General features: G+C 70.4%; 34 protein-coding genes, 3 rRNA genes and 2 pseudogenes (1 of these 39 running past the window's edge). 23 read left to right on the top strand and 16 right to left on the bottom strand.

The window, feature by feature from the left end:
* Positions 1-184 precede the first annotated feature (184 nt).
* The gene (locus D6270_RS12260; protein ID WP_109165377.1) at positions 185-802 is read left to right on the top strand and encodes a hypothetical protein; all 618 of its coding nucleotides are present in this window, start codon (positions 185-187) and stop codon (positions 800-802) included.
* Here D6270_RS12260 and D6270_RS12255 read toward each other — a convergent pair.
* Positions 799-1,749, bottom strand: a complete 951-nt coding sequence (locus D6270_RS12255) for an RDD family protein (RefSeq protein WP_109165378.1) — start codon at positions 1,747-1,749, stop codon at positions 799-801. The genes D6270_RS12260 and D6270_RS12255 overlap by 4 nt on opposite strands.
* A 121-nt stretch (positions 1,750-1,870) precedes the next feature.
* Here D6270_RS12255 and D6270_RS12250 point away from each other — a divergent pair, with 121 nt between their 5' ends.
* The 4 genes from D6270_RS12250 to rrf all read left to right on the top strand — a co-directional run bounded on the left by D6270_RS12250 (position 1,871) and on the right by rrf (position 8,739).
* Complete coding sequence (locus tag D6270_RS12250) at positions 1,871-2,878, top strand: stage II sporulation protein M (RefSeq protein WP_109165379.1); 1,008 nt, start codon at positions 1,871-1,873, stop codon at positions 2,876-2,878.
* A 719-nt stretch (positions 2,879-3,597) separates the two neighbouring features.
* Positions 3,598-5,123 (top strand): 16S ribosomal RNA (locus D6270_RS12240).
* A gap of 298 nt (positions 5,124-5,421) precedes the next feature.
* Positions 5,422-8,545, top strand: a 23S ribosomal RNA gene (locus tag D6270_RS12235).
* A 77-nt stretch (positions 8,546-8,622) separates the two neighbouring features.
* Positions 8,623-8,739: ribosomal RNA gene (rrf, locus tag D6270_RS12230) — 5S ribosomal RNA — on the top strand.
* The 16S, 23S and 5S rRNA genes sit together here, the layout of an rRNA operon.
* A 156-nt stretch (positions 8,740-8,895) precedes the next feature.
* On the opposite strand, the gene D6270_RS12225 is transcribed toward rrf, so the two are convergent.
* The 5 genes from D6270_RS12225 to D6270_RS12205 are packed head-to-tail and all read right to left on the bottom strand — an operon-like array spanning position 8,896 to position 14,385.
* Positions 8,896-10,209, bottom strand: coding sequence for a DUF58 domain-containing protein (locus tag D6270_RS12225; RefSeq protein ID WP_109165380.1), 1,314 nt, complete (start codon positions 10,207-10,209; stop codon positions 8,896-8,898).
* A 10-nt stretch (positions 10,210-10,219) separates the two neighbouring features.
* A complete protein-coding gene (locus D6270_RS12220; protein ID WP_204117129.1) occupies positions 10,220-11,239 on the bottom strand; it encodes an AAA family ATPase in 1,020 nt (339 codons plus the stop codon).
* Complete coding sequence (locus D6270_RS12215; RefSeq protein WP_109165381.1) at positions 11,236-12,483, bottom strand: DUF4350 domain-containing protein; 1,248 nt, start codon at positions 12,481-12,483, stop codon at positions 11,236-11,238. Before D6270_RS12215 ends, D6270_RS12220 begins: the two co-directional genes overlap by 4 nt.
* The gene (locus D6270_RS12210) at positions 12,480-13,169 is read right to left on the bottom strand and encodes a DUF4129 domain-containing protein (protein ID WP_109165382.1); all 690 of its coding nucleotides are present in this window, start codon (positions 13,167-13,169) and stop codon (positions 12,480-12,482) included. Before D6270_RS12210 ends, D6270_RS12215 begins: the two co-directional genes overlap by 4 nt.
* 4 nt (positions 13,170-13,173) lie before the next feature.
* Positions 13,174-14,385: a DUF7847 domain-containing protein gene (locus D6270_RS12205; protein WP_109165383.1), complete on the bottom strand. Its 1,212-nt coding sequence runs from the start codon at positions 14,383-14,385 to the stop codon at positions 13,174-13,176.
* A 140-nt stretch (positions 14,386-14,525) separates the two neighbouring features.
* On the opposite strand from D6270_RS12205, the gene mtnA reads away from it, so the two are divergent.
* The 7 genes and pseudogenes from mtnA to D6270_RS12170 all read left to right on the top strand — a co-directional run bounded on the left by mtnA (position 14,526) and on the right by D6270_RS12170 (position 23,065).
* Positions 14,526-15,668 carry an S-methyl-5-thioribose-1-phosphate isomerase gene (mtnA, locus tag D6270_RS12200; RefSeq protein WP_109165384.1) on the top strand — a complete coding sequence of 381 codons (1,143 nt, stop codon included), beginning with the start codon at positions 14,526-14,528 and terminating at the stop codon, positions 15,666-15,668.
* 4 nt (positions 15,669-15,672) lie between these two features.
* Positions 15,673-16,362 carry a two-component system response regulator MtrA gene (mtrA, locus tag D6270_RS12195; protein ID WP_007448372.1) on the top strand — a complete coding sequence of 230 codons (690 nt, stop codon included), beginning with the start codon at positions 15,673-15,675 and terminating at the stop codon, positions 16,360-16,362.
* A 1-nt stretch (position 16,363) separates the two neighbouring features.
* Complete coding sequence (gene mtrB / locus D6270_RS12190) at positions 16,364-18,388, top strand: MtrAB system histidine kinase MtrB (protein ID WP_109165385.1); 2,025 nt, start codon at positions 16,364-16,366, stop codon at positions 18,386-18,388.
* A gap of 28 nt (positions 18,389-18,416) precedes the next feature.
* Positions 18,417-20,249 (top strand): LpqB family beta-propeller domain-containing protein, encoded by a 1,833-nt coding sequence (locus tag D6270_RS12185; RefSeq protein WP_109165386.1) that lies wholly within the window; start codon positions 18,417-18,419, stop codon positions 20,247-20,249.
* Positions 20,250-20,379: 130 nt separating this feature from the next.
* A complete protein-coding gene (locus D6270_RS12180; protein WP_109165387.1) occupies positions 20,380-21,108 on the top strand; it encodes a phosphoribosyltransferase in 729 nt (242 codons plus the stop codon).
* Positions 21,109-21,439: 331 nt separating this feature from the next.
* On the top strand, positions 21,440-22,129 hold the full coding sequence (hpf, locus tag D6270_RS12175; RefSeq protein WP_109165388.1) for a ribosome hibernation-promoting factor, HPF/YfiA family: 690 nt from the start codon (positions 21,440-21,442) through the stop codon (positions 22,127-22,129).
* Between the two features lie 184 nt (positions 22,130-22,313).
* Positions 22,314-23,065 (top strand): annotated as a pseudogene (locus D6270_RS12170) (response regulator).
* 12 nt (positions 23,066-23,077) lie between these two features.
* Here the strand turns inward: D6270_RS12170 and D6270_RS12165 are convergent.
* Positions 23,078-24,265, bottom strand: coding sequence for a winged helix-turn-helix domain-containing protein (locus tag D6270_RS12165; protein WP_109165390.1), 1,188 nt, complete (start codon positions 24,263-24,265; stop codon positions 23,078-23,080).
* 55 nt (positions 24,266-24,320) lie between these two features.
* Positions 24,321-24,932, bottom strand: coding sequence for a GNAT family N-acetyltransferase (locus tag D6270_RS12160; RefSeq protein WP_109165391.1), 612 nt, complete (start codon positions 24,930-24,932; stop codon positions 24,321-24,323).
* 239 nt (positions 24,933-25,171) lie between these two features.
* Between D6270_RS12160 and secA the strand changes: the two genes are divergently transcribed.
* Positions 25,172-27,979 (top strand): preprotein translocase subunit SecA, encoded by a 2,808-nt coding sequence (gene secA / locus D6270_RS12155; RefSeq protein ID WP_109165392.1) that lies wholly within the window; start codon positions 25,172-25,174, stop codon positions 27,977-27,979.
* A gap of 68 nt (positions 27,980-28,047) precedes the next feature.
* On the opposite strand, the gene D6270_RS12150 is transcribed toward secA, so the two are convergent.
* A complete protein-coding gene (locus D6270_RS12150) occupies positions 28,048-28,494 on the bottom strand; it encodes an Rv3235 family protein (protein ID WP_109167480.1) in 447 nt (148 codons plus the stop codon).
* A 276-nt stretch (positions 28,495-28,770) separates the two neighbouring features.
* Here D6270_RS12150 and D6270_RS12145 point away from each other — a divergent pair, with 276 nt between their 5' ends.
* Both D6270_RS12145 and D6270_RS12140 read left to right on the top strand, forming a co-directional pair.
* Positions 28,771-29,277, top strand: coding sequence for a DUF6912 family protein (locus D6270_RS12145; protein WP_109165393.1), 507 nt, complete (start codon positions 28,771-28,773; stop codon positions 29,275-29,277).
* Positions 29,278-29,316: 39 nt separating this feature from the next.
* Positions 29,317-29,994: an HAD family hydrolase gene (locus D6270_RS12140; protein ID WP_109165394.1), complete on the top strand. Its 678-nt coding sequence runs from the start codon at positions 29,317-29,319 to the stop codon at positions 29,992-29,994.
* Positions 29,995-30,142: 148 nt separating this feature from the next.
* On the opposite strand, the gene D6270_RS12135 is transcribed toward D6270_RS12140, so the two are convergent.
* A complete protein-coding gene (locus D6270_RS12135) occupies positions 30,143-30,703 on the bottom strand; it encodes a DJ-1/PfpI family protein (RefSeq protein ID WP_109165395.1) in 561 nt (186 codons plus the stop codon).
* Between the two features lie 446 nt (positions 30,704-31,149).
* Here D6270_RS12135 and D6270_RS12130 point away from each other — a divergent pair, with 446 nt between their 5' ends.
* Positions 31,150-36,147: an NAD-glutamate dehydrogenase gene (locus D6270_RS12130; protein ID WP_109165396.1), complete on the top strand. Its 4,998-nt coding sequence runs from the start codon at positions 31,150-31,152 to the stop codon at positions 36,145-36,147.
* A 165-nt stretch (positions 36,148-36,312) separates the two neighbouring features.
* On the opposite strand, the gene D6270_RS12125 is transcribed toward D6270_RS12130, so the two are convergent.
* Positions 36,313-37,116, bottom strand: a complete 804-nt coding sequence (locus tag D6270_RS12125) for an ABC transporter ATP-binding protein (RefSeq protein ID WP_109165397.1) — start codon at positions 37,114-37,116, stop codon at positions 36,313-36,315.
* A complete protein-coding gene (locus tag D6270_RS12120) occupies positions 37,109-38,035 on the bottom strand; it encodes an ABC transporter permease (RefSeq protein WP_109165398.1) in 927 nt (308 codons plus the stop codon). Before D6270_RS12120 ends, D6270_RS12125 begins: the two co-directional genes overlap by 8 nt.
* Before the next feature lie 198 nt (positions 38,036-38,233).
* Here D6270_RS12120 and D6270_RS12115 point away from each other — a divergent pair, with 198 nt between their 5' ends.
* Positions 38,234-38,845 (top strand): TetR/AcrR family transcriptional regulator, encoded by a 612-nt coding sequence (locus D6270_RS12115; RefSeq protein WP_202418309.1) that lies wholly within the window; start codon positions 38,234-38,236, stop codon positions 38,843-38,845.
* Between the two features lie 181 nt (positions 38,846-39,026).
* Here D6270_RS12115 and D6270_RS12110 read toward each other — a convergent pair whose 3' ends face one another.
* The gene (locus D6270_RS12110; protein ID WP_109165399.1) at positions 39,027-40,250 is read right to left on the bottom strand and encodes a hypothetical protein; all 1,224 of its coding nucleotides are present in this window, start codon (positions 40,248-40,250) and stop codon (positions 39,027-39,029) included.
* Positions 40,251-40,253: 3 nt separating this feature from the next.
* A complete protein-coding gene (locus D6270_RS12105) occupies positions 40,254-44,018 on the bottom strand; it encodes a bifunctional glycosyltransferase/CDP-glycerol:glycerophosphate glycerophosphotransferase (RefSeq protein WP_109165400.1) in 3,765 nt (1,254 codons plus the stop codon).
* A gap of 128 nt (positions 44,019-44,146) precedes the next feature.
* Here D6270_RS12105 and D6270_RS12100 point away from each other — a divergent pair, with 128 nt between their 5' ends.
* The 6 genes from D6270_RS12100 to D6270_RS12075 all read left to right on the top strand — a co-directional run bounded on the left by D6270_RS12100 (position 44,147) and on the right by D6270_RS12075 (position 54,836).
* Positions 44,147-45,334, top strand: coding sequence for a CDP-glycerol glycerophosphotransferase family protein (locus tag D6270_RS12100; RefSeq protein ID WP_204117218.1), 1,188 nt, complete (start codon positions 44,147-44,149; stop codon positions 45,332-45,334).
* Between the two features lie 40 nt (positions 45,335-45,374).
* On the top strand, positions 45,375-46,181 hold the full coding sequence (locus D6270_RS12095) for a methyltransferase domain-containing protein (RefSeq protein ID WP_109165401.1): 807 nt from the start codon (positions 45,375-45,377) through the stop codon (positions 46,179-46,181).
* An 11-nt stretch (positions 46,182-46,192) separates the two neighbouring features.
* A complete protein-coding gene (locus tag D6270_RS12090; protein WP_204117130.1) occupies positions 46,193-47,092 on the top strand; it encodes a TylF/MycF/NovP-related O-methyltransferase in 900 nt (299 codons plus the stop codon).
* A gap of 228 nt (positions 47,093-47,320) precedes the next feature.
* Positions 47,321-50,845 (top strand): bifunctional glycosyltransferase/CDP-glycerol:glycerophosphate glycerophosphotransferase, encoded by a 3,525-nt coding sequence (locus D6270_RS12085; RefSeq protein WP_109165402.1) that lies wholly within the window; start codon positions 47,321-47,323, stop codon positions 50,843-50,845.
* Positions 50,842-53,697: a bifunctional glycosyltransferase/CDP-glycerol:glycerophosphate glycerophosphotransferase gene (locus tag D6270_RS12080; RefSeq protein WP_109165403.1), complete on the top strand. Its 2,856-nt coding sequence runs from the start codon at positions 50,842-50,844 to the stop codon at positions 53,695-53,697. The genes D6270_RS12085 and D6270_RS12080 overlap by 4 nt, the downstream gene beginning before the upstream one ends.
* Positions 53,694-54,836, top strand: coding sequence for a glycosyltransferase (locus D6270_RS12075; protein WP_109165404.1), 1,143 nt, complete (start codon positions 53,694-53,696; stop codon positions 54,834-54,836). Before D6270_RS12080 ends, D6270_RS12075 begins: the two co-directional genes overlap by 4 nt.
* A 59-nt stretch (positions 54,837-54,895) precedes the next feature.
* Here D6270_RS12075 and D6270_RS12070 read toward each other — a convergent pair whose 3' ends face one another.
* On the bottom strand, positions 54,896-57,133 hold the full coding sequence (locus tag D6270_RS12070) for a bifunctional glycosyltransferase/CDP-glycerol:glycerophosphate glycerophosphotransferase (protein ID WP_109165405.1): 2,238 nt from the start codon (positions 57,131-57,133) through the stop codon (positions 54,896-54,898).
* A 193-nt stretch (positions 57,134-57,326) separates the two neighbouring features.
* Positions 57,327-57,671 (bottom strand): annotated as a pseudogene (locus D6270_RS12065) (carbohydrate ABC transporter permease) (it continues 569 nt past the right edge of the window).

Raw genomic sequence — 57,671 nt, 5'->3', positions numbered from 1 at the left:
CTGCACCACCTCCTCCCGGACGCCGCACGGCACCGGCCCTCAGCAGCACCACGCAGCACGTAGCAAGCAGCAGCGGTCAGTGGCCGGCAGCTGACGAGACAGGCCCCCGCACCCCCGTGTCGGGGCCTGTCTCGTCAATGCCCGGTCACCGACCCCGCACAGCCCGAGGAACCCGAAGGACCCCATGCCCCGCGGCAGGTATTCGCTCCACGATCTCCACGATCACACCCCCCTCGGCGAAGAACACTTCCACTGCGCCCCCGGCCCCTCCGGCTGGCGCTACGTCTCCCAGACCACATCCCCGTCGGGCGACCACCTCGGCTCCGTCGACCTGGCCCTGGACGAACTCGGCCGGCCGATCCGTCTCGAACTCCACGCCGCGAGCTGGCAGGTACGGGGAGCCGCCCTGGAAGGCGTCACGTGGGTCCGTACCGACCCCACCGGCACGCACGCCACCGAAGGCAACGTCCGCGCCCATGCCTTCTCCGGAACATCCCCCGCGTTCCTCGTCGCCCTGACCCGACTTCTGCGCCTCACCCCCGATTCCCCCGAGACCCGCGTCCGCGTGGTCACCTTCACGGACCCGGTCCTCGCGCCGCGTACCAGCGACCAGTCCTGGGCTCTGGTGAACAGTGAAGCGCACGCCACTGACAACGGCCCCCTGATCGTGGACGAATACCAGGTCAGCGCCCTGGATACGGGGGACCGGCACACGGTTCATCTGGCCGGCGACGTCGTCCTCGCAGCACCGGGCATCGAGCTGGAGCACCTGGAGACACCTCCGTCCCCGCCCGCCGGCTAACCGGGCGGAGCGAACCCCGCAGAGGACGCACCCGCCCCTTTCTGCACCTCCGCCCCAGAACCTCCACCACCGTCAGGCACACGGCCCCCGGCGCCGCCAGGCCCAGCAGGCGCAGCGGGCAGAGGCGCCCCAGCAGCAGGCGCAGCCGGTCCGGCAGGCCCACCCCCAGGCACCGGTGGAGCGGAGGAGGCTTCCCGGACCCCCGTGAACACCCGCCGGGCATCCCGGGCCTGCCGCTCGTGCACCACCGCGGCCAGGAACGCGGCCGCCGGCACCCCCTGCGGCGGAGCGATCCCCGTACGTGCCACCAACTCGTCTGCCAGCCGCCCGGCGATCGAGCCGCCGACGCCGGGATCCAGCTGGTGCATGCGCGTCAGGTACTGCCGTACCGCGAGCCACAGTTCGTCCGGCACGGCGGACAGATCCAGCTGCGAGAACCGGCCGACCAGCCACGGCGGAGGCGGCGGCACGGCGACCGACCGCTTGGCCGCCACGCGCTCCCGGATGACCAGCGTCCCCGCGAAGACATCACCGAGCCGCCGCCCCCGTGCCGACACCAGCGACGCGATACAGGCCACGGCCCCGAACGTCATCAGGATCTCCACAGCCCCCATCGCCCCCCGCACGAGCGCGTGCCGGAACCGGATCGGTCCGCCGTCGTCCCGCACCACACGCAGACCGCAGGCCAGCTTCCCGAGGGAGCGGCCGTGGCTCAGCGTCTCCACCGCTATCGGCCCCCCGATCAGCACCAGCAGGAACATGGCGACCGCGACGGCCGCGGCGGCGGCTTCGTCCAGGGCGACGGAGGCGATCCCCACCACGACCGAGACCAGGATGAAGACGCAGAAGACCACCGCCAGATCGATCGCCGCCGCCAGTGCCCGGCTCGGCAGCCTCGCCGGCCTCAGCTCCAGGGCAACCGCGTCCCCGGTCACCAACTCGCTCATCGCGCCCCCGCTCTTCCCCGACCTTCACTGCCCCTGGCCGGACCCAGTCTGCCAAGCTGACCCGCAGCGCGCCGCAGTAATACGGCCCCGTACGCACCCATGCCTGGAGCAACAGCCGCCCATGGACCTCGACGTCTTCGTCACCGCCCACCGCACGGAGTGGGACCGCCTCGACCATCTCCTGCGCCGGGGGCGCCGCCTGACGGGCGCGGAGGCGGACGAGCTCGTAGTCCTTTACCAGCGCACGGCCACCCACCTCTCGCTGATCCGGTCGACCACTCCCGACCCACTGCTCACCGCGCGCCTCACCCAGCTCGTGGCCCGCGCCCGGGCCACGGTCACGGGCACCCGCAAGTCCTCCTGGCGCGACGCGGCCCGCTTCCTCACCGCGGGTTTTCCCGCCGCGGTCTACCGCTCACGACACTGGTGGGTACCCACGGCGATCCTCTCCACGGTGGTGGCCGCACTCCTGGGCTGGTGGATCGGTACCCACCCCGAGGTCCAGGCGGCGATAGCCGCCCCGGAGGACCTCCGGGCCATGACCCGGCCGGGCGGGGAGTACGAGACCTACTACTCCAGCCACCCGGCCGCGTCCTTCGCCGCACAGGTATGGACGAACAACGCGCAGGCCGCCGCGATGTGCCTGGTCCTGGGCGCGTTCCTCTGCCTGCCGGTGATCTGGATCCTCTTCCTCAACATGCTCAACCTCGGCGTCGGCATAGGCCTGATGTCCTCGGCGGGCCGCCTGGACGTCTTCCTCGGCCTGGTCCTCCCGCACGGCCTGCTCGAACTGACGGCGGTGTTCGTAGCCGCCGGTACGGGGCTGCGCCTCGGCTGGACGGTGATCGACCCCGGCCCCCTCTCCCGCCGAACCGCCCTCGCCCAACAGGGCCGCGCCGCACTGGGCATGGCCATCGGCCTGGCCCTGGTCCTGTTCGTCTCCGGCCTGATCGAAGGCTTCGTGACTCCCTCGGGCCTTCCGACCTGGGCCAGGATCACCATCGGCATCGCCGCTGAACTGGCCTTTCTCGCGTACGTCTACATCCTGGGCCGCCGCGCGGTCCAGGCCGGCGACACCGGCGACCTCACAGTGGTCGAACGAAGCGCCGAGCTTCCCTCCGCCGCCTGACCACCGGTGTGCGTTCGCCCCTGCTGAGCTGCTAGTCTCCTCTTCGCCCTCAAAAACCGTTGACACGGTAGATGTGGGGAGGTAGATTCAAACGGTTGCCTCGGACTAGACAGGTTCGAGTGAAGCGCATAGTCTCCATCTCGCTCGTTGCCGGGACGTTCACGTATCCCGCAGAGCCAACGATTCCCCTTATCTCGAATCGCAGGCCGTTCATTCGGTCGACGCACTTCTGATAAAGTCGAATCCGCCGAAAGGCAAGGCCCTCCACAGGCCACCGGAAATCGAATTCGGACCGGAAACGGAACGAAAAAGAGTCTGGTAAAGTCGGAGCCGCCGGAAAGGGAAAACGCGAAAGCGAAGAACCTGGAAAGCACCCCGCTTGACCCGCTTCGACCGGGAATCGGACACGAAAGAGTCTGATAGAGTCGGAAACGCAGGACAGCAAGACAAAGAAACACGAAGGGAAGCGCCCGGAGGGCCCCGGTGATACGGGACCGAAGGAAGCGTCCGTTCCTTGAGAACTCAACAGCGTGCCAAAAGTCAACGCCAGATATGTTGATACCCCGGCCTGCTTCGGCAGGTTGGTGGTTCCTTTGAAAGTCCTGCCGGCTCACTTCGGTGACGGTAGGCGATTACACAGCGAGGACGCTGTGAACAACGGGTCTTATTCCGACCGGTTGTTCCGCTCTCGTGTGTGTGCACCCGATTACGGGTAAACATTCACGGAGAGTTTGATCCTGGCTCAGGACGAACGCTGGCGGCGTGCTTAACACATGCAAGTCGAACGATGAAGCCTTTCGGGGTGGATTAGTGGCGAACGGGTGAGTAACACGTGGGCAATCTGCCCTTCACTCTGGGACAAGCCCTGGAAACGGGGTCTAATACCGGATAACACTCTGTCCTGCATGGGACGGGGTTAAAAGCTCCGGCGGTGAAGGATGAGCCCGCGGCCTATCAGCTTGTTGGTGGGGTAATGGCCTACCAAGGCGACGACGGGTAGCCGGCCTGAGAGGGCGACCGGCCACACTGGGACTGAGACACGGCCCAGACTCCTACGGGAGGCAGCAGTGGGGAATATTGCACAATGGGCGAAAGCCTGATGCAGCGACGCCGCGTGAGGGATGACGGCCTTCGGGTTGTAAACCTCTTTCAGCAGGGAAGAAGCGAAAGTGACGGTACCTGCAGAAGAAGCGCCGGCTAACTACGTGCCAGCAGCCGCGGTAATACGTAGGGCGCAAGCGTTGTCCGGAATTATTGGGCGTAAAGAGCTCGTAGGCGGCTTGTCACGTCGGATGTGAAAGCCCGGGGCTTAACCCCGGGTCTGCATTCGATACGGGCTAGCTAGAGTGTGGTAGGGGAGATCGGAATTCCTGGTGTAGCGGTGAAATGCGCAGATATCAGGAGGAACACCGGTGGCGAAGGCGGATCTCTGGGCCATTACTGACGCTGAGGAGCGAAAGCGTGGGGAGCGAACAGGATTAGATACCCTGGTAGTCCACGCCGTAAACGTTGGGAACTAGGTGTTGGCGACATTCCACGTCGTCGGTGCCGCAGCTAACGCATTAAGTTCCCCGCCTGGGGAGTACGGCCGCAAGGCTAAAACTCAAAGGAATTGACGGGGGCCCGCACAAGCAGCGGAGCATGTGGCTTAATTCGACGCAACGCGAAGAACCTTACCAAGGCTTGACATATACCGGAAAGCATCAGAGATGGTGCCCCCCTTGTGGTCGGTATACAGGTGGTGCATGGCTGTCGTCAGCTCGTGTCGTGAGATGTTGGGTTAAGTCCCGCAACGAGCGCAACCCTTGTTCTGTGTTGCCAGCATGCCCTTCGGGGTGATGGGGACTCACAGGAGACTGCCGGGGTCAACTCGGAGGAAGGTGGGGACGACGTCAAGTCATCATGCCCCTTATGTCTTGGGCTGCACACGTGCTACAATGGCCGGTACAATGAGCTGCGATGCCGCGAGGCGGAGCGAATCTCAAAAAGCCGGTCTCAGTTCGGATTGGGGTCTGCAACTCGACCCCATGAAGTCGGAGTTGCTAGTAATCGCAGATCAGCATTGCTGCGGTGAATACGTTCCCGGGCCTTGTACACACCGCCCGTCACGTCACGAAAGTCGGTAACACCCGAAGCCGGTGGCCCAACCCCTTGTGGGAGGGAGCTGTCGAAGGTGGGACTGGCGATTGGGACGAAGTCGTAACAAGGTAGCCGTACCGGAAGGTGCGGCTGGATCACCTCCTTTCTAAGGAGCACTTCTTACCAAACCTGGTTTGGTCAGAGGCCAGTACACCGGCGAGTGTTCGGTGCTGGTTGCTCATGGGTGGAACGTTGACTATTCGGCACGATGGTTTGTTGGTCACTAGTACTGCTTCGGCGTGGAACGTGGTGAACGGATCGTCGGGTCGGGCACGCTGTTGGGTGTCTGAAGGTATGGCCGTGATGGCTGCCTTCTTTCCGGCCCCGGTGAACTCGTCCGCAAGGACGGGGTGGTGGGTGGCTGGTCGTTGTTTGAGAACTGCACAGTGGACGCGAGCATCTGTGGCCAAGTTTTTAAGGGCGCACGGTGGATGCCTTGGCACCAGGAACCGATGAAGGACGTGGGAGGCCACGATAGTCCCCGGGGAGCTGTCAACCAAGCTTTGATCCGGGGGTTTCCGAATGGGGAAACCCGGCAGTCGTCATGGGCTGTCACCCGCTGCTGAACACATAGGCAGTGTGGAGGGAACGAGGGGAAGTGAAACATCTCAGTACCCTCAGGAAGAGAAAACAACCGTGATTCCGGGAGTAGTGGCGAGCGAAACTGGATGAGGCCAAACCGTATGCGTGTGATACCCGGCAGGGGTTGCGCTTACGGGGTTGTGGGATCTCTCTTTCATAGTCTGCCGGCTGTGAGACGAGTCAGAAACCGTTGGTGTAGGCGAAGGACATGCGAAAGGTCCGGCGTAGAGGGTAAGACCCCCGTAGCTGAAACATCAACGGCTCGTTTGAGAGACACCCAAGTAGCACGGGGCCCGAGAAATCCCGTGTGAATCTGGCGGGACCACCCGCTAAGCCTAAATATTCCCTGGTGACCGATAGCGGATAGTACCGTGAGGGAATGGTGAAAAGTACCGCGGGAGCGGAGTGAAATAGTACCTGAAACCGTGTGCCTACAAGCCGTGGGAGCGTCGCTGGCAGCACTTGTGCTGTCAGTCGTGACTGCGTGCCTTTTGAAGAATGAGCCTGCGAGTTAGCGGTGTGTAGCGAGGTTAACCCGTGTGGGGAAGCCGTAGCGAAAGCGAGTCCGAATAGGGCGTTTGAGTTGCACGCTCTAGACCCGAAGCGGAGTGATCTAGCCATGGGCAGGTTGAAGCGGAGGTAAGACTTCGTGGAGGACCGAACCCACCAGGGTTGAAAACCTGGGGGATGACCTGTGGTTAGGGGTGAAAGGCCAATCAAACTCCGTGATAGCTGGTTCTCCCCGAAATGCATTTAGGTGCAGCGTCGTGTGTTTCTTGCCGGAGGTAGAGCACTGGATAGGCGATGGGCCCTACCGGGTTACTGACCTTAGCCAAACTCCGAATGCCGGTAAGTGAGAGCGCGGCAGTGAGACTGTGGGGGATAAGCTCCATGGTCGAGAGGGAAACAGCCCAGAGCATCGACTAAGGCCCCTAAGCGTACGCTAAGTGGGAAAGGATGTGGAGTCGCAGAGACAACCAGGAGGTTGGCTTAGAAGCAGCCACCCTTGAAAGAGTGCGTAATAGCTCACTGGTCAAGTGATTCCGCGCCGACAATGTAGCGGGGCTCAAGCGTACCGCCGAAGTCGTGTCATTCCAGCATGTACCCCAACGGGGGCTGGGATGGGTAGGGGAGCGTCGTGTGCCGGGTGAAGCAGCCGCGGAAGCGAGTTGTGGACGGTTCACGAGTGAGAATGCAGGCATGAGTAGCGATACACACGTGAGAAACGTGTGCGCCGATTGACTAAGGGTTCCTGGGTCAAGCTGATCTGCCCAGGGTAAGTCGGGACCTAAGGCGAGGCCGACAGGCGTAGTCGATGGACAACCGGTTGATATTCCGGTACCCGCTTTGAAACGCCCAGTACTGAATCAGGCGATGCTAAGTCCGTGAAGCCGGCCCGATCTCTTCGGAGTTGAGGGTAGTGGTGGAGCCGATGAACCAGACTTGTAGTAGGTAAGCGATGGGGTGACGCAGGAAGGTAGTCCAGCCCGGGCGGTGGTTGTCCCGGGGTAAGGGTGTAGGACGCACGGTAGGTAAATCCGTCGTGCATGATGTCTGAGACCTGATGCCGAGCCGATTGTGGTGAAGTGGATGATCCTATGCTGTCGAGAAAAGCCTCTAGCGAGTTTCATGGCGGCCCGTACCCTAAACCGACTCAGGTGGTCAGGTAGAGAATACCGAGGCGTTCGGGTGAACTATGGTTAAGGAACTCGGCAAAATGCCCCCGTAACTTCGGGAGAAGGGGGGCCATTCCTGGTGATAGCACGTGCTGCTTGAGCTGGGGGTGGCCGCAGAGACCAGCGAGAAGCGACTGTTTACTAAAAACACAGGTCCGTGCGAAGCCGTAAGGCGATGTATACGGACTGACGCCTGCCCGGTGCTGGAACGTTAAGGGGACCGGTTAGTGCACTTTCGGGTGTGCGAAGCTGAGAACTTAAGCGCCAGTAAACGGCGGTGGTAACTATAACCATCCTAAGGTAGCGAAATTCCTTGTCGGGTAAGTTCCGACCTGCACGAATGGCGTAACGACTTCTCGACTGTCTCAACCATAGGCCCGGTGAAATTGCACTACGAGTAAAGATGCTCGTTTCGCGCAGCAGGACGGAAAGACCCCGGGACCTTTACTATAGTTTGATATTGGTGTTCGGTTCGGCTTGTGTAGGATAGGTGGGAGACTTTGAAGCGGCCACGCCAGTGGTTGTGGAGTCGTCGTTGAAATACCACTCTGGTCGTGCTGGATGTCTAACCTGGGTCCGTGATCCGGATCAGGGACAGTGTCTGATGGGTAGTTTAACTGGGGCGGTTGCCTCCTAAAGAGTAACGGAGGCGCCCAAAGGTTCCCTCAGCCTGGTTGGCAATCAGGTGTTGAGTGTAAGTGCACAAGGGAGCTTGACTGTGAGACCGACGGGTCGAGCAGGGACGAAAGTCGGGACTAGTGATCCGGCAGTGGCTTGTGGAAGCGCTGTCGCTCAACGGATAAAAGGTACCCCGGGGATAACAGGCTGATCTTCCCCAAGAGTCCATATCGACGGGATGGTTTGGCACCTCGATGTCGGCTCGTCGCATCCTGGGGCTGGAGTCGGTCCCAAGGGTTGGGCTGTTCGCCCATTAAAGCGGTACGCGAGCTGGGTTTAGAACGTCGTGAGACAGTTCGGTCCCTATCCGCTGTGCGCGTAGGAATATTGAGAAGGGCTGTCCCTAGTACGAGAGGACCGGGACGGACGAACCTCTGGTGTGCCAGTTGTCCTGCCAAGGGCATGGCTGGTTGGCTACGTTCGGAAAGGATAACCGCTGAAAGCATCTAAGCGGGAAGCCTGCTTCGAGATGAGTATTCCCACCCTCTTGAAGGGTTAAGGCTCCCAGTAGACGACTGGGTTGATAGGCCAGATGTGGAAGCCCTGTAAGGGGTGGAGCTGACTGGTACTAATAGGCCGAGGGCTTGTCCTCAGTTGCTCGCGTCCACTGTGTTAGTTCTGAAATAACGAACGGCCGTGTTTTTGTCCGGTGTTCTAATTTCATAGTGTTTCGGTGGTCATTGCGTTAGGGAAACGCCCGGTTACATTCCGAACCCGGAAGCTAAGCCTTTCAGCGCCGATGGTACTGCAGGGGGGACCCTGTGGGAGAGTAGGACGCCGCCGAACAATTTTTCCGGGAAAGCCCCGCACCCTTGTGGTGCGGGGCTTTCCTGCGTTCCGGACCCATCTGAGTGTGTCCAGGACCTCGGAATCCTCTCCTGGTGGGTGATGCATGTCGCTCGTGCATCACTCACCAGGAGACAATTCCGGGGCTGAGAAGCCTCAGAGACGGCCTGCCGACTTCAGCGCCAGATAGGCGTCGGCGAGCGCCGGCGCGAGGTTGTCCGGGGTGGCGTCCACGACTACGACGCCGTGGCGATGGAGTTTCTCCGCCGTGCTGCGGCGTTCGGTCTGGGCCTGGGTACCGGCGGCGGCCCCGTACACCGCGTCCACTGTTCCCCGACCCTTCGCCATCTCCTCGATCCGCGGATCGGAGACAGCTGCCAGCAGAACTGTGTGGCGCTGGGTCAGCTGAGGCAGCAGCGGGAGGAGCCCCTCCTCGATGGGGGCGGCCTCCAGGGAGGTCAGCAGAACGATCAATGAACCACGGGGAGCGTCCGAGAGAGCGGTGGTGCTGAGCCCTCTGGCGTCCGTCTCGACGAGCTCGGGTTCCAGTGAGGCGAGGGTGTTGACCACCGTGGCCAGGACGTCGCCTGTGGTGGTTCGGCCCTGTACCCGGGCTCGTACGCGGCGGTCGTAGGCGAGGAGGGCCACGCGGTCGCCGGCACGCGTCGCGAGCGCGGTGAGGAGAAGGGTGGCGTCCATGGCCGCATCAAGGCGTGGGACGTCGCCCACCCGGCCTGCGGAGGTGCGTCCGGTGTCCAGGACGATCAGGATGTGCCGGTCGCGCTCGGGGCGCCATGTCCGGACGGCGACGGCTGACTGACGTGCTGTTGCCCGCCAGTCGATGGAGCGGGTGTCGTCTCCTGGTACGTACGCCCGCAGGCTGTCGAACTCGGTGCCCTCCCCCCGCGTCAGGACGCTGGTACGGCCGTCGAGTTCGCGGAGCCGGGCGAGCCGGGAGGGCAGGTGCTTCCGGCTGGTGAACGGGGGCAGTACCCGTACGGTCCACGGGACGCGGTGGTAGCCCTGGCGGGCGGCCAGCCCGAGCGGGCCGTACGAGCGGACCGTGATGCGCTCCGCCTGGCGGTCGCCACGGCGGGTCGGGCGTAGAACGGTGGCGAGGCGACGCTGTTCACCGGGAGGGATCGTCACCGTGTGCCGGGACGAGGCCTGTTCGGTGCCGGCGGGCCAGCTGCTCGGCGGCCAGGCGTCGCGGAGCTGGGCCCTCAGGCGTCGTCGCGAGCTGTTGGTCACGGTGAGTTGAACTTCCGCCGCGTCACCAAGTCGAACTGATGTATCACCGGATCGGGTGAATCGAAGCGTTCGCACTGGCGCTGCCAGGGCATAGTCGCACAAAATCGCTAGTGAGAGCGGTGCGTTGACCGCGAGCAGCCCGGTCCAGCTCGGAGCGAGGATGCCTACGGGGAGTGACCCCAGCGCGGCCAGCAGTGCGGTACGTCCGGTGAGGGCCATGGTCACCGCCTCATCGGGGTACGGGGACGTGGGCGAGCACCGAGGTGATGACGGAGTCGGGGGTGACTCCCTCCATCTCCGCCTCGGGCCGCAGGTGGATGCGATGACGGAGTGTGGGGAGCGCCAAGGCCTTCACGTCGTCCGGGGTGACGTAGTCCCGGCCGGTGAGCCAGGCCCAGGCGCGTGCGGTCGAGAGCAGTGCGGTGGCGCCTCGGGGAGAGACGCCGAGGGCGAGCGAGGGGGATTCGCGTGTGGCACGACAGATATCCACCACATAGCCGGCGATCTCGGGGGAGACCGTGGTCTTGGCGACGGCTGAGCGGGCCGCCTCCAGGTCGGCGGGTCCTGCGACGGGCCGTATGCCCGCTGCCTTGAGGTCGCGGGGGTTGAAGCCGTCGGCGTGCCGGGTGAGGACGTTGATCTCGTCCTGCCGAGAAGGCAGAGGCACCGTCAGCTTGAGCAGGAAGCGGTCCAGTTGGGCTTCCGGGAGTGGGTAGGTGCCCTCGTATTCGACGGGGTTCTGGGTGGCGGCGACGAGGAAGGGGTCCGGCAGGGGGCGGGGGGTGCCGTCGACGGTGACCTGACGTTCCTCCATCGCTTCCAGGAGGGAGGCCTGTGTCTTGGGAGGGGTGCGGTTGATCTCGTCGGCGAGTAGCAGGTTGGTGAAGACGGGGCCGGGCTGGAAGGAGAACTCGGCGGTGCGGGCGTCATAGACGAGTGAACCCGTCACATCGCTCGGCATGAGATCGGGGGTGAACTGGACGCGCTTGGTGTCGAGTTCGAGAGATGCGGCGAGGGCTCGGACCAGCAGGGTCTTGGCGACGCCGGGGACGCCCTCCAGGAGTACGTGTCCGCGGCAGAGCAGGGCGACGACCAGTCCGGTGACAGCCGGGTCCTGGCCGACCACGGCCTTGGCGATCTCGGAGCGGAGTGCTTCCAAGGACGCGCGGGCGCCGTCGGCGGGCTCCGGAGCCGCGGGGGTCGCGGGGACCGCTGCGGGTTCGACCGGCTCGGGGGTCGGGGCGCTCATGAAGTGCGTACCTCTCTTTCGAGGGCGTCGAGGTGCTCGGCCAGCAGGACAAGGGCCGCATCGTTGGCGGGAGGTGGGCCGAAGAGCAGGGTGCTCAGTTCGTCGCCCGTGGTGGTGGTACGGGTGGAGACCGCAGGGAGGAGAACGGCGGAGGTGTGTGCCTCGCGGGCGGTTACGCCGGCAAGGCGGGCGATGCGGGTTCGGGCGACGGCCCGCAGTGATTCGGCTGCCCGGTCACGGGCGTTGGCCTTGCGGTAGAGGCCGGCGCGGCCCTCGGCGGACTCCGATGCGCGGATGGGGACCGGCAGCCGTTCCACGACCAGGGGGCCGAGGCGGCGGCCTCGCCAGATCGCGGCGAGGACGGCGGCGACGGTGAGCTGGAGCGTTCCCCAGAGCCAGCCGGAGGGGACCAGGTCGAGGAAGCTGCTCTCGTCGCCCGAAGCCTCCCCGCCGTTGCCGCCGCTGTTGTTGTCGTTGTCGTCGGGAGAGCCGTCATCGCTGGTGGCGGAGGGATCGGCCAGAGAGGGGAGGTACCAGACGAGATGGGGACGCGAGCCGAGGAGTTGCAGGGCGAGCGAGGCGTTGCCCCGGTGGTCGAGACGCTCGTTGTGGAGGACGTCGGGGGAGCCGAGAAGGACGGTGTCGCCGTCGCCGCGGTCCTTGAGGATCAGCAGAGTGGGGGTTCCGTCGCTGGGATAGCAGGCGGTGGCGGTGGTGCTCGGTGCCGTGTAGCGCATGCCGCCCAGGTCCGCTGTGCCGGCGCTGCGGGCGGCGGGGAAGGTGCAGGACGGGGAGAGGGGGGTCACCGGGCGGTGGGGTTCGGTGCGTACGCCGGGTGCCAGGCGGGATGCGGTTGCCGGGCCCGGGGCGATCAGGACGGTGCGGCCGTTGGCGGCGATGGTCGCCTCGTGGAGCCGGCGCTGTTGCGTGGGGGTGAGGAGATTGGGGCCGGCGACCAGGAGTGTGGTGCCGGGTCCCGCCGCGGTGGTGGCCTCGTCGAGGGTCGTGGCGACGGTGACGGATATCCCGCGTGCCTTGAGGAGTTCGGCCGCGGCGCGGCTGCCCTTCGGGTCGGCGGATCGGGGGTCGAGGTGCCCGTAGTCGGTGCTGGAGCGGACGGCGGCGAACGTGATGCCGGCGATCACGAGGATGAGCAGGGCGATCAGCAGCCCTCGGGCGCGCTTCCAGACCTGGTGGGGAGTGGGCGCGGTGGAGGTGGGGGAGGGGGCGGTGGCCGTGGTCATCCGGTGGCTCCTCGGGAGGTCCCGGGCAGCACGGGCTTTGCCTCGTCGAGTTCGGTGTCCAGGGCGCGCAGGGCCAGATATGTGGGTCGGTCCGCTGTGCGGCCGCCGTATGTGACGTCGTCGAAGTCGCGGGCGGCGGAGCGCAGCCGGGCGGCTTGGCCGGGCAGGGTGCGGCCTGCTTCCGCCGCCGCTTCGTCCGCCGTGCGGCCGGGGCGGGGGTCCAGCAGGGCGCGTTCCTCCAGTGACCGGACGATGGCGCGCATGCGTTCCTGGACGGCTTCGGTCCAGCGGAGAGCGGCGGCGTGCGCGTCGGCCGCAGCGCGATGCTGGGCGGCGCTGCGGGGGCCGTCGCTCTCGAAGAGGGCGTCCGTGGGCAGGGAAGCGCGTTGCGGGGTGCCGAGCCGCCACCAGAGGGCGGCGGCGAGGCCGATGACGATGAGGATCAGGACGACGAGTCCGGCCGGGCCGCCGGGGGCGGCGTTCGCGGCGGCGTCGAACACGCCGGCGACCCAGTCCCAGAAGCGGTTCAGGCCGCGCTCGAAGAGGTTGGGATCGTTCTCGTGGTACATCGGCTTGGACAGCTCGGTCTCGGCCGCCTCCCGGGCGGGGACACGTGGAGTGTCCACGGGTATGTCTCCCGCGCCGGTGACCTGCCGCGCCGCTGTGGTGCCCCCCGCCCCCAGCACCGCATCAGCTCCGAGAGGTGTCGGTGTCGTGGCCGGGGAGGCCCGCGGCCCGTGCGAGGTCGAGGTCGAGTGCCTCGCGGCGGATGCGCTGGTCGACGTAGAGCAGTGCCATCACGCCTGCGGCGAAGGGGTAGAGCAGTGTGGAGACGACCACTTCGCCGATGCCCGTGATGATCAGGAAGGGCCAGCCGAAGGAGGGGGCGCCGCTCTCGAGGAACTCGCTGACGTCGATTCCGTCGGCGAGCATGCCGATGAGGCCGAAGGGGATGGAGACGAGGAAACTCAGCAGGAAGACGAGCACGTAGGTCAGCGCGAGGATGCCGAAGGTGCGCCACCAGGCACCCCGGACCAGCTTCGCCGACCTGCGCAGCGCGGAGACGACGCTCTGCCGCTCCAGCATCAGGGCGGGGGCGGCGAGGGCGAAGCTGACCTGCAGCCAGAGGATGACGACGCAAGCGGCGGCGAAGCCGAGGAACGCCAGGGCCGCACCGGCCTCGGATCCCATCAGCAGGCCGGGGCCGATACCGACGGTCATGATCGTGGCGGTGATCACGGTCACCAGCAGGGTCAGGCCGACCAGAGGGAGGATCCGCGGGCGGGCTTCGGCCCAGGCGTCGGAGAGCGTGACGGGGCGGCCCAGCACCGAGCGGCTGATCACCACGGTGACGATCGACGCGGTGAAGAGCGTGGCGAACATCGCGAGGAGAGAGACCGGGGCGAGGGAGAACAGGGTCGTCCGAGCGGATTCGGAGGCCTGACGAAGGGCCTCGGTGCCGGTGGCGTTCGGGTCGACGTTGGTCGGCTCGGGCAGGAGGTAGCGCTGCATGAGGATGGTGGCGACCTGGATGACCACGGAGACCGCGAGGCTGAAGCCGAGTGCGGTACGCCAGTGGGCGCGCAGAGCCGAGACGGAGCCGTCGAGGATTTCCCCGACGCCCAGGGGGCGCAGCGGGATGACGCCGGGCTTCGCCGCCGCAGGCTTGGTGCCCCAGGCCGGTCGTTGCGGACCGCCGCCCCAGCCGGGGGCGGGCGGGCGTGCGCCCGGGCCGCCGGCGGGGTTGCTCGGCGGGGACCACTGCCCGGGGGGCGGCTGTTCGGAGGACCACTGTCCCGTCGGCGCGCCTGCGTCCTGGGGCTCGGAGGGGCGGGGGATGGCCGCCTCCTGGCCGTCGGAGGGGGCAGATCCGGGCGTCGCCCAGCCCGGAGAGTCGTTCATTCTCGCTCCTTCACCGTCCTGTCCGCTCATCGGGGCGGCAGGTTGCCAGCCATCGTGCCACGGGCCGGTGCGGCGCGGACCGGGAGCCTTCTCTCCTTCATGGCTTCATTTGTGGGCGGCTCACCGGGCAGACTGGGCGGATGGCTGATCAGGACGTGCAAACGCCGGTGGGCGGCGAGCCTCCCGCGCTTTCCGTGCTCCGTTGGGACGACCTTCCGGAAGGCCCTGTGCTGGTGCTTCTCGACCAGACGCGGCTGCCCGCGGAGGAGGTCGAGCTGGTGTGCACGGATGTGCCCGCGCTGGTGCGGGCGATCCGGACGCTGGCGGTGCGAGGGGCCCCGCTGCTCGGGATCGCCGGGGGGTACGGGGTGGCGCTCGCGGCGGCCCGTGGCTACGACGTGGCGGAGGCCGCGGGGCTGCTGGAGGGGGCGCGGCCCACCGCGGTGAATCTCGGTTACGGGGTGCGGCGGGTGGCCGACGCCTACTGGGCGGCTGCCGGCAAGGGGGCCGGGACGGCGGAGGCCGCCGCTGTGGCGCTGGCCGAGGCACAGGCCCTGCACCGGGAGGACGCCCAGGCCAGCAGGCGCATGGCGGAGTTCGGGACGGCGCTCCTGGAGGAGCTGCTGCCGGGGCAGGGCTATCAGCTGCTGACCCACTGCAACACCGGGGCGCTGGTCTCCGGGGGCGAGGGGACGGCCTTCGCGGTGGCGCTGCGGGTGCACCGGGAGGGGCGGCTGCGTCGGCTGTGGGTGGACGAGACCCGGCCACTGCTCCAGGGGGCGAGGCTGACGGCGTACGAGGCGGCGCGCGGCGGGATGGCGTACAGCCTGCTCACGGACAGCGCGGCGGGCTCCCTGTTCGCCGCGGGTGAGGTGGATGCCGTACTCATTGGGGCGGACCGCATTGCCGCAGACGGCTCGGTGGCCAACAAAGTGGGGAGCTATCCGTTGGCTGTGCTCGCGAAGTACCACCATGTGCCGTTCATCGTGGTGGCGCCGACGACGACCGTGGACATGGACACGGCCGAAGGCACATCGATCATCGTTGAGCAGCGTTCCGGGCAGGAAGTGACGGAGCTCACACCGCCGAAGGCCGTATCGGCGGACGGCGGAGGTGGGATGGTCGTCGCACCCCTCGGGGCCCCGGCGTACAACCCGGCTTTCGACATCACGCCGCCCGAATTGATCACGGCGATCGTCACCGAGGAGGGCGTCATTTCCCCGGTCACAGGGGTCGGACTGGCAGAGCTGTGTGCCAGATCATCGCAGGTAACGATTAGCTAATGGGATGATGTCGATTATGAAGGGACGCGTCCTTGTCGTCGACGACGACACCGCACTGGCCGAGATGCTCGGGATTGTGCTGCGTGGAGAAGGTTTCGAGCCGTCGTTCGTAGCGGACGGCGACAAGGCACTGGCCGCATTTCGTGAGGCCAAGCCGGACCTGGTGCTGCTCGACCTCATGCTGCCCGGAAGGGACGGCATCGAGGTGTGCAGGCTGATCAGGGCCGAGTCCGGTGTGCCGATCGTCATGCTCACTGCCAAGAGCGACACCGTCGATGTCGTGGTCGGCCTGGAGTCCGGGGCCGACGACTACATCGTCAAGCCGTTCAAACCTAAGGAGTTGGTCGCCCGGATCAGGGCACGCCTGCGGCGGTCCGAAGAGCCCGCGCCGGAGCAGTTGACCATCGGTGACCTGGTCATCGACGTGGCCGGTCACTCCGTGAAGCGGGAGGGGCAGTCCATCGCCCTGACGCCGCTGGAGTTCGACCTGCTGGTCGCCCTCGCCCGGAAGCCGTGGCAGGTCTTCACCCGTGAGGTCCTGCTGGAGCAGGTCTGGGGCTACCGGCACGCGGCCGACACCCGGCTGGTGAACGTGCATGTCCAGCGGCTGCGCTCCAAGGTCGAGAAGGACCCAGAGCGACCGGAGATCGTCGTGACCGTCCGCGGTGTCGGTTACAAGGCCGGACCGAGCTGACATGTCCGAAGGCAGCGCTGCTCCGAACCCCGGGGAGCCGGGAGTCCGTGCGGAGCGGGCTGCCGGTCCGGGACGGAAGGCTTCTCGTTTGAGCCGTCTCCTGCAGGGCGGCCGGTTGTTCCAGGACCGGACGCCCGGCGGGCCCGTACCTCGTCTGCTGATGCGGTGGGTGCGCCGTCCGTTGCTGCCTGCCGTGCGGTTGTGGCGGCGCAACCTGCAGCTCCGCGTCGTCGCGGGCACCCTGCTGATGTCGATGGCCGTGGTGCTGCTGCTCGGCTTCGTCGTGATCGGGCAGGTCCGCAACGGCCTCCTCGACGCGAAGGGCAAGGCCGCCCAGACCCAGGCCGCCGGTGGTTTCGCCGCGGCCCAGGAGAAGGCGAACGCCTCGCTGGCCCCGGGCGGGCAGGGCACCGAGGGCCCCGACGGGATGACCGCCAACACCTCCTGGCGCACCGAGCTCGTCGACCAGCTCGCCAGTGGCGGCAAGAACGCCTTCAACGTGGTCGCGCTCAGCGCGGACTCGGCCAACGAGGGCGCGGGCAGCCGTGCCCCACGTGGTTCGGGCAGTGTCGAGGCCTCCAGCGTGCCCGAGCGGCTGCGCCAGGATGTCGGCAAGGGGCAGGGGGCGTTCCAGACGTACTCCCTGATCCGGTACTCGTACGGCAAGGAGTCGCAGCCCGGCCTGGTCGTCGGCAAGCGGCTCTACGACATCGACCAGCACCCCTACGAGCTCTACTACCTCTTCCCGCTCACGCAGGAGGAGAAGTCCCTGACGCTGGTCAAGACGACCCTGGCGACCGCCGGACTGTTCGTCGTCGTGCTGCTCGGAGCCATCGCCTGGTTCGTGGTGCGCCAGGTCGTCACCCCGGTGCGGATGGCGGCCGGTATCGCCGAGCGGCTCTCCGCCGGGAAGCTCCAGGAACGGATGAAGGTCACCGGCGAGGACGACATCGCGCGGCTGGGTGAGGCCTTCAACAAGATGGCGCAGAACCTCCAGCTGAAGATCCAGCAGCTGGAGGAGCTCTCCCGGATGCAGCGCCGCTTCGTCTCCGACGTCTCGCACGAGCTGCGGACCCCCCTCACGACCGTACGGATGGCCGCCGACGTCATCCATGAGGCGCGCGCCGACTTCGATCCCGTCACCGCGCGCTCCGCCGAGCTGCTCGGCGACCAACTCGACCGCTTCGAGTCGCTGCTCTCGGACCTGCTGGAGATCAGCCGGTTCGACGCGGGCGCCGCGGCGCTGGAGGCCGAGCCGATAGACCTGCGAGCCGTGGTGCACCGGGTGATCGGCGGTGCCGAACCGCTCGCCGAGCGCAAGGGCAGCCGGATCCTGGTCATCGGCGACGACCAGCCGGTGATCGCCGAGGCCGACGCGCGGCGCGTGGAGCGGGTGCTGCGCAACCTCGTGGTCAACGCCGTGGAGCACGGCGAGGGCCGGGACGTCGTCGTGCGGATGGGCGTGGCCCAGGGAGCGGTCGCCGTGGCCGTCCGGGACTACGGGGTCGGGCTCAAGCCCGGCGAGGCGACCCGGGTCTTCAACCGGTTCTGGCGTGCCGACCCGGCGCGGGCCCGGACGACCGGCGGGACCGGTCTCGGGCTCTCCATCGCCGTCGAGGACGCCCGGCTGCACGGCGGCTGGCTCCAGGCGTGGGGCGAGCCGGGCGGCGGGTCCCAGTTCCGGCTGACCCTGCCGCGTACGGCGGACGAGCCGCTGCGCGGTTCGCCGATACCGCTGGAGCCCGAGGACTCCCGGCGCAACCGGGAGAACCGGGAGCGCGACGAGGCGACGGCGGGCGAGAACCGGCTGGTGTCCGTACCGAACCAGTCCGGGGCGGCGAAGCGCTCGCCGCTGCCCGTGCCGGCCCGCTCCACGGTGCCGCACCCGGCCCCCGCCTCGGTGCACCCGGCGGCGCTGCCGGGCAACGGGGCCCGTGTCGTGGCACGTCCGGCACCGGAGCGTTCCGGCGGACCGGGTTCACCGGCGCGCGATTCCGACCAGGAGGACACCACTCGTGGGTACTGACCGCCGTCGCGGTGGCCCCGGACACGGCGTGCGGCTCACCGCGCTGCTCGGCTGCTCCGTCATCGTGCTCGCCGGCTGCGGTTCGATGCCGGTGACCGGTGACGTCAAGGCCGTCGACGCCTCGCAGCCCGGCGACTCCCAGGTGCAGGTGTACGCGGTGGAGCCCCGCGAGGGCGCGGCGCCCAGCGAGATCGTCGACGGGTTCCTGGAGTCCATGACCAGCGACGACCCCGGCTTCCAGACCACGCGCAAGTACCTGAGCGCGGACGCCGCGAAGACCTGGCAGCCGAGCGAGGGCACCACGGTGCTCGCCCAGGCGCCCAACCGCAGCGGCCCCCTGCTCCACGACGAGGTGCGCCGGGACTCCGAGACCTCCTACACGCTGACCGGCGAGAAGGTGGCGGCGGTCGACGCCCAGAGCTCCTACCAGCCGCTCGCCCCCACCGACTACTCCCAGATGCTGCATCTGGTGCGGGAGAAGCTGGCGGACGGGAAGGCCGAGTGGCGCATCGACATCGTGCCGGACGGCCTGGTCCTCGGGCAGTCCGACTTCAAGCGGCTCTACCGCTCCGTGAACAAGTACTACTTCGCCACCGGCCGGACGAACGGGCAGCCGACGCTCGTCGCCGACCCCGTCTACGTACGCACCGGCACCGATCCGGTCACGCAGATGAGCACGGCGACGCAGACGGTCAGGACGCTGCTGGAGGGGCCGACGAACTGGCTGCGGCCGGTGGTCGACTCCCGCTTCCCCACCGGTACCGCGCTGCGCAAGGACGTCGTCACGCTGACCCCCGACGACCAGAACGTGCTGAAGGTGCCGCTCAACGGCAAGGCCGACAAGGTGGGCCGCTCCGCCTGCCTGATGATGGCCGCCCAGGTGCTCTTCACCCTGCGGGACCTGACCTCGGGGGTCGAGCAGGTGGAGCTGGAGGGCGCGGCGGGCCGGCTCTGCGCGCTGGATGCGGACGAGGCGGAGGAGTTCTCGTCCGACAGCGGATCCGACGGGCCCGACAGCCAGTACTTCCTCGATGCCAAGGGAAGGGTCCAGCGGATCGCCGGAGCCTCCGATGGCAGGGGAACACCTGAGCCGGTGAACGGCCCCCTCGGTGTCGGCGCGGTGGCGATGGGCGCCGTCGGCGTGGCCCGGGACGAGCAGCGGGCCGCCGGTGTCTCGGCGAACGGGCAGAGCCTTTACGTGGCCTCCATGGACGTGCCGGGCGAGCTGGCCCCGCCCGTGGTGACCAGCGCGGGGAAGAAGGCAGCCGACCGGTTGTCGTCGCCCAGCTGGGACGGCCGGGGCGACCTGTGGGTCGCCGACCGCGACAAGGCGCGCCCGAGGCTGCTGCGGCTGGTCAAGGGTGAGGGCGAACCGGAGGAGGTCCGCGTCCCTGGCCTGGACGGGGGGCGGATCGAGGAGCTGCGGCTGTCGGCGGACGGGGTGCGGATCGCCCTGCTGGTGACGGAGGACGGGCATACGACGCTGAAGATCGGCCGGGTGGAGCGGCGCGGGACCGAGGAGGCGCCGGAGATCTCGGTCGAGGACCTGCGCCAGGCCGCGCCCCAGCTCACGGACGTCACGGCCATCTCCTGGTCGGGCCGCAGCCGTCTCGTCGTGGTCGGCAAGGAGGCGGGCGGTGTCCAGCAGGTGCGGTACGTGCAGGCCGACGGTTCCACGCCGTCCTCCGGCGCCTCCGGGGTGCTGCCCGGGGTGAACCAGGTCCGCGCGGTCGCCGCGGCGGACGACGAGCTGCTTCCGCTGATGGCGGAGACCGAGGGCGACGGCATAGTGAAGCTCTCGCCGGGCGACAACTGGCAGACGGTCCTGGAAGAGGGCACCTCGCTGGTCTACCCGGGCTGAGGCCCCCACGGGCCCCCGGGCTGGCCCCGGTGCCCGGCCGGTCCCAGGGTCTCCCGGTCCGGCGGGCTTCCCGGCCGGAGGGTTTTCCACAGGGGTGGCCCGGTTCTCCGGAGCCGGTCACAGTGGAGCCATGCGGGATTGGTGGCGGGAGTTCTCCGGCCTGGTCCTGCCGGTGGCCTGCGCGGGCTGCGGCAGGCCGCGTACGGAGTTGTGCACGGTGTGCAGGGCCGCGCTGCATGGGGCGCCCGCCCGTGGGGTGCGGCCCTCGCCCCGGCCCGCGGGGCTTCCGGCGGTCTATGCGGCGGCGCCGTACGAGAACGCCGTACGTGCGGTGCTGCTGGCCCACAAGGAGCGCGGGGCACTCGGGCTCACCGGACCCCTCGGACGGGCTCTGGCGGCCTCCGTACGGGCCGGGACGGGGCAGGCGGGAGCCGTGGGGCCCCTGCTGCTGGTGCCCGTTCCCTCCGCGCGCTCCGCGACCGCGGCGCGTGGCCATGATCCGGTGCGCCGGATCGCCCGGGCGGCGGCGGCCGAGCTGCGGCGCACCGGCCGCGCCGCCCGGGTCGCCCCGGTGCTGCGGCAGTGCCGCGCGGTGGCCGACCAGTCGGGGCTCACGGCACACCGGCGACGGGAGAATCTGGCCGGGGCGCTGGAAGTGGCCTCCGGGGGAGAGCGGCTGCTCGCCCACGGCAGGGTGGTCCTGGTGGACGACCTGTTGACGACGGGATCGACGCTGGCCGAGGCGGCGCGGGCCGTCGGCGAGGCGCTCGGGAGCGGCCGGAGGCCCTCCGGCCGCGAGGTGTGCGCGGCGGCGGTCGTCTCCGCTTCTCCGTCCGCCTTCGAAATAAACCAGAACTGACCGAGAACTTGCGTCGTTGCAGGTAATGAGAGGGCAAAACCCCCTGAACGGAGGTAAGTACCGGCAGCGGGTGCCGATACCCCGGTGTGCAGGCTATGTTCGGTTGTGAGGAGCGGTGAAGACCGAACCTCGATGAATGCACCTTGAGGTTTCGGGCAGGTAACTCACCGACGGACCGGAAGCAGTCGAGCCGGTCGAGGTAGGGACCTCTCCGACGGGGGAGGAGGAGACGAAAGTCACCGAGTCCGAGGCCCCTGGGGATCGCCGGGGGCTGGTGCAAAAGGGAGATGCCCCGCCACTGAAGCGGGGCGATCCGGGAACGGAGTTCTGCGTGGACATCGTCGTCAAGGGCCGCAAGACCGAGGTGCCCGAGCGGTTCCGCAAGCACGTGGCCGAGAAGCTGAAGCTGGACAAGATCCAGAAGTTCGACGGCAAGGTGATCAGCGTCGACGTCGAGGTGTCCAAGGAGCCGAATCCTCGCCAGGCCGACCGTTCCGACCGGGTGGAGATCACGCTCCACTCGCGTGGGCCGGTCATCCGGGCGGAAGCGGCCGCGGGCGACCCCTACGCAGCACTCGACCTGGCCACCGGAAAGCTGGAGGCCCGGCTGCGCAAGCAGCACGACAAGCGCTACAGCCGCCGGGGCAACGGCCGTCTGTCGGCCGCGGAGGTCGGGGATGTGGTGCCGGGTGTCGCCTCGTTCGACGAGGACGGCGAGCTAGTCGGCGAGCAGCCGTCGGAACCCGTACCGACCACCAAGGTCGGATCGATCGAGGTGCAGGGCGAAGGGCCTCTCGTGATGCGGGAGAAGACCCACACCGCCGCACCCATGGCACTCGACCAGGCGCTCTACGAGATGGAACTGGTGGGGCACGACTTCTACTTGTTCGTCGACTCCGAGACGAAGGAGCCCAGTGTCGTCTACCGGCGGCACGCCTACGACTACGGCGTGATCCACCTGAGGACCGACCCGCTCGCCGCTGACGAGGCAGGCGGCGCGGGAGGAGCGCTCGGCGGCTGACGCCACGCCGTCACGGTGCCCCTGGAGCGTTTTCACGCCACCAGGGGCACCTGTGCGCGATCACAGGATCACCGCTCGGACGTCCCGGCATGGAATCATGGCGTTCCGAGCCAATCGGGGTTCGGTGAAACGCCGTTGGCGGACGACTGATGACTATCAGGCCGTGGCCTTCAGGGGAGGAACGATGGTGGACACCTTCGGGCCCGTGCGCGGTGCGAGTGGTTCCGACGACGCCGGTGCCCGCACCGACGACGGCCTGGACGGCACCTCGCGCAAGGAGCCCATCCGGGTCCTCGTGGTCGATGACCACGCGCTCTTCCGCAGAGGCCTGGAGATCGTCCTCGCGCAGGAGGAGGACATCCTGGTCGTCGGCGAGGCCGGCGACGGTTCCGAGGCGGTCGACAAGGCCGCCGACCTGCTGCCCGACATCATCCTGATGGATGTGCGGATGCCCAAACGCGGTGGCATCGAGGCCTGCACCTCCATCAAGGAGGTGGCACCCAGTGCAAAGATCATCATGCTGACGATCAGCGATGAGGAAGCCGACCTCTACGACGCGATCAAGGCGGGCGCCACCGGATACCTCCTCAAGGAGATCTCCACCGACGAGGTGGCGACGGCCATTCGCGCCGTCGCGGACGGGCAGTCCCAGATCAGCCCCTCCATGGCCTCCAAGCTGCTCACCGAGTTCAAATCGATGATCCAGCGCACCGACGAGCGCCGGCTCGTCCCCGCCCCCGCCTCACCGAACGGGAACTCGAAGTCCTCAAACTCGTGGCGACCGGCATGAACAACCGGGATATCGCCAAGGAGTTGTTCATTTCCGAGAACACGGTGAAGAACCACGTCCGCAATATCCTGGAGAAGCTCCAGCTGCACTCCCGTATGGAAGCCGTGGTCTATGCCATGCGCGAGAAGATCCTGGAGATCAGGTAGCCACCGAGGCGCTCAGCGGTAGGCGCGCTGGAGGGCCCGGCCGATCTCGTCCCTGAGCGGGTCCCGCAGCTCCGGGGCGTCGATCCGCTCCAGCCGGATGTCCGTGCAGCCCACCCAGGCAGCCGCCTCCACCAAGGCCTCGGCCATCGGGACCACCGCCTTCGGACCGGCCAGGGATGCCTGCCGGGCGACCAGCGTGGTGCCCTCGCGCGCCGGGTCGACGCGCCCCTGGAGCTTGCCGCCCGCCAGCAGCGGCATCGCGAAATAGCCGTGGATCCGCTTCGGCTTGGGGACGTACGCCTCCAGCCGGTGTGTGAAGCCGAAGATCCGTTCGGTGCGCGCCCGCTCCCAGACCAGGGAGTCGAACGGGGAGAGCAGCGTCGTACGGTGGCGCCCGCGCGGCTCCTCGGCCAGCGCCTCGGGGTCCGCCCAGGCGGGCTTGGCCCAGCCCTCCACCGCCACCGGGACCAGACCCGAGTCGGCGACCACCGCGTCGAACTCCTCGCCCTTGAGCCGGTGGTAGTCCGCGATGTCGCTACGGGTGCCGACCCCCAGGGACTTGCCCGCCAGCGCGACAAGACGCCGCCGGCACTCGGTGTCGCTCAGGTCGTCGTGGAGCACGGTGTCCGGGATGGCCCGCTCGGCCAGGTCGTAGACCCGCTTCCAGCCGCGCCGCTCGGTGCAGACCACCTCGCCGTACATGAGGGCCCGCTCCACGGCGACCTTGGACGCCGACCAGTCCCACCACTCCCCGCCGTTCTTCGCACCGCCCAGCTCGGTCGCCGTCAGCGGGCCCTCGGCGCGCAGCTGCTTGACCACCTTGTCGTAGGCGCCGTCGGGCAGATCGTGGTGCCAGTGCGGGCGGGCGCGGTAGGCGCGGCGGCGGAACGCGAAGTGCGGCCACTCCTCGACGGGCAGGATGCACGCGGCGTGCGACCAGTACTCGAAGGAGCGGCCGCCCGACCAGTACGCCTCCTCCACCGTGCGCCGCCCCACCGCGCCGAGCCGGGCGTAGGGGATCAGCTCGTGGGAGCGGGCCAGCACCGAGATGGTGTCCAGCTGGACCGCCCCGAGGTGCCGCAGCACCCCCGGCACCCCCGCCCGGCGGTCAGGAGCCCCCAGGAAGCCCTGGGCGCGCAGCGCGATGCGGCGGGCCTGGTCGGCGGAGAGTTCGACTGCGGGAGGAGGCACAGGCGTCATACGTCGAACCCTAGACCGCGCCACTGACAGTGGGTGAAGATGTTCCGTCGCCGCCTCAGCGCACGGAGTCCGGTGTGGTGCCGGGCCGTTCGGCGTGCCGCTCGTGGAGGTAGGGGTGGGCGCCGGGAAGGCCCAGGTCGGACGGGAGCAGCGCCGCCGTCCAGGCATCGCGCCGCACCCCCTTGTTGAGGAGCCCGGACCGCTGGTCGCCCTCCAGCCGGAACCCCGCCCGCAGGGCGACCGCACGCGAGGCCACGTTGCCGATCTCGGCCCGCCACTCCAGCCGGTCCGCCCCGAGCGCCGTGAAGGCCCAGCGGGCGGAGCCGAGCACCGCCTCGGTGACGTACCCGCGACCCCGGTGCTCCTTGGTGGACCAGTAGCCCACCTCGTACGTCCCCGGCCGGCTGCGGCGGTCGATGCAGAGCGCACCGGCGAGCGTCCCGCTCTCCTGCAGCACCAGCGCGAAGCTGTACGAGGAGTCGTCCCGCCAGCCCGTCGGCGCGAGCTTGGCGGTGAACAGCTCCGCGTCGGTGAGCCGGTACGGGGAGGGGATCACCGTCCAGCGCCGGATGTCCGGATCCTGACAGGCCGCGTGCACGCGGTAGGTGTCCTGCGGACCGAACGGCCGCATGAGAAGGCGTCGCGTGGTGAGAGTGGTCGGCTCCATAGAGTGATTCTCGTGAGAGGACAGCCGCGATGCGACCACTTTCGGGGCTTCCCGGCACCTTCCGGGCCTCTGGGCCGTTGTCCGGAGAGGGTGCGGCGAGGTCCAGGCGACGGCAGCCCTCCCGACGCGGTGGTGTCCTCGCTTACGATGGCCGTTGCGGTGGGGCCCACCTGCCGTGCCCGCGCCAGAGTCCATCACACGACCAGTGCCAGGCCCGACCGGCAAGGAGACCAGCCTCAGTGTCCGTCTTCAACAAGCTCATGCGTGCAGGCGAAGGCAAGATCCTGCGCAAACTGCACCGCATCGCGGACCAGGTCAGCTCCATCGAAGAGGACTTCGTCAACCTCTCCGACGCCGAGCTGCGGGCGCTCACCGACGAGTACAAGGAACGGTACGCGGACGGCGAGAGCCTGGACGACCTGCTTCCCGAAGCGTTCGCCACGGTCCGTGAGGCCGCGAAGCGCGTCCTCGGACAGCGCCACTACGACGTGCAGATGATGGGCGGAGCCGCCCTGCACCTCGGCTATGTGGCCGAGATGAAGACCGGTGAGGGCAAGACCCTCGTCGGCACCCTGCCCTCGTATCTCAACGCCCTCTCCGGCAAGGGCGTGCACCTGATCACGGTCAACGACTACCTCGCCGAGCGTGACTCCGAGCTGACGGGCCGCGTCCACAAGTTCCTGGGCCTGACCGTCGGCTGCATCGTCTCCAACATGACCCCGGCGCAGCGCCGCGAGCAGTACGCCTGCGACATCACGTACGGCACGAACAACGAGTTCGGTTTCGACTACCTGCGCGACAACATGGCGTGGTCCAAGGACGAGCTCGTCCAGCGCGGCCACAACTTCGCCGTGGTCGACGAGGTCGACTCGATCCTGGTCGACGAGGCCCGTACGCCGCTGATCATCTCCGGCCCGGCCGACCAGGCCACCAAGTGGTACGGCGACTTCGCCAAGCTGGTCACCCGCCTCACCAAGGGGGAGGCGGGCAACCAGCTCAAGGGCATCGAGGAGACCGGCGACTACGAGGTCGACGAGAAGAAGCGGACCGTGGCCATCCACGAGTCCGGCGTCGCCAAGGTCGAGGACTGGCTCGGCATCGACAACCTCTACGAGTCGGTCAACACCCCGCTCGTCGGCTATCTGAACAACGCCATCAAGGCGAAGGAACTGTTCAAGAAGGACAAGGACTACGTCGTCATCGACGGCGAAGTCATGATCGTCGACGAGCATACCGGCCGTATCCTCGCCGGCCGCCGCTACAACGAGGGCATGCACCAGGCGATCGAGGCGAAGGAAGGGGTGGACATCAAGGACGAGAACCAGACCCTCGCCACGATCACCCTGCAGAACTTCTTCCGCCTCTACGACAAGCTCTCCGGCATGACCGGTACGGCGATGACCGAGGCCGCCGAGTTCCAGCAGATCTACAAGCTGGGCGTGGTGCCGATCCCGACGAACCGGCCGATGGTCCGGGCCGACCAGTCGGACCTGATCTACCGGACCGAGGTCGCCAAGTTCGCCGCGGTCGTCGACGACATCGCGGAGAAGCACGAGAAGGGCCAGCCGATCCTGGTCGGCACCACCTCGGTCGAGAAGTCCGAGTACCTCTCGCAGCAGCTCTCCAAGCGCGGTGTCCAGCACGAGGTCCTCAACGCCAAGCAGCACGACCGGGAGGCGACGATCGTCGCCCAGGCCGGCCGCAAGGGCGCCGTCACGGTCGCCACGAACATGGCCGGCCGAGGCACCGACATCAAGCTCGGCGGCAACCCGGACGACCTTGCCGAGGCGGAGCTGCGCCAGCGCGGCCTCGACCCGGTGGAGAACGTCGAGGAGTGGGCGGCCGCGCTGCCCGCCGCGCTGGAGTCGGCCGAGCTGGCCGTGAAGGCGGAGTTCGAAGAGGTCAAGGAGCTCGGCGGGCTCTACGTGCTCGGTACGGAGCGGCACGAGTCGCGTCGTATCGACAACCAGCTGCGTGGTCGTTCCGGCCGTCAGGGCGACCCGGGCGAGTCCCGCTTCTACCTGTCGCTGGGCGACGACCTGATGCGCCTGTTCAAGGCCCAGATGGTCGAGCGCGTCATGTCGATGGCGAACGTCCCGGACGACGTGCCGATCGAGAACAAGATGGTCACCCGCGCCATCGCCTCGGCCCAGTCGCAGGTGGAGCAGCAGAACTTCGAGACGCGTAAGAACGTCCTGAAGTACGACGAGGTGCTCAACCGGCAGCGCGAGGTCATCTACGGCGAGCGCCGCCGCGTCCTGGAGGGCGAGGACCTCCAGGACCAGATCCGGCACTTCATGGACGACACGATCGACGACTACATCGCGCAGGAGACCTCCGAGGGCTTCGCCGAGGAGTGGGACCTGGACCGGCTGTGGGGCGCCTTCAAGCAGCTCTACCCGGTGAAGGTCACCGTCGAGGAGCTGGAGGAGGCGGCCGGCGACCTGGCGGGCGTCACCGCCGAGTTCATCGCCGAGTCGGTCAAGAACGACATCCACGAGCAGTACGAGGAGCGCGAGAAGACCCTCGGCTCGGAGATCATGCGTGAGCTGGAGCGGCGCGTGGTCCTCTCCGTGCTGGACCGCAAGTGGCGCGAGCACCTCTACGAGATGGACTATCTCCAGGAGGGCATCGGCCTGCGGGCCATGGCGCAGAAGGACCCGCTGGTCGAGTACCAGCGCGAGGGCTTCGACATGTTCAACGCCATGATGGAGGGCATCAAGGAGGAGTCCGTCGGCTACCTGTTCAACCTGGAGGTCCAGGTGGAGCAGCAGGTCGAGGAGGTTCCGGTGCAGGACGCGGCCGAGGGCCCGTCGCTGGCGAAGGAGCCCGCCGCCCCCCAGATCCGGGCCAAGGGCCTGGAGGCCCCGCAGCGTCCGGACCGGCTGCACTTCTCCGCTCCCTCGGTGGACGGCGAGGGCGGTGTCGTCGAGGGTGAACTCGCCACCGACGGTGCGCAGTCCGGTCCCGCCGACGGCATGACGCGTGCCGAGCGCCGCAAGGCGCAGAAGAGCGGTGGCGGCGGCGGTCGCCGTCGCAAGAAGTAGCACCAGCAGCGCCGCACGGGCCGGGGCCGGACACCGCAGGGTGTCCGGCCCCGGCCGCGTGGTGAGGGTCACCGGCGGCCCGGCTGCCCTGCGGTGAGGCGTTCGCCGCCCAGCTCCACGGCCGCGCAGCGCCAGCGCTGGTCGGGGCCCTGTTCCAGGCGGAAGGCCATGGCCTGGACCCGGTCGCCCGCCGTGATGCTGGCGAACGCCTCGACCACTCCGGTGGCGGGCTGTGCGCCGTGGCAGTGGCGCAGGACGGGGCGGGCGCCCCGGGTGGCCCCGAGCGGGGTGCTGGGGGCCAGTTCGGCGAGCTGGTCGTAGGCGTCGCCGATGGTGTGGCCGAGCATCCAGTGCACCGGGCGCTGGCCGCTGAGGACCGCGAGCAGCCGTTCGGCGAACCACTGGTGGGGCCGTGGCGGGCGGTGCGGCTGGAGCCGCCGGGCCCGCTGTGGAGGTACGGCCTGGGGCCGGCGCTGGTCGCGGCGGCCGGTGGGCCTGGTGCTGTTCATGCTCATCTTCATCGCCCCCGTGGACCGGGCCCGGGAAGTACCGGGCGGTAACTTGTGCTGTGGATCTTCTACGGGGACGGCCGACAACACCGCAAGGGGCTCCCGCGGCCGGTCAGGGGCTCGGGGCGATTCACCTATCCGGGGCGCGGGCCAGGTGCCGCAAGGGCCATCGTGGGGGTGACGGAGCGTCGCGGGTGGACGTGGGCCCCCGGTTGCCGAAACCCGAAAGGGGACGGTCCCCACGTATCCTGAAGGCGTCTCCGACTACGAAAGCGGCCTGCCATGCGCGTGTACGTCCCCCTGACCCTCTCCGGTCTCGCAGCGGCACACGCGTCCGGAGAGGTCGGCCCGGGGCCGCTGACGGCCTACGCGGTCACCCCCGGGCTGCGCGAGTGGTACGTCTCCGACGACATCGAGGAGCTGGAGTACGCGGCGCTCAACCGGGCGGCCGCCGCCTCGCTCCGCCTGATCGCGGGGGACCCGGACGAGGCCCGGCGCCGGATCGTCATCGCCGTGGACGTCCCCGACGGGGCAGCCACCGCCGACCCCGACCACGGGCTGAGCGCGGCCTCGCTCGGCGAGGTGCGCCTCGCCACCGCCCTGCCGCTGGCCAAGGCGGCGGCGGTGCATGTGGACGCGGACGAGGCCGAGAAGGACGTGGCCGCGGCCGCGGCCGCGCTGGGTGCGGCGGACCTCGGCGACGACGACGCGCAGTTCACGGTGGACGGGGCGGAGGACCATGAGCTGCTCTGGTTCGGCGTGCAGGAGATTCCGCAGCTCATCGGCTGACGCCTCGGCGTTGTCAGACCCGGCGGGTACTTTTTCCGTATGACACCCGGGAAGACACGCACGCATCTGGTCTGGGACTGGAACGGCACGCTGCTCGACGACATCCACGCCGTCATCCACGCGACGAACGCCGCGTTCGCGGAGGTGGAGCTGGCGCCGCTGACGCTGGAGCAGTACCGGGAGATGTACTGCGTGCCCATACCCCGCTTCTACGAGCGGCTCCTGGGCCGGCTGCCCACCGAGGCCGAGTGGGAGCGGATGGACGACATCTTCCACCGGTACTACGCGGAGCGCCGGGTCGCCTGCGGGCTCACCGCCGGGGCGGAGGACCTGCTGGCGCGGTGGCGGCAGGCCGGGCACAGCCAGTCGCTGCTGAGCATGTACGGGCACGAGCACCTGGTGCCGGTCGTGCGCGGGTACGGGATCGAGTCCCACTTCGTCCGGGTCGACGGGCGGACGGGCCCGTCGGGCGGGAGCAAGGCGCTCCACATGGAGCGGCACTTCGAGGCGCTGGCCGCGGTGGGCGGGATATCCCCGGAGAACTCGGTGGTCATCGGGGACGCGGTGGACGACGCGGTGGCGGCGGCGCATGTGGGGGCGCGGGCGGTGCTGTACACCGGGGGGTCGCACAGCCGGAGCAGTCTGCTGGGGGCGGGGGTGCCGGTGGTGGACAGCCTGGGGGAGGCGGTCGCTCTGGCGGAGACGTTCTCCGCCTGACGGGGCCGGTGCGGGAGCCGTGGTGCGGGGCTCTGCCCCCGGCCCCGCCCCTCGAACGCCGGACGGGCTGAAAGGGTGTCCTCAGGCGCCTGACGGAGTGGAGAGATGTTCTCAGGCGCCGGACGGGCTGGATGTGGCCGGGCGGGCTTTATCCGGTGCGCAGCACCTTCAGGAACTCCCTCATCCACGCCGGGTGGTCCGGCCAGGCCCTGGACGAGACCAGGGTGCCGTCCACCACCGCCTCCGTGTCCCGGAACGTCGCGCCCGCGCTCTGCATGTCGGGCTCCAGGGCGGGGTACGCGGTGACGCGGCGGCCACTCAGGCTGCCGGTGGCGGCGGTGATCAGGGGACCATGGCAGATCTGGGCGACCGGGCGGTCGGCGGAGAAGAAGGCGCCGATGATCTTACGCAGTTCGGCGTTGTTGCGGAGGTACTCGGGGGCGCGGCCGCCGGGGATCACCAGGGCGATGTACTCCCCGGGGTCCACCTCGGAGAAGGCCAGGTCGGCGGGGAAGGTGTAGCCGGGTTTCTCCGTGTACGTGTCGTAGCCGGGCTCGAAGTCATGGACCACGAAGCGCAGCGTCTTGCGTTCGGGGGCCGCGATGTGGACCTCGTACCCCTCCTCCAGCAGTCGCTGGTAGGGGTAGAGCACTTCGAGGGACTCGGCGGCGTCGCCGGTGACGATGAGGACCTTCTCGGGCTCGGGCATGGCGCGCTCCTCGGGGCTCGGGCGGGGGCCGGGGGTCGATTCCTGTGCTCCAGGGACAGGTTCCCCCGGTTCCCGCGCGTTCGCCAAGGCGGAACGCCAGTTCGTCCGGGGGAGGCGCCGCACTGTCCGAAGTGTCAAAGTTCGATGTCTTCTTTTGTACACATGCGGCTCATGACGGGGTGGGGTGCGGGGGCGATAGCCTGGTGCCGTGATCAGCGCGATACGCCTCGGGGGCAGCGAAGCCCCCGGCCGCCGCCCGGAGTGCCACCGCACCCGGGCGATCCGTGATCTTCCGACCCCGGACCGGCCGTCAAGAACGGCCCATGTGGTCCCGGGCAACTCTCGAAGCGGCATAGCGTCGACCCAGACCGGAAACCCCGTGTCGTGGCGGTACGTCGCTTTTCTCACCTACGTCACGCAACGGCGCGCGACAGGAGCCAGAGGACATGCAGACCAAGCTGGACGAAGCCAAGGCCGAGCTGCTCGCACGGGCCGCCCAGGTAGCTGACAACAGCCCGGGCGGTGGTGTCGGTGGCCCGGGCGGTACCCCCCGGGTGCGGGTCGCCGCCGCCGGGGCCGACGACGACGCCCGTCCGGGACAGGACACGGCGCTCGCCTACCTTCAGCGCTACTACCTGCATACGGCTCCCGAGGACCTCGAGAACCGGGACCCGGTCGACGTCTACGGCGCCGCCGCCTCGCACTACCGGCTGGCCGAGACCCGCCCGCAGGGCACCGCCAACGTCCGCGTGCACACCCCGACCGTCGAGGAGAACGGCTGGACCTGCAGCCACTCCGTCGTCGAGGTCGTCACCGACGACATGCCCTTCCTGGTGGACTCCGTCACCAACGAGCTGTCCCGGCAGGGCCGCGGCATCCATCTCGTGATCCACCCGCAGGTCACCGTCCGCCGCGATCTCACCGGCCAGCTCATCGAGGTCCTCTCCGGCGGCCCCGGCATCCCCAGGACCTCCAAGGGCCGCAAGGACGCCAAGGCGGAGCTGCCGCACGACGCGCTGGTCGAGTCCTGGATCCACGTCGAGATCGACCGCGAGACCGACCGCGCCGACCTCCAGCAGATCACCGCGGACCTGCTGCGCGTCCTGTCCGACGTACGGGAGACCGTCGAGGACTGGGGGAAGATGCGCGAGGCCGCCCTCCGGATCGCCGACGACCTGCCGGGCGAGCCGCTGGACGACCTGGCCGAAGAGGAGGTCGAGGAGGCCCGCGAGCTGCTGCGCTGGCTGGCCGCCGACCACTTCACCTTCCTCGGCTACCGCGAGTACGAGCTCAAGGACAGCGACGCGCTCGCCGCCGTACCCGGCACCGGGCTCGGCATCCTGCGCTCCGACCCGCAGCACAGCGTGGACGAGGACCACCCGGTCAGCCCGTCCTTCGACCGGCTGCCCGCCGACGCCCGCGCCAAGGCCCGTGAGCACAAGCTCCTCGTCCTGACCAAGGCCAACAGCCGGGCCACCGTGCACCGCCCCAGCTACCTCGACTACGTCGGCGTGAAGAAGTTCGACGCCAAGGGCAACGTCGTCGGCGAGCGCCGCTTCCTGGGTCTCTTCTCCTCCGCCGCCTACACCGAGTCCGTGCGCCGGGTGCCCGTCATCCGCCGCAAGGTCGCCGAAGTGGTGGAGGGCGCCGGGTTCTCGTACAACAGCCACGACGGCCGCGACCTGCTCCAGATCCTGGAGACCTACCCGCGTGACGAGCTGTTCCAGACCCCCGTCGACCAGCTCCGCGCCGTCGTCACCTCCGTCCTCTACCTCCAGGAGCGCCGCCGGCTGCGGCTCTACCTGCGCCAGGACGAGTACGGGCGCTACTACTCCGCGATCGTCTACCTCCCGCGCGACCGGTACACCACCGGCGTACGCCTGCGGCTGATCGACATCCTCAAGGAGGAACTCGGCGGCACCAGCGTCGACTTCAGCGCCTGGAACACCGAGTCGATCCTCTCCCGGCTGCACTTCGTCATCCGGGTCCCGCCGGGCACCGAGCTGGCCCACCTCACCGACGCCGATGCCGACCGCATCGAGGCCCGCCTCGTCGCGGCCGCCCGCTCCTGGGCCGACGGTTTCGGCGAGGCCCTCAACGCCGAGCTGGGCGAGGAGCGCGCCGCCGAACTCCAGCGCCAGTACGGCCACTCCTTCCCCGAGGGCTACAAGGCCGACCACTCGCCGCGCGCCGCCGTGGCCGACCTGGTCCACCTGGAGACCTTGAAGGAGGGCGAGAAGGACTTCGCCCTCAGCCTGTACGAGCCGGTCGGCGCGGGCCCCGGCGAGCGCCGCTTCAAGATCTACCGGACCGGCGAGCAGGTCTCCCTCTCCGCCGTCCTCCCGGCGCTCCAGCAGCTCGGTGTCGAGGTCGTCGACGAGCGTCCGTACGAGCTGCGCTGCGCCGACCGTACGCACGCCTGGATCTACGACTTCGGGCTGCGGATGCCGCAGGCGAACGGCCACACCGGCCACTTCGCCGACGACGCGCGCGCCCGCTTCCAGGAGGCGTTCGCCGCCGTCTGGAAGGGCGAGGCGGAGAACGACGGCTTCAACGCACTGGTGCTGGGCGCCGGGCTGAACTGGCGCCAGGCCGTGGTGCTGCGCGCCTACGCCAAGTACCTGCGGCAGGCCGGTTCCACCTTCAGCCAGGACTACATGGAGTCCACGCTCCGCAACAACGTCCACACCACCCGGCTGCTCGTCTCCCTCTTCGAGGCCCGGATGTCGCCCGGCCGCCAGAGCGCGGGCACCGAGCTCACCGACGGGCTCCTGGAGGAGCTGGACGGGGCCCTGGACCAGGTCGCGTCCCTGGACGAGGACCGGATCCTGCGCTCCTTCCTCACCGTCATCAAGGCGACCCTGCGCACCAACTTCTTCCAGAACGCGGACGACGGCGCCCCGCACAGGTACGTCTCGATGAAGTTCGACCCGCAGGCCATCCCGGACCTGCCCGCGCCCCGCCCGGCGTACGAGATCTGGGTCTACTCGCCGCGCGTCGAAGGCGTCCACCTGCGCTTCGGCAAGGTCGCCCGCGGCGGGCTGCGCTGGTCGGACCGGCGGGAGGACTTCCGTACGGAGGTGCTCGGCCTGGTCAAGGCGCAGATGGTGAAGAACACCGTCATCGTCCCCGTCGGCGCCAAGGGCGGCTTCGTCGCCAAGCAGCTCCCGGACCCGTCCGTGGACCGGGACGCCTGGTTCGCTGAGGGCATCGCCGCCTACCGCACCTTCATCTCGGCGCTGCTGGACATCACCGACAACATGGTGGCCGGCGAGGTCGTGCCGCCCGCCGATGTCGTCCGCCACGACGAGGACGACACCTACCTCGTCGTCGCCGCCGACAAGGGCACCGCGAGCTTCTCCGACATCGCCAACGAGGTCGCCGTCGCGTACGGCTTCTGGCTCGGCGACGCGTTCGCCTCCGGCGGTTCGGCCGGCTACGACCACAAGGGCATGGGCATCACCGCGCGCGGCGCCTGGGAGTCCGTGAAGCGCCACTTCCGGGAGCTGGGCCACGACACCCAGACCGAGGACTTCACCGTCGTCGGCGTCGGCGACATGTCCGGTGACGTGTTCGGCAACGGGATGCTGCTCTCCGAGCACATCCGCCTGGTCGCCGCCTTCGACCACCGGCACATCTTCCTCGACCCGACCCCGGACGCGGCGACCTCGTACGCCGAGCGCCGCCGCCTTTTCGAGCTGCCCCGCAGCTCCTGGGCCGACTACGACACCGGGCTGCTCTCCGCGGGCGGCGGCATCCACCCGCGCAGTGCCAAGTCGATCCCGCTGAACAACCACATCCGCGAGGCGCTCGGCATCGACGCGTCGGTGAGCAAGATGACGCCCGCCGACCTGATGCAGACCATCCTCAAGGCCCCCGTCGACCTGCTGTGGAACGGCGGCATCGGCACGTACATCAAGGCCGTCCCCGAGTCGAACGCCGACGTCGGCGACAAGGCCAACGACGCGATCCGGGTCAACGGCGAGGAGCTGCGGGCCAAGGTCGTCGGCGAGGGCGGCAACCTCGGCGCCACCCAGCTCGGCCGGATCGAGTTCGCCCGCAACGGCGGCCGGATCAACACCGACGCGATCGACAACAGCGCCGGGGTGGACACCTCCGACCACGAGGTGAACATCAAGATCCTGCTCAACGGTCTCGTCCGGGACGGCGACATGACCGTCAAGCAGCGCAACAAGCTGCTCGCCGACATGACCGACGAGGTCGGCGCGCTCGTCCTCCGTAACAACTACGCGCAGAACGTCGCCCTCTCCAACGCCTCCGCCCAGGCCCCCTCCCTGCTCCACGCCCAGCAGCGCTTCATGCGGCGGCTGGAGAAGGACGGGGCGCTGGACCGGGCGCTGGAGTTCCTGCCCGCCGACCGGCAGATCCGCGAGCTGCTCAGCAACGAGTCGGGGCTCAGCCAGCCCGAGCTGGCCGTGCTGATCGCCTACACCAAGATCACGACGGCGGACGAGCTGATCTCCACCGTCCTGCCCGACGACCCGCACCTCCAGAAGCTGGTCCACGCCTACTTCCCGAGCCAGCTGCGCGAGCGGTTCCCGGAGGCGGTCGACGGACATGCGCTGCGGCGCGAGATCATCACGACGGTGCTGGTCAACGACACGGTGAACACCGCCGGTTCGACCTTCCTGCACCGGCTGCGGGAGGAGACCGGGGCGTCGATCGAGGAGATCGTGCGGGCCCAGTTCACGGCCCGTGAGATCTTCGGGCTGTCGGCGGTGTGGGACGCGGTCGAGGCGCTGGACAACCAGGTCGCCGCCGATGTCCAGACCCGGATCCGGCTGCACTCGCGGCGGCTGGTGGAGCGCGGTTCGCGCTGGCTGCTGGGCAACCGGCCGCAGCCCGTCGCCATCGCGGAGACCATCGAGGGGTTCCGGGACGGGGTGGAGCGGGTCTGGAGCGAGCTGCCCAAGCTGCTTCGGGGCGCCGACCTGGACTGGTACCACTCGATCCTGGACGAGCTGACCTCGGTGGGGGTCCCGAGCGAGCTGGCGGTCCGGGTCGCCGGGTTCTCCTCCGCCTTCCCGGCGCTGGACATCGTCGCGATCGCGGACCGGACGGGCAAGGACCCGCTGGACGTCGCCGAGGTGTACTACGACCTCGCGGACCGGCTGCGGATCACGCAGCTGATGGACCGGATCATCGACCTGCCGCGGGCCGACCGCTGGCAGTCCATGGCCCGCGCCTCCATCCGCGAGGACCTGTACGCGGCGCACGCCGCGCTCACGTCGGACGTGCTGAGCGTGGGCGACGGCACGGCGACGCCGGAGGAGCGGTTCGGGGCGTGGGAGGAGAGGAACGCGGCGATCCTCGCGCGGTCGCGCTCCACGCTGGAGGAGATCCAGGGATCGGACGCGTTCGATCTGGCGAATCTCTCGGTGGCGATGCGGACGATGCGGACGTTGTTGCGTACGCACGCTTAGGCGGTACGTCTGTGGGGGCCGGTGCCGTTGGTGGCGCCGGCCCCCTCGGCGTGGGTCCGTCCTCAAGCGCCGGACGGGCTGAGAAGTGTCCTCAAGCGCCGGACGGGCTGGAGGCGGCCGGACGGGCTGGGTCCGTGCAGGTGGGTAACGGCCGGGCTGATGCGGTCACTTGGATGTGGTGAACTTCTCGTAGGCCGCCACCACTTCCTTCGCCGGGCCGTCCATCCTCAGCGTGCCCGCCTCCAGCCACAGGGCCCGGTCGCAGGTTTCGGTGATGGACTTGTTGCTGTGGCTGACCAGGAAGACCGTGCCCGCCTCGGCGCGGAGCTGCTGGATGCGGTCCGTGCTGCGGCGGCGGAACTTCGCGTCGCCCGTGGAGAGCGCCTCGTCGATCAGGAGGACGTCGTGGCTCTTGGCGGCCGCGATGGAGAAGCGGAGCCGGGCGCCCATGCCGGAGGAGTATGTCCGCATCGGCAGGGTGATGAAGTCGCCCTTCTCGTTGATGCCGGAGAACTCGACGATGTCGTCGTAGCGTTCGCGGACCTGGTCGCGCGTCATGCCCATCGCCAGTCCGCCCAGCACCACGTTGCGCTCGCCGGTCAGGTCGCCCATCAGGGCCGCGTTCACCCCGAGCAGTGAGGGCTGGCCCTGGGTGTGGACCTTGCCGCTGGAGGGCGGGAGCAGGCCTGCGATGGCCTTGAGCAGGGTCGACTTGCCGGAGCCGTTGGAGCCGATCAGGCCGATCGCCTCGCCCTTGTACGCGGCGAAGCTGACCCCCTTCACGGCGTGCACCTGGCGTGCGCCGGGGGTGCGGCGGCGCGAGGTGAGGCGGCTGAGCGCGGAGGTCGCGCTGCCCTTGCCGGTCCGCGCGCCGTTGACGGTGTACGTGATGTGGACGTCGTCCACCACGACCGTCGGGACGCGGTCGTCCGCGGAGGCGTCCTTGGAGATGTCCTTGAGGTCAGCCACGTCCGTACGTCTCCTCCGCCTTCCAGAAGTACACGAATCCCGCCACCCCGCACAGCAGCGCCCACCCGGCCGCCGCCGCCCACACGTGCGCCGGCAGCTGCGCGGCGCCGTAGCTGTCGATGAGCGCGAACCGCATGAGGTTGATGAAGAGCGCCGCCGGGTTGTACTCCAGCAGCACCATCACCGCGTGCGGCACCCGGTCGCCCGCCAGCAGATGGTCCAGGCTCCACATCACGCCGGAGGAGTACATCCAGGTCCGCAGCACGAACGGCGTCAGCTGCGCGATGTCCGGGGTCTTCGCCGTCAGCCGGGCCACGGCCATCGACACGCCCGTGTTGAACACCGCCTGGAGGGCGAGCGCCGGGATCGCCAGCAGCCAGGAGGGGCGCGGGTACTGGCCGAACGCCAGCAGGATCAGGGTCAGCGCGCCCAGCGAGAACAGGAGCTGCTGGAGCTGCTGGAGCGCCAGCGCCACCGGCAGCGAGGCGCGCGGGAAGTGCAGGGCCCGCACCAGGCCGATGTTGCCGCTGATCGCCCGGGTGCCCGCGGTGATGGAGCTGCTGGTGAAGGTCCAGATGAAGACCCCGGTGACCAGGAACGGAACGAAGTCCTCCACCCCGCGCTTGGTGTCCATCAGGACGCCGAAGATGAAGTAGTAGACCGTCGCGTTGAGCAGCGGCGTCATGATCTGCCAGATCTGGCCGAGCTTCGCCTGGCTGTACTGGGCCGTCAGCTTGGCCGTCGCGAACGCGGCGATGAAGTGCCGCCGCCCCCAGAGCTGCCGGAGGTACGCGGGCAGCGTCGGCCGGGCACCGCTGACCGTCAGCCCGTGCCGGGCGGCCAGGGCGGCCAGCTCACCGGGCGCGTATACCGGCGCCGCGGGCTCGGTGGCCGGGGTGTCCTGGACGGGAGAGGCCACCGGGGGTGGTGGGGCTGTTGTCTGGCTCACCACGAACGATCGCTTTCGTCGGAAGCGGGAGGGGGGAAGTGGAGCAGAACGGTACGGTCCCGTGGGGACGCCCTCGTAGGGACGGGACCGTATCGTCGTAACGCTGAGAGTAGGACGGTTGTACGTCGCAACGCAACCGTTCCGTCGTCGCCGACTATCATTCGGGCCATGACCACCGAACGGGGAACCCGCCGCCGCGCCCCCGCAGGCGCCGCCGTCCTGCGCGAGGACGTCACCGACGCCATCCGCGCGGCCGTCTTCGAGGAGCTGGCCGCGGTGGGGTTCGCCCGGATGTCCATCGAGGGCATCGCGCGGCGCGCCGGGGTCGGAAAGACGGCCGTCTACCGCCGCTGGAAGTCCAAGCTGGCCCTGGTCCTCGACCTGGTCGCGGCCGTCGCCGCACAGGGGATGCCCGCCCCGGCCACCGGTTCGCTCTACGGGGATGTGCGCGCCGTGCTCGAACTCGCCGCCTACGCCCTGCGCCACCCGGTCGCCTCGCAGGTCATCCCGGACCTGCTGGTGGAGGCCGCCCGCAACCCGGAGATCTCCGAGGCGATCAAGGCCGCCCTCCTCGACCAGCAGCAGGGCGTCGCCGCCGTGGTGGTGCGGGAGGCGGTGGCCCGGGGGGAGCTGCCGGAGGGGAGCGACCCGGACCGGGCCCTCGACCTGATCGTGGGGCCGCTGTACTGGCGGCTCGTCGTCGTCCGGGGCGAGCTGCCCAAGGGGTACCTGGACGACCTGGCCGCCTCAGCGGTCGCCGCGCTGCGCAACGGCGCCTGAAGCGGTCCAGAGGGCATCTCTCCGGTACGCGTCGGCCAGGGGTCGCGCCCCTTCGGTACGCGTCGGCCGAGGGGCACTTCTCCGGTTCGCGTCGGCCGGGGGTCACCCCTCCGGTACACGTAGGCCTAGGGTCACCCCTCCGGTTCGCGTCAGCCGGGGCGACCGTCCGTGAGGACCGGCGTCACCGCTCCGGTACGCGCGCCAGCACCTCGCCAGTACGCGGGCTGTACGCCAGCACCGACGCGTCCCCCGGCAGCTTCTGGAACCGGGTCAGCAGCACCCACCGCACCCCGTACCGCCCGGTGATCCTCTCCCGTTCCGCCGGCGCCGTCGCCGCGTCCAGGTACGTCGCCACCGCCCGGCTCCGCGCCCGCCGCTCGGCCGCCGGAAGCCCCGCCTCCGGCACCTCGTCGGCGAGCACGAACGACCCGTGCCCGGCCAGGGCGTACATCGCCGGGACGCTGTCCGTCAGCACCACCTCACCGGGCGGGACGTGCGCGGTCGCCCAGGTGTACGGCTCCCCGGTCACCGGCGCCCCGCCGGCCTCCGGGCGAGCCGCGGCCCCGGCGGGCGACGGGGCCTTCTGGACGGTGAGCCCGTTGTAGTACGGCCACACCGCCGCCACGGCCGCCGCGCACAGCCCGGCCACCGCCCACCTCCGCAGCGTCGGCCTGATCCGGGTCCGCTGCTTCACCGCCACCAGCGCGATCACGCCCAGCGCCGCGCCCAGCGCCGTCGGGGGATGGACCAGCAGGACGAGGCCGAGCAGGACGCCGATCCCCACCGCCTCCACCCACCGGGGCGACCGGCCCGGCGGCCGCCCGGAGCCGGTGCGGGGGAGCCGGGTGACCGCGTGACCCGTCCACGCCCACAGGTGCAGGGTGACCGCGACGGCGAACGTACCCGGCGCACTCCACCGCCCCGGGTCCGCCCAGTGGATCAGCGCCAGCGGGATCAGTACGAGGACCGGCACCCAGCGGTTCGGGGTCAGCAGCCGGGCCAGCCGGCCGATCCCGGTCAGCAGCAGTGCCAGGTTGACGGCGGCGGACAGCGCGAGCACGGTCTGCCCGGAGAGCCCGCTCGCCCGGGCGGTCAGGCCCTGCGCGACGGCGTACGGGGAGTAGTGCGCGCTGGCCACGGCGGGCAGGTCCGTCATCGGGAACGCCGGGTGCAGCAGACTGCTCCGCAGCCGTTCGACCACGGCCGCGTTGAGCCCGGCCTCGCAGCACATCGGCACCTGCCAGGCCGCCGCCGACAGGACCGCCCACAGCAGACCGCCCAGCAGGACGTACGGCGAGGGCAGCCACCGGGGCGCTGCGATGAGCTCGTCGTCCGCCGCCCGGGTGGGGGGAGGGGCGGAGGTAGGGGTGTCGGACGGGGCGGGGGTGGGAGAGGAGAGGGACACAGCTCATGAGTTCCGTGCGCGGGGCCGTCCCTCCCGCCCGCCACTCTTCCGGGGGACGTCCGCAGAGCGCTGTGCGAGGTCCGCCAGCAGCCGGTCCGCCACCCGCCCCGCCGCCCCGCCGTCGTCCAGGTCGCAGTGGTCGTGGCGGAAGCTCTCGTACGCGTCGGCGTGCCGGGCCGCCAGCGCCCCGAGGCCGCGCAGGGCCTGCACCACCTCGTCCGTCGTGACCAGCAGCGGCCCGGGCGCCCGGGTCTCGAAGTCCAGGCAGAAGCCGCGCACGGTGTCGCGGTAGTGCTCCAGGTCGTATGTGTGGAAGAGCATCGGCCGGCCCGTCAGCGCGAAGTCGAACATCAGTCCCGCATAGTCGGTGACCAGCACATCCGCGATCAGCAGCAGTTCGGCCGCGCCCGGGTGGCGGGAGACGTCGAGGACGCCGGGCCCTTCCGCGATGCTGCCCGTGACCCGGGGGTGCCGGCGCACCAGCACCGTGTGGCCGGGGCCCAGCGAGCGCGCGAGCGCGGGCAGGTCCAGCGCCGGATCCCAGCGGTACGGGCCGGGGGCCGTGCGGTCGGGGGAGTGGGGGGCGGCGGACGGGGGGTGGGCCAGGTGGTCGCGGTAGGTCGGCGCGTACAGGACGACGCGGTGGTCCTCCGGTACGCCCAGCGTGCGCCGGATCTCTTCGGCGGTCTTGTCCCGGTCGGGCGCGCACAGCACGTCGTTGGCGGGCGATCCGGCCTCCAGCACCTCCCCGTCGTACGCCAGTGACCTGCGCAGCAACGGGGTGGCGAAGCGGCTCGGGGAGACCAGTACCGACCACTGGGCCGATCGGTGGGCCAGGGTGGCGAGATGCTGGTGGTCAGCGTAGAGGGTCTCCGTCAGGCCGGTGCCGAAGCGGCCGAGCGGGGTGCCGTGCCAGGTCTGGACGACGGTCTGCCCGGGGCGCCGCTCGAACCACACCGGCAGCTGCCCGTCCGTGACGATCCACCGGGCGCGGGCCAGCGCCTCGTACCAGGCGGTGCTGTGCACGGGGACGGCCCGCGCACCGGGCGGGACACGGGTCGCACGGCCGGGGGCGGTCCCGGTCACCCACAGGTGCTCGGCCGCCACGCCCCGGCGGATGAGCTCGGCGTGCACGGCGCGCGGGGAGTCGCCGCCCGCGCCGCCCGCGTAGAGGACGGTGTCCAGGAGCGGGAGGGTGGTGCGCCCGGCGCCGTGGTGCGCGTCGCGCAGAAGCCGCCTGCTGTACGCGCTCCGCTCGGCGACCGGGAGCGCCGGAGCCGCCAGGACGGTCAGCCGGTCGCCGTCGCGCCGCTCCAGGGCGAGGGCGGAGTCGCCGCAGGGGAGGCGAGCGGCGAGGGAGGCGAGGACGCGGACGGGGTGACCGTCGAGGTGGAGACCCCAGCGGCCTTCGGGGAGGGGCGGGGCGATCCGCACGGAGAAGCGGCCGGTGGGGCGGGCCCCGACGGTGGCCTCGGTGACGACGGTGACCTCGGTGGCGGGGAGCGTCTCGTGCAGGGTCTCGTGGCGGAGGAGAAGGCGTGCGCCGGTGCCGGGGGCTGTTGCCGCGGCCGCCGGTAGGTACGCTCCCGAAAGCGCCGGCGCGTACGTCCCCGGAGCCGTGGGGGGCACTCCGTCCGTTCCCGGAGCCGGAGAGGCCATTCCGTACGTCCCCGGGGCTGCGGAGGCCCCTCCGTACGTCCCCCGGACCCGTAGCGAACCGTCCCCCAGCCGCTCCACCTCGTCCGCCACCGGCAGCCCGCCCAGGTCCACCACCAGCTCCCCCGCCGCGTCCGCACACGCGGGCGGCGGCAGGTCCGGCGCGGCGGGCAGCGGGGTGCGGGTGCCGTCCGCGAGCAGCAGCCGGGTCCGCCACCGCGCGCCGCCCTCCGCCCTGACCTCGGGCGGGGCCCGGTGCGGGGCGGGCGGTACGGCGGCGAGACCGTCGAGAGGGACACGTACCGTGAAAGCCGTCCCACGGCCCTCACCCTCCCCAGCCGCCCCGCACTCCACCGGGAACGAACGCTCCCTCTCCCCGTCGCGCATCAGCACAAGGGCCGCAGCCGCGGCGCCCTCGAAGTACCGCCCCGACAACTCCAGCGCGCCTCCTTCCGGACCGCCGCTCTCCTCCGGACGGTCGCCCCCGTCCGGACGGCTGCCCCTCTCCGGACCGCCGCCCCCTTCCGGACCGCCGAACCCCTCCGCACCGCCGACCCCCTCCACCACCGCACCCAGCCGTGCCACCCTCACGCGCAGCCGACCGCCCCGGTGGTCCAGTACCGCCCGCCGTCCGTCCCCCAGGTCGTGCACCAGCGGCTGGTCCGCGCCCGCGTCCAGGGCGCGCACCGCCACCCGCCGTACCGTCCCGTGCGCCGCGACGACCAGCCCGACCAGCCAGCCGCCACCGCCGTCCCCTGCGGCGGGCAGCCGGTCCGGGTCGAGGACCATCTCGAAGCCCGCGTGGTCGTAACCGTGCAGCTCCTGACCGGAGTTCACCGTCGCCTCGGGCACCGGCACCGTCCGCACCGGCACGGCCCGCACCCGACGGCCCCCCTCCGCCCGGACCATCCCCACCTTCATCTGCTGCCGCGCCGACCCGGCCGGAAGGTTGCGCAGATAGGCATACCCGCGCAGCCGGAGCTTCCCGTCCGCGCCCCACCGCGCCTCCACGAGCCGTGCGACCGCCGGTACGTCGGTGCGCGCGAGCCGGGCGCTCGCGCCGCGCACGCCGGGGTAGACCGCCCTCCGCCGTCCGGGCAGCCCCTCCACCGCGAACGTCCCCACCCCGTTGGCCCGTTCGAAGGCGAGGACGGCCAGCAGCTCCTCAAGCCGCCGCTCCCGCACCAGCTGCCACTTGATGCGCAGCTCCACCGGCAGCCCCGCCAGCACCCCGTCCCCCGCCCGGTCCACGAACGCCCCGGCCCCCTCCAGGAACGCCGCCCGGTAGGCCTCGCCGCCCATCGGCAACCCGTCCAGGAAGTACCCGAAGTCGTCGCGCAGACAGGACACGTCGTACGCCCGCCGCTGCTCCGGGCCCGCCTGCCGCTCGCCCAGGAAGGCGCTGACCTGCTCGGACGCGTCGATCCGGTCCCGTACGCCGGTGACATCCGTCCGCCGCCGGGTGATCGACCCCTCCCGCACCCGCCAGTAGTAGACGTGCTCGTGCAGGACGTCCACGGACCCGGCCAGATGGTGCGCGGGGATCATCACCGGCGTGTCCTCGTACAGCTTCCCCTCGGGGAAGGCGAAGGCGTGCCCGTCCCAGAAGGAGCGCCGGAACACCTTGTTCCACGCCACCCGGTCCGCCAGCAGGCGCGGGTCCCGGGTGATGTGGGTGCGGGAACGCGTGGCGGTCAGCCAGCGGTACTGCCAGGCCTGCTGCCGCCCCCGCTCGGTGAGCCGCCACACATTGCCGGTCACCAGATCGGAGCCGGTCGACTCCAGCGAGGCCACCATCCGCTCGTACGCGTCGTGCACGACGAAGTCGTCGCTGTCCGCGAACGCCAGGTAGGGGACCGCCGGAGTGGTGTGCCGGACACCGGTGTTGCGGGCCGCGCTCAGGCCGCCGTTCCGCTGCCGCACCAGCCGGAAGCGGCTGTCCCGGGCGGCGAACGCCTCCGCGATCGCCGCGCTGCCGTCCGTGGAACCGTCGTCGACCATCACCACCTCGATCGCGGCGAGGGTCTGCTCCGCCACCGATCGCAGGCAGTCCTCCAGGTAGTCCTCGACGTTGTGGACGGGGATGACGACGCTGAGGAGCGGTGGCTTCATGTCCTGGTCAACGGAGGGCGGGTCCCGGGGGCACCGGCGCTGCCCCGAACGGGTGAACGCGGGCAGCCCGGCGGCCGGTGCCGCGACTACCCTCGGCTGCCATGCCCTCCAGGCCCACCAGAGCATCCATGAAGCGGTTCGTCCGCAGGCAGGTCATGCGGGCCGCCTACCGCACCGACCTCCACCGCCCCCTCGACCCGAACCTCGCGGTCTACGGGGCCTACTGGAACCGGGGCGTCGCCTGCAACCCCGCCGCCATCCACGCCAAGGCGCGCCAACTCGCCCCGCACATCACGGGCGTGTGGGCCGTCTCCTCCCGGCACCGCGACCGGATGCCCCCGGGTGTGCCGTACGTCATCGAGGGCTCGCGCCCCTACTGGCGGGCGATGGCCACCGCCACGTACCTGGTCAACAACTCCAGCTTCCCCGGCGGCTTCACCAAGCGCCCCGGTCAGCGCTACCTCCAGACCCACCACGGCACCCCGCTCAAGACGATGGGCCTGGACCAGCGCGCCTACCCCGCCCTCGCCCGGAAGGCGGACTTCGCCAAAATCCTTGCGCACGTGGGCCAGTGGGACTTCAGCCTCTCCGCCAACCCGCACAGCACCGATGTCTGGGACCGCGTCTACCCGGCCCCCTCGGACGGACCGGCCTACCAGCACCTCGACCTCGGCTACCCCCGTAACGACGTCTACTTCACCGCCACCGCCGAGGACATCGCGAAGATCCGTGCCGAACTCGGCATCGGCGAAGGGCAGGTCGCCCTCCTCTACGCCCCGACCCACCGCGACTACCGCGAGGGCTTCGCACCCGATCTCGACCCGGAGCACCTGACCCGTGAACTCGGTGAGCGGTACGTGGTGTTGGTGCGCGCCCACTACTTCTACGGCCGGTCCGCAGGCATCCAGGACCCGACCGGCACCGGCCGGGTCCTGGACGTCACCGCACACCCCCGGATCGAAGAACTCTGCCTGGCCGCCGACGCTTTGATCACCGACTACTCGTCCCTGACCTTCGACTACGCCTGCCTGGACCGCCCGATCGTCGTCCACGCCCCCGACTGGGACGCCTACCGGACCACCCGCGGGACCTACTTCGACCTGCTCTCCGGCCGGCTCGGCGACACCCCGGGCACCGTCACCACCACCTCCGACGAGCTGGTCGAGGCGTTCCGTACGGGGGAGTGGCGCTCACCCGCGTCGGCCGCGCTGCGCACCGCGTTCCGGGAGCGGTTCTGCCCGTACGACGACGGGCACGCGGCGGAACGGGTCGTACGGCGGTTCTTCGGCGTCCCCTTTGCCCCACGCGGTCGTTGATTCCGACAGCTCACGTACACAGCGAGGTTGGGAGACGTCCATGCACCGGTCCGCCTACGAACAGATGGAACTCTGCATCAAGGAGTACCTGCCCGTCGAAGGGCCGGGGCAAGGGCAGCGGCAAGTGCCGGCGGAAGGGGCTGCCGACGGGCCCTCGCCGGCCCACGGCACCTACCGGGTCGTCGACCTCGGCTCCCGTATCTCCGGCAAGCAGACCCGCACCCACCGGGCGCTCCTCGCCAGGCACTCCATCGACTACTTCGGCGTCGATGTGCAGGACGGTCCCAACGTGGACGCGGTCATGAAGAAGCCGTACCGCATCCCCGCCCGCTCCAACAGCGCCGATGTCGTGCTCTCCGGGCAGGCGTTCGAGCACATCCCGTTCTTCTGGGCCTCCATGCTGGAGATCGCCCGCGTGCTGAAGCCGGGCGGCCATGCCTTCATCACCGCACCCTCGCGCGGCCATGTCCACGATGCGCAGGACTGCTGGCGCTACTACCCGGACGGGTTCCGGGCCCTCGCCGCTCACTCCCGGCTCGAACTCCGCGAGGCCTACACGGACTTCCCGCCGCGGAAGGGCATCTGGCACGACTACCGGGCCATCGACAAGAAGGCCGCCTACTGGGGCGACTCCGTCGGCGTCTTCCGCAAGCCGCAGCGCTACCCCCGGCTGACGATGTTCGCCGTAAGGGAGTTGGCGGTCTGGTGGGCGAACCGGGTCGGCGGTGTCGACTCCGTCCCGCTGCCCGAGCCCGTCGCGGGGCGCGAGCGGTGCGGGCGCCCGAAGGACCTGCCCGCGCAGACCCCCGCACTCGAACAGAATCCGCCCCGATCAATGGCAGGTTGACGAAAAGTGACATGCGCCACAAACCGCGCGTACTGTCCGGGTCCATGGCTTGGCGCAACGCCGTCAACGGCGTCCTTCAGCAGCTCACCGGATACCAGCTCAGGCGCGTGACGGTGCCCGCCGCCCGTACGGCCCCGGCCGAATCCCTCGCGGCCTCGACCCCCGCCCCGGCGCCCCCGAAGCCGGAGGCGAAGGGGCCCGAGGCGGAGAAGTCCCCCGCGAAGAAGCCCTCCCCGGCCTTCCCGGAGGACTACGACGACGAGGCCAGGGACATCATCCGGGCGGTCAAGCCGTACTCGATGACCTCGCCGGAGCGGCTCAACGCCTTCATCCTCGCCACCCGGTACATCGCCCGGCACGACATCCCGGGCTCCATCGTCGAGTGCGGCGTCTGGCGCGGCGGCTCCATGCAGGCCTGCGCCCGGACCCTGCTCTCCGCCGGGGAGACCGAGCGCGAGCTGTACCTCTTCGACACGTACGAGGGCATGACCCCGCCCACCGCCGAGGACCTGCGGCGCGACGGCCGCCCGGCACAGGAGCTGCTGGACGCCCAGGGCAAGGACCGGCCGATCTGGGCGGTCGCCTCGCTGGAGGACGTGCAGGCCGGGTTCGAGAACGTCCCGTACCCGAAGGAGCGCGTCCACTACGTGCAGGGGCGGGTCGAGGACACGGTCCCGGAGCAGGCGCCCGAGCAGATCGCGATCCTGCGCCTGGACACCGACTGGTACGCCTCCACCAAGCACGAGTTGGAGCACCTCTACTCCCGGCTGGTCAGCGGCGGTGTGCTGCTGATCGACGACTACGGCTACTGGCAGGGATCGCGCCAGGCCGTCGACGAGTTCCTCGACAAGACCGGTGAGCGGCTGTTGCTGCTGCGCATGGACGAGGGCCGCATCGCCGTCAAGCCCTGACCTGCCGGACCTGACCTGCGGCAGGCCCCAGCCCCGTGCCCCTCTCCGGTACGGGGCTCGGCTGTGTCACCGGCGCGCCCCCGTGCGCGTGACCCCGCCCGCTCCGTCACCCGAATGGCTCCCCTCGGGTGACCGGGCCCGGGGGCGCGGGTTGTACACCGTGGCTCCCTCATACCCCTCGATGGTCATCTCCCCGATGTCGTCCGCCCGGAAGGATCGTGCGCTGCGATGGCACCCCGTCTCACCGTCGTCGTCCCCCTCTACAACGTCGAGGAGTACCTCGGTGCCTGCTTGACCTCGCTCGCCGAACAGACCATGGCGGACCTGGAGGTCGTCCTCGTCGACGACGGCTCCACCGACAACGGGCCCGTCGTGGCAGCGGAGTTCGCCGACAGCGACCCCCGCTTCCGGCTGATCCGGCAGCAGAACGCCGGGCTCGGCGCGGCCCGTAACGCCGGTGTGCGCGAGGCGGACCCCGCCGCGGAGTTCCTCACGTTCGTCGACAGCGACGACATCGTCCCTCCGGGCGCGTACGAGCGCATGCTCGCCGAACTCGACACCTCAGGCTCCGACTTCGCGACCGGCAACGTACTGCGGCTGCGGGCGAACGGGGCGCTGGAACAGTCCCCGATGTTCCGCAAGCCGATGGAGAAGGCCCGGCCGGCCACCCACGTCACCCGCGACTGGATCCTGCTGGGCGACCGCATCGCCTGCAACAAGGTGTTCCGCCGCACCTTCTGGGACGAGCACGCCTTCGCCTTCCCGACGGGCGTGCTCTACGAGGACATCGCCGTCGTCCTGCCCGCCCACTTCCTGGCCCGCTCGGTCGACGTCGTCGAGGAGCCCGTCTACCACTGGCGCGACCGCGACGGGTCGATCACCACCCGCCGGGCCGTCCCCCAGGGCATCCGCGACCGGGTCACCGCCGTCACCACCGTCAGCGACTTCCTCGCCGGCCGCCCCGGCCTGGCCGAGGCCAGGCGGCGCTACGACGCGCACGTGCTCTCCGGCGACCTGTGGCTGTTCATCGAGGCGCTGCCGGAGGGGGACGAGGAGTTCCACGAGGCCTTCCTCGATCACGCGGGGGCCTTCGCCGCCACCGTCGATCCGGCCGTCTTCGCCGGCCTGCCGCTGGATCTGCGGGTCAAGTGGCAGCTGATCCGCGAGCGCCGGATCGCCGAACTCCTCGCGCTGCTCGGCGAGGAGAAGGGCGACCGCGACGCCTTCCACGTACGCGGCCTCCTCCGTCCCCGCGCCCACCACCCCGCCGTCCGCGACCCGCTGCCGCCCGCCGCGACCGCGCTCACCCCCGCCGACCTCCCCGTGCACGCCCACCTCACCGAGGCCGTGTGGCGGGACGGGCTGCTGCGGCTGACCGGGTACGCCTACGTACGCAACGCCCCCGGCGGGCCGCCCCGGCTCGGCTGGCTGCGGTCCGGGAAGCGGCTGGTCCCGCTGCGCCTGCGGTCCACCGACGGCACCGGTGGCGACGAGGCGACCGCCCGCTCCGGACGCTCCCTGCACCGGTACGCGCACGCCGGGTTCGAGGCGGTCATCGACCCGCGCGCCATCGCCACCAAGAGCAAGAGCAAGAGCATGGGCAAGGCCGGGCGTACGACATGGAAGCTGGAGTCCGTCCTGTTCGGCGCGGGCCGCCTCCGCCGGGGCCCGATGCGGCTCACCGGCACCCCGGCCCCGCCCGCCGCCCTGTACACGGACGAGCGGACCCGGGTCGTCCCCGTCCTCTCCGGCAACAAGCTGGAGCTGCGCACCGAGCGGATCGCGGCCCTCCTGACCGGCCACTCGGTCACCGACGGCTCCCTCCACCTGGAGGTGAAGGTCCTCGACGACGACGGGCCGGTGGCTCTGCGGCTGACCGAGTGGCGCACCAAGGACATCCAGGAGTTCGCGCTGCGCGGCTCCCTGGGGTCCCGTGCCGCCGAGATCCCGCTCAGTGCGTTCCGTGGCAGGGACGAGGTCTGGGGCGTACAACTGGTGGGCGGAAAAGACCGGTTGACCGTGGCCGCCCGGACGGACGCCGAGGACGGCCGCTTCCCGCTCCCCGGCGGACGCGAGCTGTACGCGGCCCCGAACCCGTCCGGCGACCTCGTCCTCACCGACCGGGCCGTACAGCCCGTCGTCACCTCCGCGGCGTGGGCCGAGGGCGGGGAGCTGGTCCTCGAAGGGGCGTTTCCGGAGCCGTCCGGGACCATCGGCGAGCTGATCCTGCGGCACAGCGGCCACCATGAAGAGGCTGTTCTCGCGTGTGAGCTGGAGGAGGGGGGCGGCTTCCGGGCGGTCGTCAGCCCCGCCGCCGTCGATGGTCCCGGCGGGCCGCTGCCGCCGGCCGAGGGGCGCTGGTACCTCTTCCTCCGTGAGCCGGGCGAACGCGACCCCGACGCGTACCGGCCCCTGCGCCTGGCCACCCAGCTCCACGCGGACCTGCCGCTTCAACGGGAGCTGAGCGGCAGGACGTTCACCCTCCAGCGCCGCCACCACGACCGGCTCGTCCTGGAGTCCGGCAGCGCCCTCCCGGTCGGCGAACAGGGACCGTATGGGCAGCGCGTCCAGCGCGAGCGGTACGCCGGACTCCGCGCCGCCGACCGTGGCCAACTGCGCCCGGCCGCCCTCTACTCCAGCTTCGACGGCCGCCAGCACTCCGACTCGCCCCGCGCGATCCACCGCGAACTGGCCGCCCGCGCACCGGACATCGAACACCTCTGGGTCGTCCGCGACCAGCAGGCGGCCGTGCCCGAGGGCGTCCGCGCCATCGCCCTGCACAGCGCCGAGTGGTACGAGGCGCTCGCCCGGAGCCGCTGGGTCGTCACCAACACCCATCTGCCGCAGTGGTTCGAGCGGGCCGAGGGGCAGTGCGTCGTCCAGACCTGGCACGGCACCCCGCTCAAGCGCATCGGCCGGGACCTCGCGGGCACCCCGCACGCGGACGCCGCCTACATGGCCTCCATGGAGCACCGGTCCGCCCAGTGGAGCCTGCTCGTCTCCCCGAACAGCTTCTCCACCCCGGTCCTGCGCCGCGCCTTCGGCTACTCGGGCGAGGTGCTGGAGTGCGGCTACCCGCGCAACGACCTGCTGTACGCGCCCGACCGGGCCAAGGTCGCCACCGCCGTACGGGAGCGGCTCGCGATCCCCGAGGGGCGGCGGGTGATCCTGTATGCCCCCACCTGGCGCGAGGACCGGCCACGGCGGGCCGGGCGGTACGACGCCGACCTCCAACTCGACCTGGACCAGGCCCGCGAGGCCCTCGGCGGTGACCGTGTCCTCCTGGTGCGCCGCCACTACCTGGTCGGCGGCAGCGTCCCCGACACCGACTTCGTCCGGGACGTCTCGCGCCACCCGGACGTCGCCGAACTGCTGCTGATCAGCGATGTCCTGGTCACCGACTACTCCTCGATCATGTTCGACTTCGCGCAGACCGGCCGCCCGATGCTCTTCCACACCCACGACCTGGCGCACTACCGGGACACCCTGCGCGGCTTCTGCTTCGACTTCGAGCACCGCGCCCCCGGGCCCCTGATCCCCGACTCCGCCGGTGTCGTGGCCGCCCTGCGCGATCCGGAGGCCGCCGTCGCCGGGCACGCGGGGGCGTACGAGCGGTTCCGGGAGGCGTTCTGCGATCTGGACGACGGGAGCGCGGCGGCGCGGGTAGTCGACCGGATGCTCAAGGAGGGCCCGGGGCCCGAGGGCGAGTCCCGGACCGAAGACGCCTCGGGGGCCGAGGGGGTGCAGGCATGACCGACTTCAGCTGTGTGATCACCGGCGGCGGGGAGAGCGGCGAAGGCCCGGGCGACGCCGACGCCCTGCGCGCCTCCGTCGCCTCCGTCCTCGGCCAGTCGCTGCGCGGCTCCGAGGCCGTCGTCGTCCTCGCCTCCGGCACCGACGCGATCCTCCGCACCGCCGCCCGTACCCTCGCCGACTCCGCCCCCGACCGGGTCCGTCTGATCCACGCCGACCCGGCCGTCCGCACCACCGGCGCCCTGCGCAACGCGGGCCTCGACGCGGCGGCCGGCCGGTACGTCCTCGTCCTCACCCCCGGTGAGCGCCTCCACCGCCACGCCTGCCGCAACCTCTGGCAGGCGGGTGAGCGCAGCCGCGCCGACCTGGTGGCCGGGCGGTGGAGCCGGGCCGTGGGCGAGGGCGGCAAGGAGCAGGAGCCGCCGTGGCAGGACGAGCTGTACGCCCGCTCCCGTACCGTCCCGCGTTTCACCGACGCGCCCCAACTCGTGGTCAGGGACGCCCTGGTGACCGGGTTCTGTCTGCGCCGCGAGGCTGCCCGGCGCCATGGGCTGCGGTACGAGGAGGACCTGGCGCACGGCGAGATCCTGTTCGGCCCGCTGGCCGCCGCAGCCGTGGGCCGGATCACCCTCGTCCGGCGGCTGATCGTGACCGGCCGGGCCGTCCCCGACCGGGCCCGCGACCTCACCGCCCTGGTGGAGGCCCACCGCCGGGTCGCCAACACCCTCGACGCGCAAGGACTTCCGGCGCTGAGCGAGGAGCGGGAGCGGGCCTTCGTGCGCGACCACCTGGTGCCGCTGGCCCGCGCCTTCCCCCGGCTCCCCGCCGCCCGCCGCACCCGGACCGCCGCCACGGCCGCCCGCGTCCTGACCGCGCCCGTGCCGGACGGACTGCCGCCGCTGGAGCGGGTCGCGGCCACTCTGCTGGCCCGGGGCGACGCGGAGGGCGTCCTGACGGCGGCGTACGCGCTGAGCCGTCCCGCGACCGTCTGCGCCCCGGTCGTCGGGGGCGAGGACGGGCGGGTGGAGTGGGACGACCGCTGTCCTGTGGACGTCAGCGAACTGGGGCACCGGTACCGGGTGTTCGGTGAGGCCCGGCTGATGAACAGGCTCACCCGCTGCACCGCCGAGGAGGGCAGGCTGCTGCTGGAGGGCCGCCTCGTGCTGCCCCCGCACGGCGCCCCGGACACCCCCTTCACCGCCACCCTGGAGTTCCGGGCCCGGGGCGGGGCGCGCGCCGTCGCGTTCCCGGTGGACGACGTCTGCCGCGACGGGAACGGGATCACTTGGGGGGCGCGCGCCGATGTCACCCGCCTCCTGCGCCCCGTCGGCATCCGCGACACGGCCTGGGACGCGCGGCTGATCGTGGCGGCGGGAGGGGTCCGGTCCGTCAGTGATCTCTTCGGCCCGCAGGACGTGGTGGGGGGCGCGGTCCGGTTCGCCGCCCGGCCCCGGCTCGGGCGGCTCGCCGGGGACACCTGGGAGCCCTACATCACCCTCAAGGACCACCTGGCCCTCCGCCTCACCGCCCGCCGCAGCCCGGCCCGGACCGCCCACCGCCTGGTCCGCTACGCCACCCACTTCCGCCCCGCCCGCCAGGCCAGGCTCCTCACCCGCGCCCTGCGCAGGCGGCTGGACCGCTACCGCTCCCGGTCCTTCAAGGCGACCGCCTACAACGCCTGGCTCACCCGGCTCCCCGTCCGCCGGGGTTCCGTCGTCTTCGAGAGCCACATGGGCCGCTGCTACGGCGACAGCCCGCGCGCCCTCCACGAGGAGATCCGCCGCCAGGGGCTGAGGCTCCGCTCCACCTGGTCCTACGACACCTCCCCGGACGGCTTCCCGGCCGACGCCCGCCTCGTACGCCGCTGGTCCTGGCGGTACCTCTGGGCGCTGGCCCGCGCCGAGTTCTGGGTCGACAACCAGGGCTTCCCGCAACACCTGCGCAAGCCCGCCCGCACCACCTACCTCCAGACCTGGCACGGCTCGGCGTACAAGAGGATGGGCTTCGACGAGACCCGCGTACGCCTTCAGAACGCCCCCCAGCGCGAACGCCTCCAGCAGGCCGTCCACCGCTTCGACCACTTCCTCGTCCGCTCCGAGCACGACGTGAACACCCTCGCCCGCGCCTACCGCCTCCCCGAGGAGCGGCTGCTGCGCACCGGCTACCCGCGCAACGACGCCCTGGCCGCCGAGCGCACCCGGGCCGAGAGCGAGGGCCGGCTGCCACGGCCGCCGCTGGCCGGGGCGCTGGGGCTGGACGACCACAAGAAGGTGGTGCTGTACGCGCCGACGTTCCGGGGCGGCCCGGCGGCGGGCGGAAAGCAGACCAGGCGCCGACTCCTGCTGGACGTCAGGGAGTTCGCCGAACGGTTCGGGGACACGCACACCCTCCTCGTCCGGGCGCACTACCTGGAGGCCGCCCGGCTCCCCGTCTGCCCGCCCGGCACGGTGATCGACGTCTCGCGCCACCACGACGTCAGCGAGATCCTCGCCCTGGCCGACGTCCTGGTCACCGACTACTCCTCGATCATGTTCGACTTCGCGCTGCTGGACCGGCCCGTCGTCCTGTACGCCCCCGACCTCGACACGTACGCCGCCGAGCGCGGCAGCTACTTCGACCTGCGGGAGAGGGCACCGGGCCCGGTGACCGCGACACAGGAGGAACTCTTCGCGGAGATCGCCGAGTTGAAGAAGTCCGACATCCGGCACGCCTCCCATCGGGCCGCTTTCGCCGCGGAGTTCGGCGCCTACGACCGGGGGGACGCGGCCCGCCAGGTCGTCGCCGCGGTGTTCGCCCGGCAGGGCGCCTCCCGTACCACCGACCACCACCACCGCCCGGGGGCCGGCCGATGAGCCGTGACATCTTCATCGTCTCCAACAGCACCGACGAACTCGGCGGTGTCACCGCCTGGATGCACCAGACCGCCCGCCTCTTCACCGAGCAGGGCCACCGCGTCCACACCGTCGGCATCCACGCCTCCGACCGGAAGATGGCCCTGCCCGCCCGGCCCGGCCACCCCGTCACCGCCCTCTACCCGGCCCACCCGCCGACCCCCTGGGCCCCCCAGGGCATCCGCGACCGCTTCCGCATCCCCACCCGGCGCCGGGAGGCGGCCCGGGCCGCGGCGAAGCGGCGGGCGGTCGAGCACCTCTCCGAACTCTTCGCCACCGCACGGCCCGGCGCGGTCGTCGTCGTCACCCAGGTCTGGGCGATGGAGTGGGTGGGGGAGGCCGACACCACCGGGCTGCGGACCATCGGGATGAGTCACGAGTCCTACGACTACTCCCGCGCGAGTCACCGCTACCGCTGGATCAGGAACCACTACAAGGACATCGACCACTGGCTCGTCCTCACCGAGGAGGACGCCGACCGGTGGGCGGGCGACGGCTTCGACAACGTCGGCTTCCTCCCCAACGCCCTCGCCCTCCTGCCCCTCGTGCCCTCGCCGCGCACCGCGAGGACCGTGGCGAGCATCGGCCGTCTCACCGACCAGAAGGGCATCGACCTGCTCCTCGACACCTGGGCCCTGGTCGCCCCGCAGCGCCCCGACTGGCGGCTGCGTGTGTACGGGACGGGCGAGGACGAGGCCGCGCTGAGGGAGCGGTGCACCGGGCTGGGCCTGGACGGGTCCGTGGAGTGGATGGGCCGCACGGACGACGTGGAGGGGGCCCTCGCGGACGCCTCCGTCTTCGTCCAGTCCTCCCGGGGCGAGGGCTTCCCGCTCGCCCTCCTGGAGGCGATGGCGAGCGGGGTTCCGTGTGCCGCGTTCGACTGCGCCCCCGGGGTCCGCGAGATCGTCCGGGACGGCGAGGACGGGCTCCTCGCCCCCGCCGGGGACACCGCCGCCCTCGCCGACCGGCTCCTCCGGCTGACCGGCAACCCCCGGCTGCGCGACGCGCTGGGCGACCGGGCCCGGTCCGGGGTCCAGCGGTTCTCCGAGCGGGAGGTGGCGCGGCGCTGGGAGGAGCTGTTCGCGTTCCTGGAGCGGTGAGGCCGGGTGGACGGCGCCGTCGGTGGGCGCGGGGCCGGACCCGAGCGCGGGGCGCCGGTTCAGCCCTGCGCGGCCCGGGCCCCCGCCGGATGCTGCTGCGCCGGGACGGCCGCCCGCCGGGCCGAAGGCGGCACGGGCAGCGGCAGCCCGTCCGTCTCGCCGAGGAAGACCCGCCGCACCACCCGCTCGGCCGCGTTCCCGTCGTCGTACGGACAGAACCGGGCGCGGAACGCCGCCCGCAGCTGCGCCGAGCGCGAGCCCCGCCAGTGGTCGGTGGCGAAGATGTCGAACAGGTCGTCCTGGCTGCGCGCGACGACGCCGGGCGGGAACGCCGTGATGTCGAAGTAGGTCCCCCGGGCCGCCTCGTACGCCTCGATGTCGTCCAGATGCAGGACCACCGGACGGTCCAGGTTGGCGTAGTCGAACATCAGCGACGAGTAGTCCGTGATCAGCGCGTCCGAGGCGAGCGCCAGCGCCTCCGGCGAGGGATGCCCGGTGACGTCGATGATCCGGGGATGCGCCGTCGTACGCGTACGGTCGCCACCGCGCTGGTGGCCATGAGGTGCGCGTTCCAGGATCACGAACTGCGGTCCCAGCACCCGGACCAGCCGCTCCAGATCCAGCGTGGGCCGCTGGACGCGCCGGTAGTCGCGGTGCGTGGGGGCGTGCAGGAGGGCCGTGGCGCCCGCCGGGATGCCGAGCGTCTCGCGGAGCCGGGCCACGTCGGCGGGGTCGGCGCGGTGGTAGACGTCGGTGCGCGGGGAGCCATGTTCGAGCGTCGTGTACGCGGACGGGTAGGCCCGCTCCCGTACGAGCGTGGAGTGCGGGTTGGCGGAGAGCGCGAAGTCCCACTTGTCGACGTCGCGCAGCAGCTGCTCGAAGTCGGTGGACCGGGCGGCGGCCGGGCGGTCCAGGAGGTCGGTGCCGATGGTCTTGAGGGGGGTGCCGCGGTGGGTCTGGAGGAGGACTTGGCCGCGCCGCTTCACCAGCCGCCGGTCGAAGGCGGTGTCGTTCACGAGGTAGGTGGAGCGGGCGAGGGCGCTCCAGTACGCGAAGGAGCCCGGCGTCAGGGCGCGGGTGGCGGGCGGCAGGGTGGGGGCGTCGAGGGGGCGGCAGATCCACCCGGTCCGCAGCCCCGGGACCAGCTCGCGCGCCTTCGCCTCGATCGCGGCCGGGCTGCCCGCGTACCCTCCGCCCCCGCAGGCGGCGAACACCGCGTCCCGGGGGCGCAGCGGCAGCCGCAGCTGGACCCGGTAGTGCGCCTGGAGCGCCGCGCCCCGCACCACCCGGCGCAGGGCGGCGACGCCCCGCCGCAGCCCGTCGCCGATCCGCCGGCCCGCCGCCAGGGCCCGGTAGGTGCGGCGGGCGCCCAGGTGCAGCAGCCCGTGGCGGAGCAGGGCGCGGCGGGGGACCGGGGCACCGGGGGTGGCGTAGCGGCGGCAGGAGGCGGAGGCCCGGCGGAAGAAGGCGGCGCGGCGGGGGTGGGGGAGCCGGTCCCGGGAGGCGTACACGGCGCAGAAGTGGTCCAGCATCCGGCGGAACAACACGGGTCGCCACACGGAGAGTTCGGGGCGCGCGTCGAGGAACGCGAAGACCCGGTCGTACTGCTCGAAGATGTCGAAGTGCTTCTCGCTGGTGGTGGAGAGGATGTTGCCGCGCCGCCGCTGCCGGTAGGAGACGCAGACCGCGTCCAGGACCGCGATCGACCCGGCCGACATCAGCACCGGATAGGTCCAGGGGGTGTCCTCGTAGTAGCCGGGCGGGAAGGTGAACCCCTCGGCCTCGACGAACGCACGGCGGTACGCCTTGTTCCAGACGACCATGAGGAGGTGGAGCAGCTCGGGGCGGTCGGCCAGCCGGAAGGAGGCGGGGCCGCGCTCGTCGAGGCGGTCCGCGAGGACGTTGCGTACGCTCCGGCCCGACCAGTACGTCCGCGCGTAGTCGTACATCAGGACGTCGGGGTCGCCGGTCGCCCCGAGCCGGTCGGCGATGGTCCGCAGCGCCTCGGGGAGGAGGGTGTCGTCGCCGTCCAGAAAGATCAGGTAGTCGCCGGTGGCCCGCTCCATCCCGGCGTTACGGGCGGGCCCCAGGCCGGAGTTGGCGGGGAGGTGGAGCGCGGTGAAGCGGGGGTCCCGGCGGGCGTACTCGTCGGCGATCGGGCCGCAGGCGTCCGGGGAGCAGTCGTCGACCACGACGACCTCGAAGTCCTTGAAGGACTGGCTCAGCACGGAATCCAGACACGCGTGCAGATACGCCTGGACCCGGAATGCGGGCACGATGACAGTGAACCGGGGCACTACACATCCATGGGTCGTTCGCGGGAACCAGGTGGCCCGCAAACGTCGGATGGAATGACAGGGTTACGCCGGACGTGGCATTCGGGCGAAGCGCACGGCGAAGCGGCCCGGTTCCGGGGAACCGGACCGCTTCCGGTTGACGTACGGCTGTGCGGTGGTGTCGTACGCAGGGGCAGGCGCACGCGTTACGGGGTCACTTGACCGCCCCCGCCATGACGCCGGACACGAACTGCCGCTGGAAGGCGAAGAACACCACCAGCGGGATCACCATCGACACGAAGGCGCCCGGCGCCAGGACGTCGATGTTGTTGCCGAACTGGCGTACCTGCTGCTGGAGCGCCACGGTGATCGGCGGCGAGTCGGAGCTCGCGAAGATCAGCGCCACCAGCATGTCGTTCCACACCCACAGGAACTGGAAGATCCCGAGCGAGGCGATCGCCGGACCGCCCAGCGGCATCACGACCCGGGTGAAGAGACGGATCTCGCCCGCCCCGTCCAGCCGTGCGGCCTCCAGCAGTTCGCGCGGGATCTCCGCGAA

Origin of the sequence: Streptomyces griseus subsp. griseus, assembly GCF_003610995.1 — a bacterium.
Classification (GTDB): Bacteria; Actinomycetota; Actinomycetes; order Streptomycetales; family Streptomycetaceae; genus Streptomyces.
Note: the sequence above shows the minus strand (reverse complement) of the source record. Positions and strands in the feature narration are given on the sequence as shown.

Bases quoted from the DNA above. Each gene is read 5' to 3' on its own strand.
- D6270_RS12260 (WP_109165377.1), top strand. From the start codon at position 185: ATGCCCCGCGGCAGGTATTCGCTCCACGATCTCCACGATCACACCCCC.
- D6270_RS12255 (WP_109165378.1), bottom strand. From the start codon at position 1,749: ATGAGCGAGTTGGTGACCGGGGACGCGGTTGCCCTGGAGCTGAGGCCG.
- D6270_RS12250 (WP_109165379.1), top strand. From the start codon at position 1,871: ATGGACCTCGACGTCTTCGTCACCGCCCACCGCACGGAGTGGGACCGC.
- D6270_RS12225 (WP_109165380.1), bottom strand. From the start codon at position 10,209: ATGGCCCTCACCGGACGTACCGCACTGCTGGCCGCGCTGGGGTCACTC.
- D6270_RS12220 (WP_204117129.1), bottom strand. From the start codon at position 11,239: ATGAGCGCCCCGACCCCCGAGCCGGTCGAACCCGCAGCGGTCCCCGCG.
- D6270_RS12215 (WP_109165381.1), bottom strand. From the start codon at position 12,483: ATGACCACGGCCACCGCCCCCTCCCCCACCTCCACCGCGCCCACTCCC.
- D6270_RS12205 (WP_109165383.1), bottom strand. From the start codon at position 14,385: ATGAACGACTCTCCGGGCTGGGCGACGCCCGGATCTGCCCCCTCCGAC.
- mtnA (WP_109165384.1), top strand. From the start codon at position 14,526: ATGGCTGATCAGGACGTGCAAACGCCGGTGGGCGGCGAGCCTCCCGCG.
- mtrA (WP_007448372.1), top strand. From the start codon at position 15,673: ATGATGTCGATTATGAAGGGACGCGTCCTTGTCGTCGACGACGACACC.
- mtrB (WP_109165385.1), top strand. From the start codon at position 16,364: ATGTCCGAAGGCAGCGCTGCTCCGAACCCCGGGGAGCCGGGAGTCCGT.
- D6270_RS12180 (WP_109165387.1), top strand. From the start codon at position 20,380: ATGCGGGATTGGTGGCGGGAGTTCTCCGGCCTGGTCCTGCCGGTGGCC.
- D6270_RS12165 (WP_109165390.1), bottom strand. From the start codon at position 24,265: ATGACGCCTGTGCCTCCTCCCGCAGTCGAACTCTCCGCCGACCAGGCC.
- D6270_RS12160 (WP_109165391.1), bottom strand. From the start codon at position 24,932: ATGGAGCCGACCACTCTCACCACGCGACGCCTTCTCATGCGGCCGTTC.
- D6270_RS12150 (WP_109167480.1), bottom strand. From the start codon at position 28,494: ATGAGCATGAACAGCACCAGGCCCACCGGCCGCCGCGACCAGCGCCGG.
- D6270_RS12145 (WP_109165393.1), top strand. From the start codon at position 28,771: ATGCGCGTGTACGTCCCCCTGACCCTCTCCGGTCTCGCAGCGGCACAC.
- D6270_RS12140 (WP_109165394.1), top strand. From the start codon at position 29,317: ATGACACCCGGGAAGACACGCACGCATCTGGTCTGGGACTGGAACGGC.
- D6270_RS12135 (WP_109165395.1), bottom strand. From the start codon at position 30,703: ATGCCCGAGCCCGAGAAGGTCCTCATCGTCACCGGCGACGCCGCCGAG.
- D6270_RS12130 (WP_109165396.1), top strand. From the start codon at position 31,150: ATGCAGACCAAGCTGGACGAAGCCAAGGCCGAGCTGCTCGCACGGGCC.
- D6270_RS12115 (WP_202418309.1), top strand. From the start codon at position 38,234: ATGACCACCGAACGGGGAACCCGCCGCCGCGCCCCCGCAGGCGCCGCC.
- D6270_RS12105 (WP_109165400.1), bottom strand. From the start codon at position 44,018: ATGAAGCCACCGCTCCTCAGCGTCGTCATCCCCGTCCACAACGTCGAG.
- D6270_RS12100 (WP_204117218.1), top strand. From the start codon at position 44,147: ATGAAGCGGTTCGTCCGCAGGCAGGTCATGCGGGCCGCCTACCGCACC.
- D6270_RS12095 (WP_109165401.1), top strand. From the start codon at position 45,375: ATGCACCGGTCCGCCTACGAACAGATGGAACTCTGCATCAAGGAGTAC.
- D6270_RS12090 (WP_204117130.1), top strand. From the start codon at position 46,193: ATGCGCCACAAACCGCGCGTACTGTCCGGGTCCATGGCTTGGCGCAAC.
- D6270_RS12085 (WP_109165402.1), top strand. From the start codon at position 47,321: ATGGCACCCCGTCTCACCGTCGTCGTCCCCCTCTACAACGTCGAGGAG.
- D6270_RS12080 (WP_109165403.1), top strand. From the start codon at position 50,842: ATGACCGACTTCAGCTGTGTGATCACCGGCGGCGGGGAGAGCGGCGAA.
- D6270_RS12075 (WP_109165404.1), top strand. From the start codon at position 53,694: ATGAGCCGTGACATCTTCATCGTCTCCAACAGCACCGACGAACTCGGC.